Origin of the sequence: Streptomyces sp. NPDC087844 (genome assembly GCF_044742785.1) — a bacterium.
Lineage (GTDB): Bacteria > Actinomycetota > Actinomycetes > Streptomycetales > Streptomycetaceae > Streptomyces.
This window is the reverse complement of the sequence record NZ_JBIUVD010000016.1, coordinates 1-56,826: the sequence shown is the minus strand read 5'-3', so window position 1 is coordinate 56,826 and position 56,826 is coordinate 1. Positions and strand designations below refer to the sequence as shown.

Here is a 56,826-nt window from a genome sequence, read left to right as displayed (position 1 = left end):
CCTGACCTGGCTGCTCTCCCCGAGCACCGCGAACGCGCCGACGGCCGGCCGCCGGCCCGCGCCGGGCACAGCGACCGGCACAGCGACCGGCACGACGACCGGCACGACGACCGGCACGACGGGCGCACCCCCGCAGGCGGCCCGGCCGAGACGGGCGTAGGCGGTGCGAGGGCGGGGGCGAGGGCGGGGGCGAGTCAGGCCGCGTCGACGCCGTTGGTGCAGGCGGCTCCCGGCTCGGGGGTCTGCGGCCCCTGCACATACTTCGTGAGGAACTGCTGGACCCGCGGGTCGGACGCCTTCTCGACGGTCAGCTGCTTGCCCCAGGCCGACAGCATGAGGGCCCCGGCCTGGTCCTCGACCGGACTCATCAGCGTGTAGGGCGTCTTGGCGACCTTGTCGGCGAGCGTCTTCACGTCGGCGTCCGCCGCCTTGTCGTTGTACGTGATCCAGACCGCGCCGTGCTCCAGCGAGTGCACCGCGTTCTCGTTCGGTATCGCCTTCGTGTAGACCGAGCCGTCACACGTCATCCACGCCTGGTCGTGGTCGCCGCCGACCGGCGGATTCATCGGGTACGACACGGACTTCGAGACGTGGTTCTGGGTCAGCTTCTTCGCGTTCCAGGACTTCTCGCCCTTGACCGGCTTCTTCGCCGCCGCCTGCTGCTGCTCGTCCTTGTCGTTCGCTCTGTCGACGTAGTACGCGCCGAATCCGACGAGCCCGACCACGATGGCCGTACTGACGGCGATGGTCAGGACGCGGCTCCGGCGCTCGCGGGCCTTCTCGGTGCGGCGCATCTCCTCGATGCGCGCCTTGCGGGCCGTGGCGGCCGACTTCTTGCTGGTTCTGCTCATGGAAACGCGTTCCTTGTCCCCGCCGCGCCGGGAAGTCCGGGCGGGCGGCGGTGGGTGAGGGGTCGGACGGACGTCGTCGTACAGACGCCGGTCTAGATCCGCTGCACCTGGAGGACATGGAGGTCGGGGGCCCCGCGGGCGGGCGGCAGCACGGGCACGCGCGCCGCCGTGGCCGCGGGCGCCACGACGGGCATCCGGGGCGCCATCGCGGGCAGGGGGTGGGCACCCGCCGGCAGCACGGCCCGCGCCTCGTGCGTGGGCAGACCGCAGCACCGGTCGTGCTCGGCGGGGGAGGCCAGCCGTTCGTGCGGGACGGAGACGGTGACCACCGGTACGGCGGCCGGAGCGGTCCGGCCGTGCGCCGGCACGTACCCCAGGCAGGCCACCAGCACCGCGAGCAGCACGCCGAGCAGCACGGTGAGGGCAGGGCACAGCGCCGCGTCGCGGGTGACGCGACACGCTCGCTGGGGCGTCCGGCTGCTCATCCCCGTGATGGTATGCGCTGCCTGTGACAGCGCTCCCGGTACCCCGCGCAGAGACGAACAGCGCTCTCTTCGTCCGCCACGAACGCCGTACGGCCGGCGGGCTGCCCGCCACGTCGGACGACGGAGAGCCGGCGGTCAGGATCTGGCCTGGCTCAGGGCCTGGCCTGGCTCAGGGCCTGGCCTGGATGAGGGCATGCGTCCCGCTCGTACGCCAGGACTCCGCGCCCGCGTCCAGTTCCGCCAGGGTGCCGGGGGCCAGCCCGGTCACGACGTCGCACTTGAGCGTCCGCAGGGCCGCCACCGGGCCCGGGAAATACGCGGTGGCCTCGGCGAACGGCGTGGTGGCCGGCCAGTGCCGGTCGCCCACCAGGCGGCGGTAGTTGAGGTCGCCCTTCATGACGGTGAGCGTGGCGGACGCGAAGTCCTCCCGGAGGTCGGCGGGCATCCGGTCGTAGGGATGCGGCGCGCAGGAGAACGGGTGGCTGCGCAGGATCAGCCGCCCGGCACCGACGGCGTCCCGCAGCCGTTCGCCGACCGCCGCCGCGCGACCGGGCGCCCCGGTCAGCCGGTCGAGGCAGGCGAGCGTGTCGGTGGTGGTGGCGTCGGAGACGTAGTACGGGTACGGCTTGAGGTGCAGGACGACGGAGGTGGCCCGGCCGGTGGCCAGCAGGTGGTCGGCGAGGACGAGGTCCGGGAGGAGTTCGGGGCCGGCGTTGTCGGCGACGAGACAGACCTTGCCGGGCCCGCCGGGCACGCCGGCCGCGAGGATGTCCCACAGCGCGTCCGAGTCGTCGACGACGAGCCCCTGGACCCGGTCGCCCAACCCCGCCTCTCCCGCCGACAGTTGGAAGCCGAGGTCGGCCCGGTTGCCCCAGAGGGAGGAGAGCAGGAGCGTACGGTCCTGCTCGGCCGGCGGGAGATCGGGGAGGTGGTCGAGCGCGGACAGCTCGTGGTCGACCTTGGAGCCGGCGAGTTCGGCGTTCTTGAAAGGGGCGAAGGGGTCGATGCCCAGCCAGGGGCCCGGAGTGAAGTGCTCAAGGGCGGCCAGGAGTTTGCGGTAGAAGAAGCTCTCCGCCCAGAGGAACGGCACGTCCGCCCAGCGCCGCCCGTAGTACGGCTCGTCCCGCCAGAGGCCCGCGCCCGGTTCGTCATCGTCCAGCCGCTCGACGGATCCCTTGGTGATCTCGTCGAGGAGGGCGTCCAGTGCGCGTCGGTGCGCGGGCGGATACGGGGTGGCCCGCCGGACGCGCTCGACGAGGGCCGGGTGTCGCTCGTCCAGCACGCCGCGGGCGAAGGAGCCCGGGGTGCCGACGACTACGGGGGCACGGTCTCCTGAGGCGGAGGCAGCGTTCTCGGTGTCTGTGTCTGTGTCGGCGTCGGTGGGGGCTCGGCCGGTGTCCTGGCTGGGGCGCGTCATGTCCCCAGTAAACCGCCCGTGCCGAGTGGTGGCGGCCCGCCGGGCAGGTGTCAGCCCCAGCTCTGCGCGTACTGGTTGCGGTAGCGCTTGCGGCCGCGTTCCGAGCGGATCCGCAGCGCCACCAGCGCGAGCAGACTTCCCGCGATGACGAAGAGCCCGGGGCCGAGGTTGCGGTATTCCCCGAGCCGGTCCAGGGCCGAAGCGGCGTTGTCGGTCTCCCCCTGGGGAACCGTGTCCGCCGGCCCCATGGCCCCGGGCAGGGCCGCGCCGGGAGCGGTCGAGGACGTGCCGGGCGGTACCGCCGCTGCCGCGTCGTTGCCCGTGCCGCCGTCGGCCCCGGACGAGGGCGTGGCTCGACCGGCAGCCGCGGGATCGATCGTCAGCTTCACACCGAGCGAGTCCAGCGCCTTGGTGACCGGCTGGAAGAACGTCGTACCGCCGGCCTTGCAGTCCCCGCTGCCGCCCGAGGTGACGCCCATGGCCAGTCCGTCGGCGAACATCGGGCCACCGCTGTCGCCCGGTTCGGCGCACACCGTGGTCTCGATGAGCCCGGTGACCGTGCCCTGCGGGTAGTTCACCGTCGCGTTCAGGCCGGTCACCTGGCCGGACTGGAGGCCGGTCGTGCTGCCGCTGCGGAAGACCTGCTGGCCGACGGCCGGATCGGCCGCTCCGATGATCCGTACCCCCTGACCGTTGCCGACCGTCACGATGTCGGCGCCGCTGAGGGCGGTGCCGGAGTTGTACCGCACGAGCGAGAAGTCACCGCCGGGGAACGATCCGGAGACGGTGGAGCCGACCGGCTCGGCTCCCTGCTGGTCGGAGAACCATGAGGTGCCCACGGGCCCGCAGTGGCCGGCCGTGAGGATGAAGTCGTTCTGGCCGTTGGTCACGTTGAAGCCGGCCGAGCAGCGTCCCGAGCCCGCGAAGAGTGCGTCGGCGCCGTTCAGCCGCGGGGTGAACGTGCCCTCCGTCCGCTCCATCCGCACGGAGGCGCCGATGCCCTCGGCGACCGCGGTCAGCCGCGCCCACTCGGCCGCGGAGACGGTGGTGTCGGCGCGGACCACCACCTGATTGGTCGCGTAGTCCATCGCCCAGGAGGTGCCGGCCACCTTGGGCGCGTCCTTGAGCTTCTCGGTGGCGGACTTCAGGTCCCGCATGGTGTAACGGACGACCTTGGCCACGGCGCCACCCTCGCGTACGTCGGCCGCGGCCTTCTCGTCGGTCACCGCGACGACCGGGCGCCCCTTGGCGTCGATCCAGCTGCCCGCCGTGCGCGAGGTGCCCAGATCGGAGACCAGTTCCTGTCCCGTACGGGCGGCCCGGGTCTCGGCGTCGGGAGCCTTCGTGCCGCCCGACGTCTCGCTCGCCATGGCCTGCGTGACCATCAGCCCTCCGCAGGCCAGCCCGCCGATGGCGGCGAACCGTGCGATTCGCTGAACATTCCGTCGTGCATGCCTCATCCACGGCTCCCGTGCGACTGTCCTGACACAGCGTCACTTCTGTTGCGGGCGAACCCGCGAGGTGAACGCCCTCCTTCAGTACGTGCCGTCGCGCGGTCCGGTTCACCGAGCCGCCCGGCCGTTCGCGGTCGGCGTGAACCCGCCGGTCGTCCGGACGTTGCCGCGCGACACGTTTTGCCGAAACGGCAAGGTCTCTCGCCGCTCGGCGGGAGCGCCCTCATGATCGGCAGCAGAGTGCTGAGCCGTTCGGACGCTCGACAGCTCGGACGCTCGGCAGCTCGGCAGTCGGAAAGTTCGCTCAAGGAGGACTCATGTCGCAGGAAGTCAGCCCGCTCACCCCGGCGGGCGCCCGGCACCGGACGGTGGACGTTCCCGGTGGCCGGATCCACCTCGTCGAACAGGGCACAGGACCGCTGGTCCTGCTGGTCCACGGCTTTCCCGAGCTCTGGCACTCCTGGCGCCACCAGCTCCCGGCGCTCGCCGCGGCGGGCTACCGGGCGGTCGCCATCGACGTACGCGGATACGGGCGCTCCTCGACGCCCGGCGCCGTGGAGGCGTACCGGATCGGGGCCCATGTCGAGGACAACGTGGCGGTCGTCCACGCGCTCGGCGAGGAGACCGCCGTGATCGTCGGCCACGACTGGGGCTCGACCATCGCCGCCGACTCCGCGCTGCTCAGGCCCGACGTCTTCACCGCCGTCGGACTGCTCGGGGTGCCGTACGCGCCCCGGGGCGGGATGAAGCCGACCGACGCCTTCGCCATGATCGGCGGGGACGAGGAGTTCTATGTCAGCCACTTCCAGGAGCCGGGCCGGGCGGAGGCGGAGATCGAGCCGGACGTACGGGGATGGCTCGCCGGCTTCTACGCGACGCTGGCCGGCGACACGATGCCGGCGTCGGAAGAGGGCGCGGTGTTCTTCGTGCCGAAGGGCGGCAGGCTCTCGGACCGGTTCGTGCGGGACCGCCCGTCCTGGCTCACGGACGATGAACTCGACTTCTGTGCGGCCGAGTTCGAGCGGACCGGCCTCACGGGAGCGCTGAACCGCTACCGCAGCATGGACCGCGACTGGGAGGATCTCGCCGACTTCGACGGCGCCCCCATCACTCAACCGTCGCTCTTCGTCGCGGGTGAACTCGACGCGTCCATCGCCTGGTTGGCCGACGCGATCAAGGCCTTCCCCAGCACGCTCCCCGGCCTGGTCTCCTCGCACCTCGTCGAGGGCTCCGGCCACTGGGTCCAGCAGGAACGCCCCGACGAGGTCAACCGGCTCCTGACCGGCTGGCTGCGGTCCCTCAACGGCCCGACGCCACCAGCCCCGACTCGTACGCGATGATGACGAGCCGCACCCGGTCCCGGGCGTCCAGCTTGGTGAGAAGCCGGGACACATACGTCTTGGCGGTGGCGACGCTGATGGAGAGCCGCTCGGCGATCTCGGTGTTCGACAGCCCGCCGCCGATGAGCGCCAGGACTTCGCGCTCCCGGCCGGTGATACCGCCGACCGAACGCGCGGAAGGGGCCGGCGACACCGGGCGGTCGGCGAAGTCCCTGATGAGGCGGCGGGTGACACTCGGCGCGAGCAGCCCGTCCCCGGTGGCGACGACCCGGATCGCGTCGAGGATGTCCTCCAGCGCCATGTCCTTGACGAGGAACCCGGCGGCGCCCGCCCTGAGCGCCCCGTAGAGGCAGTCGTCGTCATCGAAGGTGGTGAGGACGATGACGTGGGTGACGTGGGTGACATGGGCGCCGCCGGAGCCGCGCGTGATCAGCCGGGTGGCCTCGATGCCGTCCATACCGGGCATCCGGATGTCCATCACCACGACGTCCGGGCGCTCCTTCTCGGCGAGCGCCACCGCCTCGGCGCCGGTCCCGGCCTCCCCGACGACCTCCAGACCGGACTCGTCGGCGATCACCATGCGCAGCGCGGTACGGACGAGGGGCTGGTCGTCGGCGAGTACGACGCGGACGGTCACCGCGCGCCTGCCGGTACGGGCAGCGGAGGACGAGGCGTGACGGGCATGCGCCGATCGTAACCACCCTGCCCCCGCGCGACATCCGACCGTGGGTGTACATCCCGGGCCGACACCGGCCCGCTCGATTGTCGGCGCCGGCCGGATGCCCGACCACCCTGCCTCCGGTCACCGTTGGACACATGATCGAAGTCAATGAACTGACGAAGCGATACGGCGGCACCACCGCCGTCGACGGTCTCAGCTTCACCGTGCGGCCCGGACACGTCACCGGGTTCCTCGGCCCGAACGGCGCCGGCAAGAGCACCACGTTGCGGATCGTCCTCGGCCTGAACGACCCCACCGGCGGATCCGTCACCGTCGACGGCCGCCGTTTCCGGGACCGGCCGCGCGGACTGCGTCACGTCGGCGCGCTGCTCGACGCCCACGACGTGCACGGCGGCCGCACCGCGCGGACGCACCTCTACGTACTGGCCCGGTCCAACCGCATCCCGCGCCGCAGGGCGGACGAGGTGCTGGAGGAGGTCGGTCTCGCGGGCGCGCGCCGACGCCGGATCAGCGGGTTCTCCCTCGGGATGAAACAGCGGCTCGGCATCGCGGCGGCACTGCTCGGCGACCCGCCGGTGCTGCTCTTCGACGAACCCCTCAACGGACTCGACCCGGAGGGTGTGAAGTGGCTGCGGGGACTGTTCCGCCGGCTGGCCGGCGAGGGCCGCACCGTGCTCGTCTCCAGCCATCTGATGTCGGAGATGGAGAACACCGCGGACCAACTGGTCGTCATCGGCCGCGGCTCGCTGATCGCCGCCGAGAGTCTGGCCGGATTCGCGGCCCGCGGCACCCGCCCGAGTGTGACCGTACGGACCCCTGACCTCACGGCGCTCACAGAACTGCTGGCGGGGGAGGGGGCGGAGGTGCTCCAGCAAGGCGCGGGCACGCTGACGGTGACCGGCCTGAGCGCGGACCGCATCGGTGAACTCGCCTTGCAGCACCGGGTGTTGCTGCACGAGTTGTCCACCCGGTCCGCATCCCTGGAGGAGGCATTCATGGAACTCACCGCCGACAGCGTCGACCATGTCGCGGGAGCGGGTCGATGACCGCCGAGGCCACCGCCGAGGCCACCGCCGAGGCCACGGCCGTACGCGGCCAGGTCGCCGAGCCCCGCGCCCGGTTCCGCGACCTCGTCGCCGCCGAGTGGACCAAGTGGTGGTCGCTGCGCTCCAGCGGCTGGGCCCTGGTGGCCACCGCGCTGACCGTCGTCGGTCTCAACGTGGGGATGGCCTATGACACGTACCGCTACTGGTCGGAGCGGGACACGGCGTCACGGAGCGACTTCGTCCGGGACGGGATCCCTTTGTCGATCGCGTTCTCCACGAACGCCGCCATGCTGCTCATGCCGGCCCTCAGCGCCATCGGGGCCACGGTGATCGTCGGCGAGTACCGGACCGGACTGATCCGTACGACGTTCGCCGCCGTACCGGCCCGCAGTTCGGTGATGGCGGCGAAGGTGTGCGTGGTCGCGGCCGTCACGACGGTGTTCGGGGCGGTTGTCTCCATGGCCTCGTTCGGCCTGACCCAGGCCGTTCTGTCCGGCCGGGACGCCGGTGTGTCGATCGGCCACCCCGGCGCCCTGCGGCTCGTCGTGGCGTCCGCGCTCCTCGCACCGGTCGCCGCGCTCGTCGGGCTGGCACTGGGCGCCGTGCTTCGGCACAGTGCGGCCACCATGACGGCCAACGTGGTGGTCCTCCTGCTGCTGCCCCTGATCTTCAGTGCCGACCGCCACTGGGCGGCTGTCGTCGACCACGCCCTGCCTGCGGGCGCGTGGAACCGGCTGACGGCCGTCGGCCACCAGCCGGTCGCCCACCCGTGGACGGCCGGCGGGGCGTGGACCGTCTACGCGGCCTGGGCCGTGGCCGCGGCGGTCGTCGCGGTGGCCTCTGTGCAGCGCCGCGACCAGTGACAGGGCTGGATCGGGCCGGGCCGGGCCGTCCTGCCGTTGCTGCCCGTCGTTGCGCTCGCCGGTGACAGCCTCCAGGCATCTCCAAGCACCTCCAGGCACCTCTAGGCGTATGTCCCGTGCAGGGCGGTGCGGGCGACGCCGACGAAGTGCACGACCGACTCCCAGAACGGGGCGTAGCAGTCGCTGAACCGTCGGCCCGCGTCCTCCTCACCGGCGATCATCGCGTCGAGCGCGCGGTAGTTGGCGCTGGTGGAGCGCCGCAGCCGGTCCGCGGCCGACGCGACCTCCGGCGGGCCCTCCAGGTCCGCCACCCAGACCCGCTGACGCAGCACCGCGTACTCGCCGCGCAGTCGGATCCGCAGCTCCCGCAGGGTGGCCAGACGCTCGTCGGGATCACCGATCCCGTGTGCGTCGGTCACCTTCCAGTACAGGTCGCCCATGCGCTGGGCCTGTTCGATGAGGTCGACGTACGCCGCGCGGCGGGCGGCCCTGAGGCCGTCCGCCTGTACCGTCGCGGCGGCCGCGTCCGCCTGTATGCGGGCCGCGCGCGCGGTGCCGCGGCTGGTCACCCAGCTCGCGAGCACGGCGGTCGCGGCCGTCAGCGCGGCCACCCACAGAGTGCTGTCGCCCATACCGAAGCCGTCCCCCGTCCCCGTCCCCGTGCGTGTTCCTGTCCCCGGTCCGGTCCGGGGACGTCCGGTTCGGTCCGGTCCGGTCCGGTCGGCCGGGAGGGCCGAGGCATCGCAGGATTCTGGCACGGACAACGGGATCTAGGCGTGGCGGGAAGGTTCCAGAATCCTCGTCAGATGAGCGAAGACGACGACATTGCTCATGTAGCCGGACTGCCGGTCGTACACGCCGCCGCAGGTGATCAGCCGCAGCTCCGGACGATTTCTCGCGCCGTACACCTCCTGACTGGGGAAGCGCGCCTTCTCGTACATGCGGACGGCGTCCACCGTGTAGACGGCGGTACGTCCGTCGGCGCGCAGGGCCTCGACGAGCCGGCCGGGTTTCAGTGTGCTCAGGCCGGCGAAGACGGCGGGTCCGGTGCGGGTGTCCAGATGGCCGACCACCACGGCGGTGCCCGCCTCTCCCGGTGACGGCCCGCCCTCGTACCAGCCCGCCAGTTTGGGTTTGTCGAGGGGCGGGGCGGTGAGCTGCTGACGCCGGTCCAGGCCCAGCCCGATCAGCGGGGCCTGCAGGCCGAGATACGGGATGCTCAAACTCGTGGGCTTGGAACGGGAGAGAGGTTGTGGCTGCAGCGGTCGCTGTGGGTTCCGCGGCTGCTGAGGCGGCCTGAGCGGTTGGGGCGGCCGGGATGTCTGGGGTGGCCGAGACGGCTGGGCCGGCTGGGGCGGTTTGGCAGGCTGGAATGACCGGGGTGGTGGGGGCGGTGGGGTCGATGGGGGCCGTGAGGGTGGAGGGGGCGGTGGGGTGGGACGGCTGACGGGGGGTCGTGCGGGAGCGGGGGTGCGCCGGGGCTCCGGTGCCGCGGCGGCGGGCGGACCCGGGGACGCCTTCGCGTCCCCGAGTTCCACCGCCGGGGCGGCGACCGGCCCAGCGGGCCGGCCGTCGTCCTCGGACCACCAGATGCCGCCCATCACCAGCGAGAACGCCAGAACCGCGGTTCTCGTCAAGCGGTAGGCACGCGTGCGGTACCAGGGCCTGGGCGCGTGCCTACGCGGCACCGTCGGACCGGCGACGCAGCTGCCGGAAGTAGACGAAGCCGGACACGCCGACCAGGCCCACCGCTCCGGCGGCGGCGACCGCCGACACGGTCGGCGTCTCGGCGAGACCGCCGCCGCCCGCGGGCACGGCGCCGTTGGGAGTCTGCGGCTTGGCGTCCGGTTTGGCGTCCGGCTTGGCCGCCGGCTTGCAGTCGACCTTGAACAGCTTCTCCTTGCCCGCCCCCGCTCCGCCCACGGGCTTCCAGGTGAGCTTGTAGTTGCCGTCGGGCAGCGCGAGCGTGTCCGTGTAGCCGGTCCCGATGGGGAGGTTGAGGGTGCCGTTGAGCGTCGCGGCGGCCGAGGCCGCCGGCTGTGGCTCGATGATGTAGGTGATCCCCGTGACGCCGACACCCTCGAAGTTGAAGGCGGCCAGGTAGAACTTGCAGACCTTCGTCTCGTCGCGCTGGTCGGTGGGGGACGTCGTCTCCGCGTGGATCTTGACGTCTCCGCTGTCGACGGGGGCGGCGTAGGCGGCCGGTGCCCCGAGGAGGGCGGCGCCGGCGAGGGCGGCCGTGGTGAGGGCTGCGGCGCCGGTGCGGACGCCGACGGAGCGGGTGAGCGGTGAGGCGGGCATACGAAGTCCTCCGAGTGGAATGATTGTCGTACAAATCGGTTGTGCATCCGACTCCCTTTCACATTCCGAACCGGGAAACGCGCCGCACCGCTGATACGACGTCAGGAATCCCCCGTCCGGACCAACATTCCGGTGGTGCGCGACGCCTCGGACGGACCCGCGGTTCCGCGCGCCGAGGTCTGCGCCGAGCCCTCTGCCGGACCCCTGTCGGACCTCTGTCTGGCTCCGTGCAGCGCCTCGTGCTGGGCCGCTGCGTCGGGCTGTGTCGGGCCATGTCGGTCCGTGTGTCGGGCGTGCGTCGGGTCCGGGTGTCGGTCCCCGTTCCGGCCGGCGGACGCCTGTGCCCTTCGCTCGGGCCTCACCACCCAAGGGGCGCGGCGCGGGGAGCCGCGCGACCAGCCACATGCGACCCGCAGCCGACGTCGTACGCCGACTGCGGGTCAGTGGGGGCTGAGCGCACGGTTCCCCGCGCCCCTCACGGGGCTACGGCGCACGCCGTGTCGCAGCCGGGCGTGCTCGACCGGGCCGCCGGTGCTCCAGGCCGCGGCCGACTCGGCGCCGACGGGTTCGAAGCCTGTTCCGTGGTAGCAGTGCGGGGCGGCGGTGCTCGCCGGGCGGGCCCGGAATCAGCTCTGCCCCGCCAGTCGTGCCGACGACTCGACCAACGACGCGGTGAACGGATGCGCGGGCGCCGTGAGGACGTCCCGCGCCGGTCCCTGTTCGACCACCTCGCCGCCGTCCAGCACCGCGATCCTCGTCGCGAGCCGGGCCGTGTCGAGATCGTGGGTGATGAGGACGAGGGAGAGGTCGTCGCGGTCGCGGAGCAGCTTGGCGAGCAGGTCGAGGATGCCCCGGCGCGTGACCGTGTCGAGCCCGGAGGTGATCTCGTCGCACACCAGGACCCGCGGCCGTGCGAGCAGCGCCCTGGCGAGCGCGGCCCGCTGCAGTTCGCCGCCGGACAGCCGGGCGGGAGCGCGGGCCGCCAACTCGGCGCTCAAACCCAGGCTGTTGAGCGTGCCCGACGCCTCGGCCCGCGCGTCCGCGGCAGCCACGCCCCGCAGTCTCACCGCCGTGCGGGCCACCTGGTCCAGGACCGGCCGGTGCTCGTCGAAGGAGGCGCGCGCGTCCTGGAAGACGTACTGCACGGCCGCCAGGCGGTCCCGCCCCCGGTCACGCAGACTGCGCGGGAGCGGGACCCCGTCGAGCAGCACCTCTCCCTCGTAGGTGCGATGGAGTCCGGCAAGACAGCGGGCGAGCGTCGTCTTGCCGCTGCCCGAACGGCCGAGCACGGCGAGGCATTCGCCGGGGTGCACGGCGAGTTCCGGGACGCGCAGTACCTCGACGCCGGGCCGGTGGCGGGCCCGGAGGCCCTGGACCCGCAGTACGGCTGCCGGGCGCGGGCCGCACTGAGCTGCCTCTTCCAACGGCGCGCGCACAGCCAGGAGTTGACGCGTCCAGGGGTGGGAGGGAGTCAGCCACACCCGCTCCGTCGGGCCCGACTCCACGACCCTGCCGTCCCGCATGACCAGCACCTCGTCGGCGAGCGCGCGTACCGTCTCCAGGTCGTGGCTGAGCAGGACCACCCCGATCCCGCGCGCGGCGACCGCCGCCAGCTCGTCCACGACCCGGCGTTTCGTGAGCGCGTCCTGACCGGTGGTGGGTTCGTCCGCGACGACGACCCGGGCGCCGAGCAGCAACGCCTGGGCCAGTACGAGCCGTTGCTGCTGACCGCCCGAGAGCTGATGCGGGAAGCGCCGCAACAACGCCTCGCCGCCGTCCAGTTGGGCCGCCTTCAGGGCATCGAGGACTCGCTGCCCTGCCGCCGGGCCCCGCTCACGACGAGGCAGCTCGCGCACCTGGGCCCGTGCGATGTCGTGCAGCAGCGCCCCCACCCGCCGCGCGGGATTGAGCACCGTCGCCGGATGCTGCGGGACGTAACCGACCGACGCCTCAGCCACCCGTACGGAACCCTCGACGCGCGCTCCATGCGGGAACTCGCCCAGCAGCGCGCGCCCCGTGGTCGTCTTGCCGCTGCCGGAGGCCCCGACCAGCGCGGTCACCTTCCCGGGCAGCACCCGCAGGCTCACACCGTCGACGATGCGTCTGCCATCGACCTCCACCGTCAGCCCCTCGATCGCCGCCACCGCCGAGGGCTCGTCCGAACCGCTCGAACCGCCCGAACCGCTCGAACCGCTCGAACTGCTCGTCTCGCTCAGCCCGTTCACGAACGCGCTCCCTTCCTGAGCGCCGCGTCCCTGAGTGCCGTGTCGCAGAGCAGATTGCAGCCCATGGTCAGTGCCACGATCAGCAGCGCCGGGACGACCACCGCCCAGGGCTGTACGAACAGCCCCGTGCGGTTGCGGTCCACCATCACCGCCCAGTCGGCCGCGTCCGGTGCCACCCCGATGCCCAGGAACGCGGCGGTGGCCACCAGATACAGGACACCTGTCAGCCGTACCCCCGCGTCGGCGGCGAGCGGGCGCAGGATCGACCGGCCGACATGGCCCACGGCGATACGCCACCACGACTCGCCCTGCATCCGCAGTGCCTCCACCGCCGGCCGTGAGGCCACGTCGGCTGCCGCGGCCCGGACGATACGCGCGGCGTCCGGGATGTTCACGAGCGCCACCAGCAGCGCGAGTCCGGTGGCCCCGGGCGAGAACACGGAGGCCACCAGCAGGATCATCAGCAGGGACGGTACGGCGAGCAGCACGTCCAACGGCCGCATGAGTGTCTCCTCCAGCCAGGTTCGGTGCGTCAGCGCGCTGATCAACCCGATCGGCAGCGCCACCAGATACGCCAACGCCGTCGCCGTGAGCGCGACGACCACCACGGGCCGGCCGCCGAGCAGTACCTGCCGCCACACGTCACGCCCCACGAAGTCCGTGCCCAGCCAGTGCCCGTCGCCGAGCGTGAACGAGGCGGCCCGCGGCCCGGGACCGCCGACCACCAGCGGCCCGCACAGGGCGAGCAGGAGCGGCACACAGACCAGGACGGCCCCGAGCGCGAAACGCCCGAGCGGCAGTCCTCTCCGAGGAGGTCTCACGCGGCCACCTCCGCCCGCGGCGCGAACCGATGGGCGACCAGATCGGCCCCCAGGTTCAGCACCACCGTGATCACTCCGAAGACCACCGCGAGCCCTTGCACCACGGGCACATCCCGCTCGGCCACGGCGTTCATCAGCACGGTCCCCAGCCCGGGGATCACGAACAGGGCCTCCACGACGATCACCCCGCACAGCAACCAGTCGACGGTGCGGGCGAGTTGCTGAGCGGCCGGCGCGACCGCGTTCGGCAGGGCGTGCGCGTACCGGACCCGGGCGCCCGGGATCCCGTACCGCCGGGCGTGCGCGACGTACGGCGAGGCGAGCGCGTCGATCATCCCGGCGCGTACCAGCCGGGACAGTGAGCACACCGGGCGGGAGAGGAGGACGAGCACCGGCAGGACCAGGGCGGCCGGATGCCCGAGCAGATCCGTGCCGTAGCCGACCGCCGTCGGTGGCAGCCAGTCGAGCCGCAGCGCGAACACCGTCACGAGCAGCACCCCGAAGGCGAACTCCGGTACCGCGTACACCCCGAGAGTCACCGCACTGACCAGCCGGTCCACGAACCGCCCCTCGAACCGCGCGGCCAGTACCCCGAGCCCCACCCCGACCGGCAGCAGCAGCGCCACGGTGAGCGCGGCGAGCAGCAGCGTCGGCCCGAAGGCACCGGAGATGTACGAGGTGACGGGCCGCCCGGAGGCCAGGGAGGTCCCGAAGTCGGCGTGCGCCAGCCCGGCCGCCCAGTCGGCGAGCCGTTCGTACGCGGGCCGGTCCAGGTCCATCGCCTCCCGGATGGCGGCGATCCGCGCCGGGTCGGGCTGGTCCCCGGCGAGGGCCACCGCCGCGTCGCCAGGCAGCGCCTCGGTGAGCGCGAAGACCAGCAGCACCACGGCCACGGTCTGCACACCGCCGAGCAGCAGCCGCCGGGCGGCCCAGGAACCGAGTCCGCTCACGCCAGCCAGACCTTGTCGAACCGTGCCCAGTCGAGCGTGTTGGCGGGCGCCTTGCGGTCAACGCCCCTGACGCTGCGGGCGGTTCCGATGATCCAGTCGGCGAATCCCCACACCAGGAAGCCACCCTCGGCGTACAGCCTGCGCTGCATCCGGCCGAAGACGGCGGCACGCTCCTTCTCGTCCTTCGTGGCCTGCGCCTGCTGGTAGAGCGCGTCGAAGTCCTTGTGGCGCCACTTGGTGGCGTTGGTGGTGGAGTCGGTGAGGAGCCGCTGCGAGAGGTGCGCCTCGATGGGCATGGCTCCCGAGCGGTAGCAGCACAGGGTTCCGGAGTCGAGGATGTCGGCCCAGTACGAGTCCTTGCTGCCCATCTTGACGTCGACGGTGACGCCGGCTTCGGCGGCCTGGTCGCGGAAGATGCTCGCCGCTTCGGTGAACCCGGCCGCCACCGCCGAGGTGTCCAGGGTGACCTTCAGCTTCTCGGCGCCCGCCTTCTTGAGGAGGGAGCGGGCCCGGTCGAGGTCCTGATCGCGCTGGGGCAGATCGTCCGCGTAGTACTCGTACCCCTTGCCGAAGAGGTCGTTGCCGACCACGCCCGCCCCGGACAGCGCCCCGTCGATCAGTTCCTGGCGGTCGGCGATGAGGAAGAACGCCTCCCGGACCCGTTCGTCGTCGAAGGGCGCCCGGTCGGTCTTCATGGCGAAGGCCTGCATGGCGCTGTTCCGCAGTCGTACGATCTCGATCCGGCCCTTGCCCTCGTGGGCGCGGGCGGTTGTCGGGTTCAGCTCATGGGCGTACTCGACCTGCCCGCCGAGCAGGGCGTTGACCCGCGCGGACTCTTCGTTGGCGACGACGAACTCCACCTCGTCGAGGTGCGGGGCGCCCTCCCAGTGGTCGTCGTTGCGCCGGAAGACCGCCGAACGGCCCGGGGCGAACGACACGAAGCGGAACGGCCCGGAGCCGACCGGCTTCTTGTCGAAGTCGGCGGCGGAGGACCCGTCGGGAACGATGTACGCGCCGAACGCGGCCAGCACATTGGGGAACTCGGCGGTCGGCCGCTTGAGCACGAACTCGACGGTCCGCTCGTCCACGGCCCGGCTCGCCTTGAGATCGATGGGTTCGAGGGACGCCTTGGCACGGAACGTCTTCTCGGGGTCGGCGATCCGGCGGTAGCTGAACAGGACGTCCTCGGCGGTGACGGGCTTCCCGTCGTGGAAGTCGGCCTTCCGCAGGGTGACCTTCCAGCGGTCGAGCCCCGCGTTCGGCTCCCAGCCGGCCGCCAGACGGGGCTGGGCGGAGAGGTCGTCCCCGTAGTCGGCCAGCTTGTCGAAGAGCGCCTTGGCGCGGGCCACGTCGGCGAACAGGTTGGCCAGGTGCGGATCGAGCGTCTCGCTCGCACCGCCACCCGCGAAGGCGGCCCGCAGCCGCCCGCCGCGCCGGGGCTTCCCGTCGCCTCCTTCGCTTCCGTTGCCGGAGCCGCCCGATCCGGAGCCGTCCGAACCGCAGCCGACGAGGGCGAGGGCGCCGATACCGGAGGCCGCCGTGAGAAAGCCTCTGCGAAGGAGGCCGGGGTAGTCCTGCATGAGGATGTCCTTGCTGTGGGAGGTGGGAGGTGGGAGGTGGGAGGTGGGAGGTGGGGAGGTGGGCAGGTGATCGGTGTGAGGCGGGGGAGCACGGGGCGGTCAGCCGGTGAGGCGTGCCACCACGTGCAGTCGGTCGGCGTCTGCCGAAGCGCAGGGCAGATCGCCCTCCTGCCACGGCGGTTCGCTGCGTGGCCCGGGACCGTCGTGCAGCTCCAGCACGGTGAAGCCGTGCGCGGTCAGGAAGTGGCACAGTTCCTGCGGGAGGAGAAGCCGCCAGGCCGAGCGCTGTTCGACGGGGACCGAACCGTCGTCGGTGGTCCAGCGGCGGGTACGGCGCAGGAGTTGCGCGGTGCGGTCGATGCGCAGGGTGGTCGTCGAACGGTAGGAAACGCCCTGCCAGGTCAAAGAGTTGTCCCTGGGCGTGTCCAACAGGTCGTTCCGGCCCAGGAAATAGGCGCCGTTGCGCATCTCCGCGACGAGGAGCCCGCCGGGAACCAGGTTCCGGCGGCAGGAGGCGAGAAAGCCGTCGAGGTCGTCGTTGGTGTGGCAGTACAGCAGCGCACTGTCCAGGCACACCACCGCGTCGAACACCTCGGGCCCGAGGGAGAAGTCCCGCAGGTCGGCGCGTACATACCGTGGGCCGGGGTGCCGGTCGCGGGCGTACGCCAGCATCTCCTCGGAGAGGTCGGCGCCGACGACCGACCGGCCCGCGCTGTGCAGTTGGGCCGCGTCCCGCCCGGTGCCGCATCCCAGGTCCAGGACCCTCCGCCCGGCCTCGTACCGGCGCAGACAGTCCTCGGCCCATCGCCCGGCCAGTCGTTCGGGATCGGGGAACCTGGCCTCGTACAGCTCCGGGTTGTCGGTCAGCAGGTTGCCGCTCGTCATACCGTCGCCTCCACGGCAGGGGCGGGACGTACGGGCAGGGCTCCGAGGCGGCGCAGCCAGGTGAATCCGGCCGCCGACGCCAGCCCGAAGACCAGACAGCAGGCCCAGGGCAGCCAGGCCGTGTCCTGCCGGTCCCCGGCGTCCATGGCCCAGCCCACGGCCGTGTTCCCGACGGCGGCGGCGATCCCCGACACCATGTAGAAGATGCCGAAGTACGTGCCGGTCAGCTCCGGCCGCCCGAAACCAGGGATCAGCTCCATCACGAAGGGCTGCGCGACCATGACCCCCACATAGAGGAGCAGGACGCCCACCAGGACGGGAACGGCGTGCCACACCTCGGGGGAGTCGGCCCCCGACACCAGCATCGGGGGCAGGAAGGCGAGTCCCATCAGGGCGAGGCCGCCGCCGATCGCCCGTCTGCCGTACGGCTTCAGCGCCCGGGTGAGCCGCATCTGCAGCGCCAGATTGGCGAGCGTGCCCACGAGGAAGACCAGTCCGGCCGCGCCGTCCCAGCCCGTGGCCCGGCGGGCCCCGTCGGGCAGCAGCAGATACAGCTGGTTCTCCAGGGTGAACATGCCGACCATGGCCAGCGAGAAGGCGAGGAAGGCACGGTTGCCGACCACCTCGCGCCAGTCCGCGAGCACACCGCCCGCACTCGGCGGCACGGCCCGTGCGGGGAGCACCATGGCCTGCGCCACGGTGAGCACCGCGAAGATCCCGGCGGCGGTGAGCGCGGACGCCCGGAAGTCGACCAGCAGCAGAACGCTGCCGAGCAGGGGTCCGACCAGCGCCCCGGTCGTCGCGAACACGTTGAACAGCGCGAACGCCTCGGCCTTGCGCCCGCCCGCCTCCTGCGCGAGATAGGTCCGCACGGCCGGGTTGAACAGCGCCCCGGCGAGTCCGCTCAGCACGGACGCGGCCAGCAGCACCACGAGCCCGTCGCCGAGCGCGAACAACGCGAAGCCCGCGGTACGCACCCCGCAGCCGGCGATGATCACCCCGCGCGCCCCGAGCCGGTCCGCGGCCGAACCACCGATGAGGAACAGCCCCTGCTGGCTGAGGTTGCGCACCCCGAGCACGATCCCGACGACGGCCGCCGACATGCCCAGGTCCTCGCCCAGATGCGTGGCCAGATAGGGGATGAGCAGGTAGAAGCCGGTGTTGACACCGAACTGGTTGACGAGGAGGAGCCGGATCGCGGGCGAGAAACCGCGTATCTCGTACAGCGTCTTCACGGATGTCCGCCTGTCCCGCGCGCCTCTTCCGCTGCCCGCTCCCGCACGCCCGTCCTGCCCGCGCCGCTCTCCCGTACGCCGAGTCCGGGCAGCTCACTCGCCCGTACGACGCCGTCGGCGCCGCCGATCCCGGTCCACGGGTCGTCGGCGAGCAGCAGATGCCCGTCGAGGTCGGCCCAGCGGGCCCGGTCGGCGAGGTGCACGGCGGGTGCCAGGCCCAGCGTGCTGGCGGTGAGGCAGCCGAGCATCAGCTCGGTACCGCTTCCGGCCAGCAACTCGGCCATACGCAGTGCCGCTCGGGGGCCGCCGCACTTGGCGAGCTTGACGTTCACCCCGTGTACCCGGCCCGCCAGACGGCGCACGTCTTCGAGTCCGACGGCGTCCTCGTCGGCGATCACGGGCAGCGGTGAGTGCTCGGCGAGCCGTGCCAGGGCTTCCGGATCACCGGGGGCGATGGGCTGCTCGACGGCCTCGACACCCAACTCCGCGTACCGGGGCAGCAGATGGCGGGTCTGGTCGGCGGTCCAGGCGCCGTTGGGGTCGAGCAGGAGCCGGGCGCCGGGTGCGGCGGAACGTATGGCGCGTACGCGGTCGAGGTCGTCCTCGGGGTCCGGGGTGCCGGCCTTCACCTTGACGAGGGCGAATCCGGCGGCCACCAGTGCGCGCGCCTGCGCGGCGGCGTGCGGGGCCGGGACGATGCCGATGGTGCGGGCGGTGGCGGCGCTCGGAGCGCTTTCGGCCCCGAGCAGCCGGTACACGGGGGCGCCGGACCGCTTGCCGCACAGGTCGAGAAGCGCGGCCTCCACGGCGGCGGTGACCGCGGGAGGCCGGTCGTCCGGCTGTCCGTCCCGCGCCGGCCACTCGCGCAGCGCGCTCTCGGGGTCGGGGAAGCGGCCCAGGTCGCGGCCGGACGCGTACAGCCGCTGTCGCAGTGTGTCCGTGTCGAGGCCGTAGTAGACGCTGGTGACGGCCTCGCCGTGGCCGTGCAGGCCGTCGTGCTCGATCGTGAGCCAGACGGCGTCGCGGGCGGTCGTCGTGGAACGCGATATGCGCAGTGGCTCGGCGAGCGTGAGCCGCACGGTGCGCAGGGTGGCCTTCACGGGCTCCCTTCCAGGGTGGTGGTGAGCAGGGGGTCGGTCACCGTGGTGCAGCGGACCCAGCCGGTGGCCTCGACGGCGCGTGCGTGCGGGATCTCGACGGGGCGGGTGGCGGCGGCAGCCGGGTCGAGGCCGTGGGCCGCCGCGAAGTCGTCGTCGTAGACCGAACCGAGATAGCGGTGGGGGCCGTCGGGGAAGACGGTGGCGACCACGGCGCCGGGATGGACCCGGGCCGCCCACGCGGAGACCAGCGCGACCGCGCCCGTGCTCCAGCCACCGCTGACGAAACTGCCGCGGGCGAGCCGTCGGCAGGCGTCCGCGGCCTCGGCCGGGCCCACCCAGTGCACCTCGTCGAAGGCCTCGTAGGCCACGTTGCGCGGATGGATGCTGCTGCCCAGACCGCGCATCAGCCGGGGCCTGGCGGGCTGGCCGAAGATGGTGGAACCGGTGGCGTCCACCCCGATCAGCCGCAGCGCCGGCCAGTGCCTGCGCAGCGGCCCCGCGATCCCGGCACTGTGACCGCCCGTGCCCACACTGCACACCAGGACGTCCAAGTGGTCCAGCTGAGCGGCGAGTTCGGCGGCGAGAGACGCGTAACCGGCGATGTTGTCGGGGTTGTTGTACTGATCGGGCCAGTACGCGTCCGGCAGCGTGCCGAGCAACTCGCGCAGCCGTGCCAACCGGGCCGCCTGCCAGCCGCCCACACCGGCGGGGCGGTCGACCAGTTCGAGACGGGCTCCGTACGCGCGCAGCAACTGCCGCATAGACGGTTCGAGTTCGGTGTCGCCGACGAGCACGATGGGGTGCCCCAGCGCCTGCCCGGCGAAGGCCAGCCCGATGCCCAGTGTCCCGGACGTGGACTCCACCACCGGTGCGCCGGGGCGCAGTTCACCCCGCTCACGCGCGCCGAGCAGCATGGACACCGCCGCCCGGGCCTTCATGCCACCGGCGGCGAGACCTTCCAGTTTGGCCCAGAACCCGGGCTGCGGGCAGGGCAGATCGGTGGTCACCCGGGCCAGCGGTGTGCGGCCGAGCAGGGCGAGCAGATCGGGGTTGGCGGCGAGGGGACGCAGCGCGGCCGTGGTCACAGCGTGGCCTCCGGACCGCGGTAGCGGTGGATGACACCCGGACCGCCGTCCAGCCAGAAGAAGGGGTACGGCTCCGCGCACACCGCGCTCACCCCGGCACCGAGGAACCAGGGCAGTACGGCACTGCCGGTCTGTGCGAACATCACCAACCGCTGTCCGCTGCCCAGGACATGCGCCCGCAGTGGCTCGAAGGACCCGTTGCCGAGGGTCATGCCGGAGGCCAGCACGGCGTCGCAGCGCCCGAGTTCGGCGTGCATGTCGGTCGCGACCCGCTCGCCCCACTCCGTCGTACCACCCTTGAGATCACACGGTATGTACGAGATCCCGCGCGAACGCAGCGCCTCCAGCAGCGAGTTGACGACGCCGACGACGAGCACGGTCTGCCCCGGCCCGACGTCCAGCAGTTCGACGACGGCCCCCGCCCGTGCCCGGGACTTCTCCAGGGAACTCCCGGCGGGCAGGGGCGAGGGGAGTGCCCCGTACTCCGGCGCATGCGGGCGCACATGCATCAGATAGGCGTCCAGCGCCGCCACGCGGACCGACGGGAGAGGATGCTCCAGCAGCCGCGCGATGTCGGCTCCGGCGCAGTCCTCCACGGCGCCGTCCGGCAGTGCCCCGGGTTCGACGGCGCAGGAGCCGACCGCCCGGCCGAGGCGCAGACTGAGCACCTCGTTGCGATAGCCGCCGCGGCGCCCGTCGTGCCGTACGGCCTGGTTCGTGGTGAACGCCACGGAGACGCTCAGACCTTGGGGCCCCGGCCCCAGCTCGCCGGCGAGAACCCGCCGCACGAGATCGTCGTACGAGAGTGGTGCAGGTGCAGGTGCAGGTGCGGGTGCCGGTGCGGGTGTCGCCGCCGCGGCCGTCGTTGCTGCCGGTGTCCTCATCGGGTGGTCACCCGCGGTCGCAGCCCGGACAGCAGTGACTCGACCCGGGCTCGCGCGCCCAGCCCTTCGGCGTCGCCCGCCATCACATGGCCGAGGTATTCGTTGTTGCTGCCCGCGGCTTTCACCGCCCGGCCCGGCTCGGCGAGCTGGACCTCCAGCACGTCCTGCGCCGCGTGCACGTGCTCCGCCCCCTCGATCGACTCCAATGTCCCCGCGGATTCCGGCACGAGAAAACCCACGGCCGCGCTGCGCAGCCCGGTGGCACGTGGTCGCAGGTCAGGGGTGCGGTCGAGAGCCACGTCGACGCAGGCGGCGGCCAGGTCGACGCCGGTGACGTGACGGACGAGCTCGGTGATGCGGTTTCCGGCCGGGCGCGGGTTGACCTCGACGACGCGGGGCCCGGCTGCGGTCAGTCTGATCTCGGTGTGGGCCACGACGGAGTCCAGCCCGAGCGCCTTTATCGCCCGTACCGCGGTGTCCTGGGCGGCCTCGGCGTCGGCCGGGGCGAGGCCGGCGGGGAACATGTGGCCGGTCTCGATGAAGGCGGGCGCCCCGCCGAGGCTCTTGTCGGTCACGCCCACGACCTGAGTCGTCCCGGCGAACGACACGGTCTCCACGCTGACTTCGGGCCCGTCGAGGAGTTCTTCGAGGAGGAGTACGGGTGCTCGCAGCTGACCGCGGGCGTTCAACGGGAAGTCCGCGATGGCCCGGCAGGCCTCGGTCAGCTCGGCCTCGTCGTCCACGCGTCGTACGAACATGCCCGCGCAGAGGTCGACGGGCTTGACGACCAGCGGGAAGCCCAGCTCCCGGGCGGCCTCCTCGGCCGCGGCCCGGTCGGGACAGACGGCGAACCGGGGGCCGGGGACGCCGGCCTCGCCAAGGACACGACGGGTGGTGTCCTTGCGGCACGCGTTCTCCACGGCCTCGGGTGTCGGCCCGGGAAGCCCCAGCCGCGCGGCGATCCGCGCCACGGTGGGCAGGTAGTAGTCGCAGGACGTGACCACGCCGTCGAAGCCGAGTGCCTCGTGCAGCCGCTCCACGACCGGGAGCAGGGATTCGATGTCGTTCGTCTCGGCGGTCAGTACGTTGCGGGCCGCGAGCAGGGGATGGGCCGTGCCCTCCGGTGCGGAGCGCAGATAGTGGTGCAGGTCCCGGGTGAGGAAGGTGAACTCGTGCCCGCCCTCCCGGATCGCCCGTGGCAGCAGTCTGCTCATCGACCCGACCCAGCTTTCGACCACCAACAGATGAGCCACAACTCCCCTTTCGCGCACTCCGGTTGAGCTTCAGGGCACGCCGAGGGCGCCCCATGGCGGGGTGCGGACGACATGACCGACGCACACGGTATCGACAATCATTTTCATTGTCATCTGATGGGCCGGACTTTGTTGCCACCCCGGCAAAAACCGTTGGATTCGGCGAAAACCGTTGGACACGCGCGGAACGCGGTTCTAGCCTCGGCCGGTCCGAGCGAGTGACGGTTCCTGTCGAGTGAGGTGCGGGAGATGACGGTGCAGACGAGCGCGGCCGCCTACGACGGGCTGCGTACTCCAGCCCCCGTGACCTTCTCGACCCCCTCGGACCGAAGGAATCCCAGAAGTGGATCTGCCACGTAGCTTCACCGTTCGCGAGAGCGGACACCGCATTCACAACCCGTTCACCAGCGAGAAGCTGGCCGTCCTGGGCAGGGCCCTGGACCCGGCGCCGGGCACCGCCGTGCTCGACCTCGCCTGTGGCAGCGGCGAGCTGCTGTGCACCTGGGCGCGCGACCACCAGGTGACCGGCACCGGGGTGGACATCAGCACCGTGTTCCTGGCGAAGGCGCGCGCCCGCGCCGCGGAACTGGGTGTCGCCGACCGCGTCGCCTTCCTGCACGGGGACGCGGCGGGCCACGTCGCCGACGAGCCCGTCGGCATCGCCGCGTGCGTCGGCGCCACCTGGATCGGCGACGGGGTGGCGGGCACCGTCGATCTCCTGCGCGGGAGCCTCGCCCCCGGCGGGATCATGCTCATCGGCGAGCCGTACTGGCGCCGGGAGCCCCCGGACCAGGCGACCGTCGAGGGCTGCCACGCCGGCGGCAGGGACGACTACCGCTCGCTCCCGGAGCTGATGGAGCGGTTCGGCGGCCTCGGCTGCGACGTCGTGGAGATGGTCCTCGCCGACCAGGACAGCTGGGACCGGTACGTGGCCGCGCAGTGGCTCAGCACCCGCCGCTGGCTGGACGCCAACCCGGACGACGAACTGGCCGACAAGATGCGCGAGGACCTGGCGACCGGGCCCCTGCGCCATGTCCGGTACCAGCGCGAGTATCTGGGCTGGGGTGTGTTCGCGCTGATGAACCGCTGACGGACCGCTGACCCGACGGCCCCTTGACGGACCGCTGACGCGTGCCGGGCGGGCGGGCCGGCCGGGCGGGCGCACACGCGCACCGACGGCCGGCCCGCCCGGCGCGGCATCGTGCGCCGGTGTGACCGGGCGCGCCGGCTCTGCGTCGCGCTCCGGCCGGGCGCCACCTCGTTGAACCGCCGGGCGGAGCGCCCCGTATCCCTTCTCAGTAACGCCCGGAGGGAGAGCAGGTTGTCGACACCGTTCGACCCCGAAGAATCACCGCGTCGGTCGGCGCTGGAACCGACCAACGTGCTGCGCCGCCGACAGCCAGGGTCGTTGGCGGATCTGCTGCGGCAGGTGCAGGAGAGGGAACGCGACCCGGACGAGGACTACGAGGTCGTCGCCGTACCGGCGGCGGAGGGTGCCGCACTGCCCTGGACCACGGAGGACGACACGCAGGAACTGCCGCCCGTGGCCGAGGGCGGCAGCGGACCGGCGCCGCGCGAGCGCCCGGCCGGCAAGGGGCCGGCCCACGGCCGCAGTACCTTCCTCCGCAGTACGGTGCTCGGTGTCGCCGCGACGGTCGCCGCGCTGGGGGGCTTCAGCGCCGCCCTGCTGCTCACCTGGGACAAGGACGACGACGCCGCGCAGGCGCGGCCCCCCGTCGCGTCGTCCGCGCCGCCCGCCTCGGCCCCCGCGCAGGAAGGCGGCGACCCGGCGGGCACCGATCCCGACGGACCCGGCACGCTGCGCGAGGGTGACAGCGGACCCGAGGTCAGCGACTTGCAGGAACGGCTGCTGCGCATCCCCGACGTGTACGACCAGGGCACGCCCACCGGCGTGTACGACGCCACGCTGACGGCGGCGGTGGCCCGCTTCCAGCTCTGGTACGGCATCCGGGGGGACGAGACGGGCGTGTACGGCAACGACACCCGCACGGATCTCGAATCCCGCACCACCTCCTGAGCTGGTGCCCCGCCGGGCGCGAGGGCCGGTGTGCCCGGCCCGGCGGAGCGTACGGAACCGCATCACCCCGAGCCGGTCACACCGCCCCCGCCCGCCCGGCTCACCCGGTGGCCCGGCCCACGAACTCCCAGCCCCCGTGCGTCACTTCGTACACGACGAACCCGGGCTCCACGCGCGCGTACTTCGCCCCGCCCGGAGCGCGTACCGCCGACCGCGTCGGTGCCGGCACATGCACCTCCGCCGTGGACCCCACCGGCACGCGCACCGAGAGCCGTACCGAGCCGTCCACGGCCGACCAGGCCGCCGAGGCCTCTCCGCGGACGGTCCGGACCGAGGTGCGGGCCCAGTCCACGCCCGTACGGCCGTCGGGGCGCACGGTGAAGGTCCGGTACCCGGCGTCGCCGGGGCGGAGTCCGGCCACGTTCTCGTACAGCCACTGCACGACCGTGCCCTGGAAGTAGTGGTCCCGGGAGCGCGAGTCGACCGGCCACATCTCCCACATGGTGTCGGCGCCGTTCTCGAACCAGTAGCCCCAGCTCGGATAGGTGCGCTGGGTGGCGATCGCGTGCGCCACCTCGGGATGCCCCTGCGCGGACAGCTGCCGCAGCAGGACGCTGGTGCCGAGCGCGCCGGTGTTGAGATGGTTGCCGCGCTCCTCGATGTCGGCGAGGAGCGAGTCGACGACCGTGGCCCGCGCGCCCGGCGGGACCAGCCCGAAGGCGAGCGGTATGCAGTTGTTCGTCTGCCGGTATCCGGGGTCCTTCGCCGTGCGGTAGTGGCCGTCCGGGCCCAGGAAGGCCGCGTTGAAGGCGTCCTTGAGCCCGGCCGCGGCCCCGCGATAGCGAGTGGCGACCGCCGAGTCGTGGAGCAGGTCGGCGAGCTCGGCCGTGTCGGTGAGCGCGCGGTGCAGATACGCCGTCGCGGTGAGCCGGGTGTCCTCGGGCGGGTTGCCGCCGTACCCGGGCGGCAGATAGTCGCCGAGCGCGGTCACGGCGAGCCCGTCCTTCAGCCGGGAGATCTCCCAGTCCAGATAGCGGGTGAGCGGCGTCCAGTGGTCGCGGGCCAGCCGCTCGTCCCCGTACACGCGGTACATCTCCCGCAGCAGGAACGGGTACACCGTGGTCCACTCGGGGGACGGGCCGAGGTCGCCGTATCCCCAGCCGCCGCTCGGCACGATCACCGGAAGCTGTCCGTCCGAGTTCTGACTGTCCTTCAGGTCGCCGAGCCACTTGGAGAGGAAGCGGTGCACGCCGAGCGCGTACGCCATGATCGGCGCGCCCAGCTGGGCGTCGCCGGTCCAGCCGTTCTTCTCGTACATCGGGGTGTCCGTCGGGATGCCGTGCAGGTTGTTCAGGAGCGTGCGCCGCATCGCGCGCTCCAGCTGCTGGTAGAACGGCACGGAGCAGGCGAAGGAACCCGTCGCCTCCACCGGCGTATGCACGACACGCCCCAGCACCTGCGAGGGCTCGGGCTTCGCGGGCAGACCGCTGACCTGCACGTATCGGAAGCCCTTGTACGAGAACTTGGGCTCCCACACCTCGTCGGCGCCGCCGCCCGCGCACACGTATTCGTCGGTCTGGAACCGTCCGGGGACGTGCCCGGTCTCGGCGTGCACGCTTCCGTCGGACTTCAGCTTCTCGCCGTGGACCAGGCGCACGGTCGTGCCCGCCGGGGCGCGCACGCTCAGACGCGTCCAGCCGGCCATCGTGCGGCCCATGTCGACCACGTACACCCCCTCGGTCAACTCCTCGACGGCGACCGGGCGTACGGTCTCGATGACCTGGATCGGGTCGTGCGGCTGTGCGCGCAGTGTGCCCTTCGGGGCGGCCCGGCGTTCCGTCCGCTGCCAGTCGCTGTCGTCGAAGCCGGGGCGGGTCCATGCCCGGGGTGCCTTGCGGGCGTCGTAACTCTCACCCGCATACAGGGAGTTGGAGCGGGTCGGGCCCTCGGTGAGGCGCCAGCTGCCGTCCGTGGCGACCGTGGTGCGCGAGCCGTCGGGGTGGTCGATCTCCAACTGACCGAGGAGGCGCGGCTCGTCGTGCCACGGCGGGCGGTGCCAGTTCCAGACGTTCGGTGTCGTCATGCCGAAGAAGCCGCGGCCGAGGGTGACACCGATCGCGTTGGTGCCCCGGCGCAGGTGGGCCGTCACGTCGTGGACCGCGTACAGGACGGTCTCGTCGTAGTCGGTGAAGCCGGGGTCGAGGACCTGGCGGCCGACGCGTTCACCGTTGATCTCGGCGTCGTAGTAGGCGAGTCCGCTGATGTAGAGGCGGGCGCGGGCGACGGGCTTCGTGACGGTGAACTCACGGCGCAGGAGCGGGGCCGGCTGCTCGGGCGCCGCGATCGACACACCGGAGCCCCAGGGGCCCTGCCCGTACGGGGCGAGCACGGCCGCCCCGGACCAGGCGCTGTCGTCGAACTCCACCTGCTGCCAGCCCTGTTGCTCGGTGTCCGCGCTTCGCCAGCCCTCGCCCGTGACCAGCTCCGCGGTCCCCGTCCCGTGTTCCACGAGGAGCCGTACGAGCAGGCCGCCGGGGTTGACGGACGCGTTGCCGCGGTTCGTCGCGAGGGCGGCGACCACCAGGCGCCCGGAGCCCGCCGCCTTCACCTCCTCGGTGACGTCGAGGAGATGGCCCTGCCGCCACGCGTCGGTCTGCTCGGCCTGGTGCATCACCTGGACGCCGTCGAGGTACAGGGTGAAGTCGTCGTCGGCCGTCGCCAGCAGCGTGGCTCTTCGGACCTCGGCGCCCGCGGGCGCGGTGAGTGCGCCGCGGAACCAACGAGGCCCGTTCGGGGCGTCGTTCGAGGTCGCACCCGGCGACCAGATCCAGGACGCGCCGTCGAACGTGGGCGGCTCGGGCGCGGCAGCCGCACCGATCCAGAACCCCTGCCAGGAGTCCTTTGACAACGTTGTCTCCCACCAGCGCGGCACACTCCACGCCGACGGCCGGCCCTCGCCGTCCCAGACCCTGACCTGCCAGTGGTAGCGGGTGCGCGGTTCAAGGGCGGGGCCCGCGTACGCGATCCCGACGCTGCGGTCCGACGCGACCCGGCCGGAGTCCCAGACCGCGCGCTTCCCCGCACGCAGGCCCTTCTCGCTCAGCGCGACTCTCACGTGGTAAGCGCTCTGTCGGGCTCCGTGCCCGTCGGCCGTCAACTCCCAGGTGAGACGCGGCTGTTCCACCTCGGTGCCGAGCAATGTCTCGGCGTACTCGACGGTCGTGCGCTCGATGTGCAGCCGGCCCGGCCGTGCTGCGTCGGCGTCCGGGGCCGAGGCGGCGGCTACGCCCGGGGCGAGGGCGGCGGAGGCGCTCGCTCCGGCTACCGAGGTCCGGAGGAAGGCACGGCGGTTCCAACCCTTGGTCATGTGGTGTCCCTTGCTTGCGTATGTGCGCGGGTGCGGGTGCGGGTGCTGGAGCGAGAGGGTGGGAGAAGGGGCGGGAGGGAGGCGTGTGGGCCTGTGTGAGCCTGTGCGGGATTTTTGAAACGTTTCACAATTTCTTGAACGATCCTATGGGTGCCGCTGTGGGGCAGCAAGAGGCGTGCATGTGCCAGCATGGCGCCGTGGATGGGGGGATCCTCGAACGAGAGCACGAGCTGGACCGGCTGTCCTCGGCCGCCAGGGAGGCGGCCGACGGGGCCGGCTCCGTGGTGCTCGTCCACGGCGAGGCGGGCATCGGCAAGTCGAGCCTGGTGAAGGCCATGCCGGGAGTGCTGCCCGCCGCATCGCGCGTCCTGGTGGGGGAGTGCGACGACCTGACGACGCGCCGGCCGCTCGGCCCCTTCCGCGATCTCGTCGGCGGTGTCGGCGCGGAACTGGCGCGGGCGCTCATGGCGGGCGGCGACCGGCCCCGGGTCTACGACGCGCTGCGGGCGGAACTCACCGCGGCCCCGCACCCTGCCGTCCTCGTCGTCGAGGACGTGCACTGGGCCGACGAGGCCTCCCTGGACGCACTGCGGTTCCTGGTGCACCGGGTGGAGCGCCTGCCGGCCGTCCTGGTCCTGACCTACCGGGACGACGAGCTGGACCGTAGCCACCCCCTGCACCACCTCCTCGGCCAGGTGTCCCGGGCCGAACGCGTGCACCGCCTGCCGCTGTCCCGGCTCTCCCCGGGCGCCGTGCACAGGCTCAGCGCGGTGAGCGGCCTGGACCCGGCGGAGGTGTACGAGGTCACCTCGGGCAACCCGTTCTTCGTCGCCGAGGTGGTGGCGGCCGGCGGCACCGGAGCCGTACCGCCTACGGTGGTCGACGCGGTCCTCGCCCGGCTGCGCGACCTGGACGACCGCACCCGGGACGCCCTGGAACAGCTCGCCGTCGTGCCCTCCGCGGTCGAACGGCCTCTCATGGACGCGCTGCTGCCGGACGGTGTCGCAGAGCTGGCGGTCGCCGAACAGCACGGACTGCTGACCGTGACGCCCGAACGGGTGGGATTTCGCCACGAGTTGATCCGCAGGGCCGTCGCCGACTCACTGCCCGCCGCACGGCGCATCGAACTCAACCGCCAGGTCCTGGCCTCGCTCGTCGTGAAACCGGGCTCCGACCCGGCCCGCGTCGTCCACCACGCGGCCCAGGCCGGCGACCAGGAGGCGATCGCACGGTACGGGCCCGATGCCGCCCGGGACGCAGCCGACGCGGGCGCGCACCGGGAGGCCGCGGCTCATCTGCGGCTGGTCCTGCGACAGCGCGACCGCTTCGAGGCGGCCGAACTCGCCGATCTGCTGGAGCGGTTCGCCATCGAGAGCTACACCATCGCCGACTCCGCGGCCGCCGTGGACGCCGAACAGGACGCGGTCGCGCTGCGCCGGTTCCTCGGCGACACCCGGGCGCTCGGCGCCGACCTGCGCTGGCTCTCCCGTATCCACTGGTGGGCGGGGAACGCGGACGAGGCCCAGCGTGCCGCGCGGGAAGCCATCGCCGTCCTGGAGGGGGCGGGCGACGAACGGCTCCTCGCGCTCGCGCTCAGCAACACCTCGCAGCTCCACATGCTGTCCGAACGCACCGCACAGGCCATCGACTTCGGCGAGCGCGCGATCCTCCTGGCCCGCCGCGCAGGCGACAACGCGATCCTCGCGCACGCCCTGAACAACGTCGGCTCCGCCCGCTGGCGCGACGGAGACCCGCTGGGCCGCGCCCAGTTGGAGGAGAGCCTGCGGGTCGCGCTGGCGGCGGGCGAGGTCGAACACGCCTGCCGCTCGTACGCCAACCTCATCTGGACGCTGCTGGAACGCCTCGAATACACCGAGGCCGACCGTTTCCTCGCCCCCGGGATGGAGCTGGCCGACCGGGCCGAGCACGTCGGGTTCCTGAGCTATCTCCATGTGGCCACGGGGCTGCGGAAGTTCGCCGCGGGCGCCTGGGACGAGGCGGAGCGGCACGCCGAGATCGGTGCCCACGACTTCGTCCCCGCCCGCTGCCCGGCGCTGACCGTCCTCGCCCGGGTCCGGGTCCGGCGCGGTCGCGAAGGGGGCGACGAACTGCTCGACCAGGCCTGGGAGATCGCCGTACGCACCCGTGAACTCCAGCGCACCGGCCCGGTCGCCGCCGCCCGGGCCGAAGCCGCCTGGCTCCGCGGCGATCATGCGGCCGTGGCCGAACTCGCCCGTGAGACCTTCGAGCAGGCACGCCGGCTGAACGTCGTCCCGCACCGCGCCGAGCTCGGCCACTGGCTCACCAGGGCCGGACACCCCGTACCGCAGGACGGTTCGGACCACCCGTACGCCCTCCAGAGTGCCGGCCACTGGCGGGAGGCGGCCCGGATGTGGCACGCGGCCGGCTGCCCGTACGAGCAGGCCGCCGCCCTCGCCGAGAGCCCGGACCCGGACGACAAGCTCACCGCCCTCGCGGGTCTGGACGCGCTGGGCGCCGAACCCCTGGCACGGCTGGTCCGCTCCGAGCTGCGGCACCTCGGCGTCCGCCGCATCCCGCGCGGGCCGCTCGCCGCCACCCGGGACAACCCCGCCGGCCTCACCGAGCGGCAACTGCAGGTCGTGCGGCTACTGGCCCGGGGTCTGACCAACCCGGAGATGGCCGAGCGGCTCGTCGTGTCGGTCCGTACCGTCGACAACCACGTCGCCGCCGTCCTGGAGAAACTCGGTGCCCGCTCGCGGCGCGAGGCCGCCGCCCGTGCCGCGGAGCTCGGAATCCTGCCGGGCCGCGAGTCGTAGGTGGAGGTACGTTGGAAGCAGGCGGACCTGGACAGGCGTAGGTGGACATAGGCAGGCGTAGGTCGACATAGGTAGGCGAGGACGCCGAGCTGAGTGGTGGGGACGGATGTCCGTGCCCGCGCCGCCGGACTAGAACAGGCCCATCGGAGGGGCTCGGGAAAACGGGCCCCGGATCGGGGGATGCCATGTCCGTTACGCCCGCACAGGCGGCTCGCCAGGAACTGACGGGTTTCGAGGGCCAGTTGATCGGCCCGGACGATTCCGGATATCAGGAGGCACGCGCCGTCTACAACGCGATGATCGACCGGCGGCCCGCCCTGGTCGCACGCTGCGCCAGTGCCGAGGACGTGGCCCGGGCCGTCGGCTTCGCCCGCGACCACGACCTGCCGCTCGCGGTCCGCGGCGGCGGGCACCACGGAGCGGGACTGGGGACCTGCGACGACGGCGTGGTCGTCGACCTGTCGCCGCTCAAGGACATCGGGATCGACCCCGGCGCCAGGACGGCACGGGTCGGCGCGGGCTGTGTCTGGGGCGAGGTGGACCGTGCCACCAACGCGCACGGGCTGGCCACACCGAGCGGCATCATCTCCACGACCGGAGTCGGCGGCCTCACCCTGGGCGGCGGCCTCGGCCACCTCAGCCGCAAGTACGGGCTGACCATCGACAACCTCCTGGAGGCCGACCTCGTACTGGCCGACGGCACACAGGTGCGCGTGAGCGCCGACGACAACGCCGACCTGTTCTGGGCGATCCGTGGCGGAGGAGGCAACTTCGGCGTCGTCACCTCGTTCCTGTTCCGGCTGCACGAGGTGAGCACGGTCGTCGCGGGACCCACCTTCTGGCCCGTCGAACAGGCCGCCGACGTGCTGGCCGCCTACCGGGACTTCATCCCCCACGCACCCCGCGAACTGAACGGCTTCTTCCTGTTCGGCGCCGTTCCGCCGGCCCCGCCGTTCCCCGAGGAGCTCCAGGGACGCAAGGCCTGCGGTGTCGTGTGGTGCTACGCCGGGGACGACGCCGACACGGCGGCCCGGCTGATGGCACCCCTGCTCGCCGCGCTGCCCGAACCGATGCTGCACGGGCCCGCGCCGATGCCGCACCCCGCGATCCAGTCGGCCTTCGACGGGCTCTACCCGCCCGGCGACCAGTGGTACTGGCGCGCCGACTTCGTCAACGAGATCCCCGGTGACGCGATCGACCGGCACGCCAAGTTCGGTGCCGAACTGCCCACGCTCAAGTCGACGTTCCACCTGTACCCCATCGACGGCGCCGTCCACGACCACGCTCCGACGGACACCGCCTGGAGCTTCCGGGACGCACGCTGGGCCTCGGTGTACGCGGGGGTGGACCCCGATCCGGCGAACGTCGACCTCATCAGGCAGTGGACCGTCGACTACTTCGAGGCCCTGCATCCGTACTCGGCGGGCGGCGCCTACGTGAACATGATGATGGACGAGGGGCAGGAGCGGGTCCGCGCCGGCTACCGCGACAACTACGCGCGCCTGGCCCGGATCAAGGCCGACCACGACCCGGGCAACCTGTTCCGGCTGAACCAGAACATCCAGCCGGCCACCCGGCTCTGACCGACCTGACCGACCACCCGCAGAAGGAGCCCTGGCGCCGACGGCGGCGTCAGGGCTTGCGGGCGACGCCTCCGTACACGTCCGTCGGCTGCGGGTCGGTGCCCGGCTCGGGACGCCACAGCGGGCAGGAGACGATGCCGGGGTCCAGCAGCTCCAGGCCGTCGTAGTACGCGGCGACCTGCCGGGGGCTGCGCAGCACGTACGGGACGGCACCGGTGTCGTCGTAGCCCTCCTGGGCCCGCTGCAGCTCGGCGTCGGTGTCGGTGCTGTCGTAGTGCACGAAGTAGCTGCCCGACGGCAGGGCGGCCTGCAGGCGGCGCGTGATCGACCTGGCCTCCTCGTAGTCCTGGATGTGGCCCAGGATGCCCATCAGCATCAGCGCGACGGGCTTCTCGAAGTCGAGGATCCTGCCCGCCGACTCGATGATCCTCTCGGGCTCGTGCAGATCCGAGTCGATGTAGTCGGTGACACCCTCGGGCGTGCTGGTGAGCAGCGCCTGGGCGTGCCGTAGCACCAGCGGGTCGTTGTCCACATAGACGATCCGCGCCTCGGGCGCCAGGCGCTGGGCGACCTGGTGGGTGTTGTCGTACGTGGGAAGGCCGGTGCCGATATCCAGGAACTGGCGGATGCCCAGCTCGCCGGCGACGAACGTCACGGTACGGACCAGATATCCGCGCGAGGCGCGGGCCATCGTCTCGATGTTCGGCGCGATCCGGCGATAGGCGTCCCCCGCCACCCGGTCGACCTCGTAGTTGTCCTTCCCGCCCATCCAGTAGTTCCAGATGCGGGCCGAATGCGGCACCGTGGTGTCGATCTTCGACAAGGCGTCCTGGTCGGGGGTGTGCTGGCCTTCTGTCATGGGGGGATCTCCTGCCATGCGTCGCCGGTCCTGCCTAACGTACCGTCAACTGCTGTCAGCGGCGGCCGGGTTGGGGCGCCGAGGCGGCGGATGGGCGGCTGGAGGGACCGGGGTCTCCGGCGCCGGGAGTGACGACGGGCACATGCTGGGCGAGGGTGCGGAACGCGCGGGCGTAGGCATCGGCCGCGTCGGTGCTCCCGGCGCCCGCCCCGTGTCCCGGGCCCGTCAGCTGGAGGAGGGCGCCGTCCCGTTCGGCCACCGACTTCCCCAGTGTGGCCCGGGGGCCCGCACGGCGGAAGTGCGCGTACGGGTTGTGCGGTGGTGCGGCCGTGGTGGTGGACGTCCGCGCGAGCGGGCGTACCGGCGTTCGGGATCAGATGACGAGGAAGTCGGCCTGGCCGGACTTCGCGCCCCGCAGGAACGAGATCATCTCGTCCCGGGTGTAGACCAGCGCGGGCCCGTGCGGATCCTTGGACTGGCGGAAGGCGACGCTCCCGTCGGGGAGGCGCTTGGCCTCGACGCAACTGCCGCCGTTGGTCCCGCTCCAGGGCTTCTCCCAGCCCTCGGTGCCCAGCTCGATGGCGGGCATGCCGCTGTGGATGGGTTCCACGGACGTCATGGCTCACAACTCCTTACGCAGTTCAGCCAGGATGCTCCTGGTCCGGGCGACCGGTGCCGCCTGCACGGACATCCGGTCCAGTACTTCGAGATACGTCACGACGTCGGCGGGCTGGTCCACATAGACCGAGCCGACCAGGCTCTCGGTGTAGACGACGTCGGGAAGTTCGGAGAAGCCGAAGCGGAAGTAGTGGAACGGGCCGAACGCGCCGGGGTGCGCGCCCACCGAGTAGCGCAGTATCTGGATCCGGACCTTCGGCATGTCCAGGGCCTCGGTCAGCCGGTCGATCTGGGCCCGCATCACCTCGGCCCCGCCCACCGGCCGGCGCAGCACGGTCTCGTCCAGGACGGCCCAGACCGCCGGGGCGTCGGACTTGGCGAGCAGGTCCTGCCGCCGCAGCCGCAGGTCGACGCGGCGGGCGATGTCCTCCTCGGTCGCGTTGGGGAAGCCAACGTGCAGCAACGCGGCCGCGTAGTCGTGCGTCTGCAACAGGCCCGGGACGTAGTGGGGTTCGTAGAGGCGGATGACGCTGGCCTCACTCTCCAGGCTCACGTACGCGCTGAACCAGTCCGGCAACACGTCACGGTAGGAGTACCACCAGCCGGGCCGGTTGGCCTCCCTGGCCATCGTGAGGAAGTCGTCCACCTCCGGGAAGGGGACGCCGTAGGTGCGCAGCAACTCCCTGACGTAAGGGATACGGAGGCCGACCTCGGCCTTCTCCATCCGACGGACCGTCAAAGGGGTGACCTCGATGGCCCGGGCGGCGTCCTCGAAGGAGATCCCCGCCTGTTCCCTCAGGTGCCGGAGCCGCTTTCCGAGGACCATCCGCAGGACGGTCGGCGCGCTGCCGCCGGAGCGGTTGTCGCTCACGTCCTACCTCCCGGAACGGCCGTCACAGTTCGCAGTGTGCCACGCCATGACTGACACAGACAGAGCCGTGCGGATCGTTCTGAAATTATCAGAACGCTTGTTGCGAGTTGAGTGTGTACGCAATCATAGGGAGCGAGTGACGTGCCGCACAGTCCGGCGGCTACGGCGCACAACGGCGCTCGGTCGCCGCGCACTTGGCGCCCCCGGCGGGGTGGGCGAACCCGCAGCAGCGTGAGGCGAGACCTGGATGGCCACCGTGAGTGAGGGACAACCGAGGAACCCGGGCAGAGTTCCCGCCGCGGCCGACAAGGCACCGGCGACGGCCATCAGGGACGCCGGCTGCTCGTACGCCTCGCTCGCCCTCCGGGTCGACGAGCTGGGGCGCCGGCAGGGCACGGAATCCACCCACGACAAGGCGTCGGTCACCCGCCGGCAAGAACCACCGACCGAGGCCACCACCCCGTCCAGGCCGTCGAAACGTTTCGCCGAAGCAGCGACGAAGCTCTCCAGACGCTCGGGTTCGGTGACGTCCAGGGCCTGTGTGAACAACTGCCCGGAACCCTGGGGAGCCAGTGATCCCCGCAGCGACAGAAGACCCCCCGCGGTGCGCGCGCATGTCGCCACCCGGGCGCCCTCGGCCGCGAGCAGGCGCACGATCTGCTCGCCGAGCCCGTGTGTGCCGCCGGTGACCAGGACACGCTTGAGTGCGGCGACCACGAGGTACGCGTCACGGTCGCCGACCACTCGACCGATCTGCCGTGTCATCGCACGGTGGGCATGGCGGACGAATCAGGGCGGGGGCTCGCCATCGTGGCCGCGCTGACCGACGACTGGGGCATCGCACCCGCCGAGCCCGGTGAGACGGGGAAGCGGGCGTGGTTCTCGTTACACATGCGGCAGGCGCCATGACCGGTCCCGGCAGCGGCGAACAGGGAGGGAACGCGGCCACGACCGGCGCGGGCCACCCGGCTCGCGACGGCCGGACGAACCGCCCGCCGTACGGAACGGAGGACGGCCCGAACGACGGGTGCGTGCCCCACGACGGGGACCTGTCTCACGACGAGGTACGGGAGCGCCACCGGACCGTGCTCCCGGCGCTCGCGACCGCCCTCGCCCGAGAACTGGTCCGCCGGGTGGACGAGGACCACCGGGCGACGGGAGAGGCGCACCGCAGTCCCACACCGGCCGCGTGGCACCGCCTCGTGAAGTGCCGTGAGGGCAACGCCGAGGCGCTCCGGGCCATCGTCCGGCGCCATGCCTGGCCGACCGCGGACCTGGTGGGCGCGCGCGCATCGACCGCGGCCCTGATGATCCTGCTGCACGCCCCGGATCTCGGCTTCCAGGTCGCGTGCCGCGACCTGATCGCGCAGGCCGTGGCGGACGGACACTGCCCGGCGCCGCATCACGCGTACATCGCCGACCACTGCGCCGTGGAACTGGGCCAGCCGCAGTTCTACGGAACCCGTGTCGACCCCGCGACCTGCTGCCCGTATCCGGTCCGCAGGCCCGAGACGCTCGACGAGCGCCGCCGCGATGTCGGTCTCGCTCCCCTCGACGAACAGATGCGGACCCTACGACTCAGCGGGTGAGGCGTTGAGCCCGGTTGACCCCCGTCGGGTCGCGTTGGGCTCGACGGGTGAGAGCGCGTCACGGACGCGCCACGGGGCACCGGGACGGGGACGTGCGGGATCCACGGCGGCGGCCTACGGTTCGAGGCGCAACTCCCGCTCCTGCTCCTGGTCTCCCGAGGCCGCCCCTTCCTCGTGGACGGTGAAGGCCGCCGAAAGCGTCTCGTCGGCCTGTCGCACAGCCTCCGGGCTGCCCTGCAGGGTGACGGTGACGGCCGTGGAGAGCTTGGCCGCGGCAGACGGCTTCTCGCCGCCGCCCTCGCCCTCGCCGCCGGTCGGTGCGTCGCTGCCGCTGCCGAAGGAGGCCGTGTGGACCGTGGCCCCGTTGTCGCCGGGCAGGGTGTCCGGCGGTCCGAAGACGGGTTCGAGCGTGTGGACGACAGCCCGCGCGTCGGCGGCCGAACCGCCGGTGAGAGTGAGCGTCAGAGCGAGATGCGTGCCGGACGTCATGAACAGCCACCTTTGCTTGTACTTGCTTGTACTTGTACGAATGCGGGCCATCCGCTCGTGTAACCGGTTGCCCCGGACACAAACGGCGGCTCGACCCCGCGTGAAGCTGTCTCCATGACACAGCCATCCGCCGGACCCCGCAGCCGCTGCGACGCACCCGAGCCGCACGGCGAAGCGCCGATCCGCTCGCCGATCCGCTCGCAGGTCCGCTCGCCGGTCAGCCGGAACCGGTCGGTTCCGCCTGGACCAGCCCCTCGCGGTACGCGACCGCCACCGCCTCCGTACGGCTCGCGGCGCCCAGCTTCGCGAGGATGTTGGAGACGTGCACGCTCGCCGTCTTGCCGCTGATGAACAGTTCCTCGCCTATCTGCCGGTTGGTCCGGCCACGCGCGAGGAGCAGCAGGACGTCGTTCTCCCGGGCGGTCAGCGCGGGGATCCCCTCCACCGGAGAGGTCTCCGCGAGGCGGGCCCGGCGGATCAGCCGCTCCACGTCCGTACGCAACGGCACGGCGCCCAGTCGGACAGCCGTGTCCCGGGCCGCCCGCGCCTGCCCGGCGGCTTCCTCGCGACGCCCCGACGCCACCAGTGCCTCCGCGAGCCGGAGCCGGCAGCGAGCCTGCTCATAGACGTCCCCGTAGCCGAACGCCTCGACCGACTTCTCCCAGGCCCGCGTCCTGACCCGGGCCTGCGGGTCCGGCTCGGCGCAGACCCGCGCCCACTCCGCCTCGGCGCGCGCCAGCCACGCCCGGCCCTCGGGGCCCTGCGGCGAACCGTCCTCGCCCTCGGCTGCCGTGACCCGGGCCATTCCCACCAGCTCCACCCCGATCTGGGACCAGCGCCGCACGCCCTCCTCGTCGCCCGCCAGTCGGGCGGCCACGGCCGCGTCCGCCACCGGGGCCAGCGCGAGCGCCGCGAGCCGCACCACCACGTCGGGCGTCGCACCGGAGTCGTCGACGAGAGCCGCGACACTCGTACGGACCTGTTCGACGGCCGCCTCGGGATCGTGACGCAGGACCGCCGCGTCGGTCAGCAGGATGCCCGCCACCAGGGTGGCCATCCAGTCGAACGGTCCGTCGAGGAGGGCCCGGGCCCGCTCGGCCGCCCCCTGCTCACCGCGCGCCAACGCCACCGACAGCGCCGGGCCGATCGCGTAGCCACCCGCCGCAGGCAACCGCTCGGCATCGCTCTCCGCGTCGCGGACGCATTCGTCCCACTTGCCCAGGGAGTAGAGCACCAACCAACGCAGGTAGCGCATCTCCAGCGGATAGGGCGAGGCGAGCAGCCCCGCACGATCCGCGCGCTCCAGCCCGTCGGAGAGCCAGGTCAGGCACTCGTCCAGGTCACCGGACTCGTACGCACCGATGGAGAGGTTGAACAGCGCGCGCATCTCGATCGAGGAGTTCCCCGCGCGCCGGGCCAGTTCCCGTGCCTCCCGCAGCCGGGCCCGTCCTTCCGGGGTGGTCCGGCCCGCTCCCTCCAGACCGACGAGGGAGATCATGAGGTCGGCCCGGGCGTCGGGTATGCCCAGTTGCTCCGCGATGCCCAGGGCTCGGCGGGCCACGCCACGGGCGGTCTCGTCGTCGCCCACGTACCGCGCCGCCATGACGTGGGTGGCCGCGGCCCACACCCACGTACGCGAGGGAGGATCCGCGGGGATCATCGCGAGGGCCTCACTGCTGTACGTGAACGCGGCGGTCAGGCTGTCGATCCGCATGAGATCGCCCGCGAGCGTGTAGCGGACCCTGGCGGCCAGTTCGGAGTCCTCGTCGGAGCCCATGTGCGCGAGCGCGGCCCGGGTGAGCGAGACCGCCCGGTGGGTCTCGCCCGCGTGGGCGGCGGCGGCCGAGGCGCGCAGTGTCAGGGTGACCGTGTCGAAGCCGTCGGGCCGCGCGTCGGCGGGCACCGCCGACCACAGGTCGAGGGCGGCCTCCAGATGGCGCAGCTCCTCGGCGGGCGCGCGGACCCGCGCCGCGTGGTCGGCCGCCTCCAGTGAGGCCGCCAGCGCGTCGGGCAGATCATGGCTCTCGCGCGAGTGGTGGGCGCGCTCCGCGGCGCACTCGGCCGGCAGGCCCCGCCCGGCCAGTACGTGAGCGAACGCCCTGTGCAGCCGTACCCGTTCGCCCGGCAGCAGATCCGCGTAGACCGCCTCACGGATCAGCGCGTGCCGGAAGGAGTAGGTGCTGTCCGCACCGGAGCTTCCGCCCGAGCTCCCACCGGAACTCCCGCCCGAGCCGCCACCCAAGCCCTCACCGGAACTCCCGCCGAAGCTCCCGCCGAAGTCTCTGCCCGACCCCCCTCCGACGACGAGGAGCTGTCGTCCGACGGCCTCGCGCAGCGCCGACTCCAGCTCCTCCTCCGGCAGTTGCACGGTGTCGCGCAACAGATCGTGCTCGACGCGCCGCCCGGCGACCGCCGCCGTGCGCAGTACCTGCTGTGCGGTCGGCGACAGTTGCTCGAAGCGGCTGAGCAGCACGTCCGCCAGGCCGCTGGGCACGGCGGAGGCGGCCCCGGACGCGGTCTCCGAGGTGGCGGCCAGCAACTCCTCGGCGTAGAAGGCGTTCCCCTCGGCGCGCTCGACGATGCGGCGGATCGTCGCGTCGGGGACCGGCGCCGTCCGCTGCGCGCGGACGAGCCGGGCGACCTCGCCGTCGGGCATCGGCCGCAGCTCCAGCCGCTCGACGGCGGGCAGTCGCACCAATTCGGCGAGCAGGGGCCGCAAGGGATGTCTGCGGTGCAGATCGTCGGCGCGGTACGAGGCGAAGACGGCGAGACGCTGGCCGAGCGCGCCGCCCGCACTTCCCGCGCCTCCCAGGATGCCCCTGCTGAGCAGGAAACGCAGCAGGTCGCGGGAGGACTGGTCCGCCCAGTGCAGGTCCTCCAGGACCAGCAACAGCGGGGCCGCCCGGGTCAGTTCGGCCAGGAGCGCGGCCATGCCCTCGAACAGCTGCGGACGGCCGCCCGCGTCCCGCGCCCCGTCCCCGCCGTGCCCGGTCAGCCGGTCGACCACGGGATGCGCGGCCAGCGTGCCGGAGAACCGCTCGTCCCCGGCGAGCACACCCAGGATCTCGGTGAACGGCAGATACGGCAGACCCACGTCACCGAGGTCGACACAGTGCCCCGTGACCACCGTCGTGCCCGCCGCCGCGGCATGCCCGGCGGCCTCGGCCAGTACCCGGGTCTTGCCCACTCCCGCGTCCCCCGCGACCAGCACGGCGCGTGCCTCACCGGCCCGGGCCCGGTCCAGAACCCGGGTCAGCCGGGTGAGCTCGGCCGCACGCCCGATGAAGGGCCCGATGAAGGGTCCGTTGAGCGGCGCGGTGAATGCGGTGGTCGACACGGATCCATCCTGGCACGCGCCACCGACAGTCCACCGGCCCCGCCCTCACCCCACCTCGCGACCCCGGCCCTCGGCCCCCACCCCGCGACCCCGGCCCGAGGACCGGCGAGGCGGTGCGGGAGCGGGCCGGGTCAGCGGAGCGTCTGCGCCCAGTTCGCCGGCACCCGGCCGGCGGGGCCGGGCGCCGGCTGGTCGGCCGGATGGCTGAGCGGCGGGGCGAGGTCGGGGCCGGACTCGTACAGTTCGGACGTCTCGAAGTTCCAGAACCAGGCCTCGCCCGGCTCGAAGCTTCGGATGAAGGGGTGGCCCGTGCTCCGGTGGTGGGCCGTGGCGTGCTTGGAGGGGGAGTCGTCGCAGCAACCGACGTGTCCGCACCGGGCGCAGCGCCGCAGATGGAACCACCAGCCCTGCGCGGCCTCGCACTCGACGCATCCCGTGCCGCTCGGCGGTACCCCGGGGTCGATTCCGTCGGTGTCCGAGATGGTCATGACGCCTCCTGAGGGGTGTCGGATCGGGTGGAGGCGGATTCCCTGGTGGATTCCGCGACGAGTTCGGAGCCGGGCCCCGACGTATGCCCCGACGTATGCCCCGACTTGGGCTCCGCCTCGGGTTCCTCCGCGGTGAGGGGGAGGAAGACCTGGAAGCGGGTGTCGCCGGGCTCGGAGTGCACCTGCAGATGCCCGTGGTGTTTGTTCACGACGATGCGCCAGGAGATGTCGAGGCCCAGCCCGGTGCCCTCGCCCACGGGCTTCGTGGTGAAGAACGGGTCGAAGATCCGGCCGCGGATCTCCTCGGGCACCCCGGGCCCCGTGTCGCGGAACTCGACGAGCAGCTGCTCCCGTTCGAGCGCGGTGCGCACGGTCAGGGTGCCCTCGCCGCCCATCGCCGAGGCGGCGTTGTCGATGAGGTTCGTCCACACCTGGTTCAACTCGCCCGGGTAGGCGGGGATCCTGGGCAGCGAACGGTCGTAGTCCTTGACGATCCGGACGCCGGAGCCGATCTTCCCGGCGAGCATCATCAGGGTGCTGTCGAGCAGTTCGTGCACATCGGCGACCTGGTAGGGCGCCCGGTCGAGCTGCGAGTACTGCTTGGCCGCGTTCACGAGGTTCGAGACGCGGGTCGTGGAGTCCTCGATCTCGTTCATCAGCAACTCGGTCTCGACCGTGTAGTTGAGCCACCTGATCGCGCCTTCCAGCGTCCCGTCGTCCACGGTCGCCGCCACCTGGTCCAGCCAGTCGATGTCCAGCCCGGCCTGCACGAACGTCGGCGCCAGCTCCCAGCCGCCCGAGATGCCGTGGCCGCCGAACCAGTCACCCAGCGCGTCCTCCCGGTCGGAGGCCTCCAGCGGGCTCAGCGGTGTCGCCTTGGCGACCTGCTCCGCCGTACGCTCCTGGATCTCGACCAGTGTCTCCAGGGCGTCGCGCGCGTACGGGCCCGCCGCGATCATGCCGAGTTTGTGCCGCATCCCGGCCACCCGGCCCCGCAGCGCGGAGGTGGCCCGGACCGCCGCCGCGGCCGGGTTGTTCAGCTCGTGCGTCAGCCCGGCGGACAGCGAGCCCAGCGCCAGCAGCCGCTCACGCTGCCCGATGGTCCGCTGGGTGTTCTGGCTGCCGAAGAACAGCCCCTCCAGCAGGTGCACGGCCATCGGGAACCACTCCCGCAGGACCGCGGAGAACGTCTCGGCGGGCAGGATGAAGAACCGCGAGGGCTCGGTGACCCGCAGGGAGCCCTTGTATCGCGCCTCGTCCGGGGCCGCCAGGTAGGCCTGCATGGCACCCGCGTACACCCCGCGCTGGGACGTGCGGTTGGTCTCCACGTCGTCGCCGCCGACCCGCCGCGACATGACGAGCGTGCCCTCCAGGAGAACGAAGAAGCAGGTGGCCGGCTCGCCCTCCTCGTAGACGTGACCGGGCTCGAACAGCTCGACCCGCCCCTCGCCGCACAGCCGCCCCAACTGCTCGGCGTCCAGCTTCTCGAACAGGAACAGCGTGCTGAGCTCCTCGATGTCGCACGGCATCGGCCGCCCGCTCATGACTGCTCCAGGTACCGGTGGACGAGCATCACGGCCATGGCTCCCTCTCCTACGGCGGAGGCGACACGCTTGGCCGACTCGGCGCGCGCGTCACCCGCCACGAACACCCCGGGCACATTGGTCTCCAGGTGGTACGGCGGCCGGTCCAGCTCCCAGTCGGGCGGCGGCTGTCCGCCGACCGCCAGGTCCGGCCCGGCGACGATGAAACCGCGCTCGTCCCGCAGGACCGTGCCGTCCAGCCAGTCGGTCAGCGGCGCGGCGCCGATGAACACGAACATCCACTGGGCGTCGGCGAGTTCGGTGTGACCGCTCTCCAGATCGCGCAGGGTGAGCTGTTCCAGGTGGTCGGAACCGTGCACCGCGTCCACGACCGTCCCGGTGCGCACCGAGATGTTCGGCGCGTCGGTGATCTGCTCGATCAGATAGTGGGACATCGACGCGGTCAGGGAGGAGCCCCGCACCAGCAGGGTGACCGACTTCGCACCCCTGGCCAGGTACATCGCGGCCTGCCCCGCGGAGTTCGCCCCGCCGACGATGTACACGTCCTGCCCCTGGCACGCGGGGGCCTCGGTCAGCGCCGACCCGTAGAAGACCCCGCACCCGGTCAGGTCGTCGGCGCCAGGCGACTGAAGTTGCCGGTACGACACACCCGTCGCCAGGATCACGCAGTGCGCGGAGATCGCCGAACCGTCCGAGAACCGTACGGTGCGTGAGGCCCCGGTGACCTCCAGAGCGGTCACCTCGCGTGCCGTCAGGATCTCGGCGCCGAACTTCGACGCCTGCCGCCGCGCCCGGTCGGTGAGCTGCGCCCCGGACACACCGTCCGGGAAACCCAGGTAGTTCTCGATGCGCGAGCTCTGCCCCGCCTGTCCGCCGGTCGCGGAGCGCTCGACGAGCACCGTCCGCAGCCCCTCCGAGGCGCCGTACACCGCCGCGCCGAGTCCGGCCGGGCCGCCGCCGATGACGATCAGGTCGTAGAACTCGGCGGTCGGCGTCGTGGCGAGACCCACCTGGGCGGCCAGCCGCTGATCGTCGGGCTGAACCAGCACCGCCCCGTCGGCGGTGACCACCAGCGGCAGCCGCTCGCCGTCCTGCTCGGCGCAGGCCAGCAGGCGCCTGCCCTCGGGCTCGTCCGACGAGTACCAGCGGTACGGCACCTGGTTGCGGGCCAGGAACTCCCGTACGTCCGAGGACCGCGCGGACCAGCGGTGACCGACGACCTTCGTGATCGGGACGGCCCGGTGGTCGGAGGCCCGCCAGGCGGCCAGCAGGTCGTCCAGGACGGGATAGAGCTTCTCCTCGGGCGGGTCCCAGGGCTTGAGGAGGTAGTGGTCCAGATCCACCACGTTGATCGCGTCGATCGCCGCGTTCGTGTCCGCGTACGCCGTCAGCAGGACCCGGCGCGCACTCGGGTACACGTCCAGGGCCTGTTCCAGGAACTCGATCCCGTTCATCTGCGGCATGCGGTAGTCCGCCAGGATCACCGCGACGAGATCTCCGCGCAGCTTCAGCTCGCGCAGCGCTTCGAGAGCGCTCTCCCCGGACTCCGCGCGCACGATACGGTACGTCTCGCCGTAGCGCCGCCGGAGGTCACGGGCCACGGCACGCGAAACTCCCGGGTCGTCGTCCACGGTCAGGATTACACCTACGGTAGACCTCTCAGGTGCCATAGAACGACCGTACGTGACGGGGAGAGGCCATGGCGACGGCTGTGGCGATCCGGGCAGCAGGTTCTTCGTCTGCTGCTGGTACAGGCCGTATAAGCCGTTGACCTGCACGAATGGCGGCTACAGAGAAGGTCGGACGGAGGCTGGCCCGCATATGGTCCGGATCTTGGTCGACAACATCATCACCAGGGCCCGTCTCTGCTGGTGGACCGGGACCAGACACCATCGGCGAATGCGCTTCCGAGGGGGAGCGACCGTGGTGGGGGCGATGGGAAGCGAAATCCTGATTCTTCGGGCACGGGCAGGCCGCACCGGCGGGGAGCCGGTGTGCGGGGGAGAGAGATCAGGTTGCCGTCCTCATAGGACTCCGGACGGCTCGTCGTCCTCGGGAGCTGGCGCGTCCGCCGTCTCCCACTCGGGTTCGGGCTCAGGTGCCGGGGCGGGAAGGTCGCGAAGGCGGGGGCGATGGGCGGCGACCGTCTTCTCGACTGCGTTGGCGAGGTTCTGCCACAGGTGGCAGCGGTCGGCGACTTGCAGAGCCTGTGGTGCGGCGGTGTGAGCGGCGTCGGCGTAGGCCCCGGACCGGTCACGGCAGATGACTTCGATCTGCGGGTGCCGGGCCGGCCACGGTGCGAGGGTGGCGGCGTCCCGTTCGGGCAGCAGGTCCAGGACCCGGTGCGTCTCAGCGTCGATCACCACCGTTCCGTAGAGGTGTCCGCGGCGCAGCGCGAAGTCGTCGACCCCGACCGCCCTCGGCTGCGTCGCGGGTGGGACGGGCAGGTCCATCACCCGCCTCAGCAGCGTATTGCGGCTGGTCGCGATGCCCAGGTGCGCGGCGAGGCGGGCGCCGGCCCGACCGGCCAGGGCCAGCCCGACCTTGCCCATCGTGGACCGCAGACGCTCGGTGGTCCGGCCGTGGCGCCTGGTGAGTCCCGGCACCTGCTCGACGAACGTGCGCCGCGGGCATTCCGCGCTCGCGCAGATGAACCGGCGGACCCGCAGCGCCAGTACGCACGGTCGTCCGGCACAGGCCAGGTCCGCGGGGAAGCGCAGGTAGGACGCGTGGATCTGATCCGGCCAGTCTCCGCAGGCCGGGCAACGAGCGTCGCTTGCGGTGCATCGTGCCTCGATGCGTATCGCTTCGCCGTCCAGTTCGGCGGACGTGATCACGACCTTCGTGTTCGACGGGAACAACAGCTCTTGCACTGGAGACGGATCTTCGTTCACGGCGACTTCCGAACCCCCGCCGTGAAGATCAACAGCTACAACGAGTAGTCGGCCCGCACAACTTGGGTCAGACCCCGACCAACGTGCTTACAGGCACTCGTCAGGAACCGTGCTCGGCAATGGGGAAGATAGAAGCCGCCCGCCCCCCGGCTTCCGGGGGGCGGACGGCGAGTTGCGCCGCGGTCAGACGGTCAGGCGGTCAGCATGTGGTTACGCGTGGCCTCCGTACGCGAGACTGCAGTCCGCGGATGTGCCCTGGACCGCGCAGAGTTGAAGGTAGACATCGGTGCCCTCTGCCAGATTGCCGCTGTTCCACGGGCTGTAGTAGACGGCCGAGTGCCCGCGCGTGGTGGCAACGCGCCCCGTCGTGGGATGGATCATGGAGGCCTCCATGCCCCACCCGTCGGCATACACGTCCACCACCTGGAACGCGTCGCCGGGGATGCTCCCGGAGGGATCCGCGTTCCACACCACGACGCCCGCGTAGGTGCCGCTGATGTAGGCGGCAATGGTGAAGCCCCCGTCGGAAGACACCGCGCTCTTCTTGAAGGTCCAGTCGGCAGCCGCCGCGTTGGTCGCCCCGAGCGTGACGGAACCGCCGGTAAAGAGCGCACTCGCCGCCAGAAGCGTGACAACTCGGTTTCTCAGCAACTTCCTCATCAAGTCATTCCCCTAAGTAGTTCGAAAGTTCGATCAGTTGGAAAATCATGACCCGCCCAGCTGACGTCGTCAGCTCTTGAATGACGGAGAGGCCGGTGGAAGCCAGATGCGACGGCCCCGATGATCTCGTAAGGTCGCCCAAAAAACGCCGAACCGATCCGCGTCAGGCACCGAAGGGCCAAGGTCCGAGTCGTCCCCAGGCGACGAGGGCGGCCAGCGCAAGGTAGACGGAGTTCAGCAGCACAAACTTGGACTGGCCGAGACGGCCGTGAGTGATCATCGCGCCGACCATGAGGACGATCCAGCAGGCGGCGGTCACGGAAACCATGACGGGCGCGATATCGAGCACGGCGGGCAGGATCAGTCCGGCCGCGGCCATGAGTTCCAGGATGCCGAGCGCCTTGATGAACCCCGGACTTACGTCTTGTGTCCATTCGCCGCCGTGCTGAGAGGCCAGTCTCGTCTTGGGGATGAGGGTCTTACTGAGTCCGCCGGCCAAAGCAACTGCGGTCAGCAGACCGGCGGCGATCCAGAGGGTGAGGTTCATGGAGAGGGCTCCTGGTCTTGTGCGCAGCTGGCTGTCGTGGTGCGAGGGCGAGTGTTCTTCGGCGGCGGCCGCGTCGCGGGCTGCACCAGGACGCTGCACGCCGATGTCGTCAGCAGGGCGAAGCGGGTGGTATACCGGCAAGACGGGTGGAGTCGAGGTACCTGACCTCGTAGACGCGCTCGCTGAACTTCCACCCGTCGGCGCTCCGTTGATATCGCTCGTGCTAAAGGGCGTAGTTCAGGTGTGAGTCCCCGCTGCGCATGCGCCCGAACTCCCCCGAACTCCCCCGAACCTCTTGGTGTACGCGCGCCCGGTCGCGGTGTCACCGCGAAGTCGGACGACGCCGGGATGGACGTGCTGCACGAAGAACTCCCACAGCCCCTGGCCTCACTCGATCCCCGCACGGATCGCTTCGCGGCCTACGAACTCCCTGCTGATGTGCGGCCACCGCACCGCGCCGTCGGATGTGAACAGTGTGGCGACACGTTCGAAGTCGCGCATCATCACCGCGTCGGTGACCTCGATTCGCAGTGCCTCAATCTCCATGCGATCGACGATGTCCTGCAGAGTAATCATCGAATACCCCCGCCTGTGCCCCTCCGCCGGTCCGGCGCCCCTCGTAGGCCCGGTGGGGTGATGGGTTTGATGTGTCCAGCATCGATGCAGGTCAGAGCTCGAACAAGGTAAGCTTCACGCGGCTATTCATAACCTGGGGGTGATGTATGGAGCTGCGCGACATCGAGATCTTCCTGACCCTGGCCGAAGAACTGCACTTCAGCCGCACCGCGCAGCGGCTACAGGTCTCCCAGGCACGCGTCAGCCAGGCCATCAGCAGGCAGGAAAGGCGCCTGGGGGTCGCCTTGTTCGACCGAACCAGCCGGAGTGTGACGCTGACCCCGGTCGGACGACGCCTGCGGGAGGATCTCCAGCAGGCGGTCGACCTCCTCCACGCAGGACTCGCCCGCGCTCAGGCAGCGGGCCCTGGCGTCGGCCACACCTTGCGCCTGGGCGTCTTCGGGCACGCCGGGCACGAACTGCGACCACTCGTCGATGCGTTTCGCGCGCGCCACCCCGGCAGCGACATCCAGTTCGGCGAGATCATCGCCCACGACGCGTTCTCCGCGCTGCGCACTGGAGAGCACGACGCGCACGTGCTGTGGCTACCCGTTGCCGAACCGGACATCACGGTCGGCCCCACCGTGCTCACCGGCGGCCGTGTCCTGGCCGTGGCCGCGGACCATCCGCTCGCCGAACGCGGCACCGCGTCGCTGGAGGATCTCGCCGACGAGCGCGTTGTCGACCTCGGTGCCGAGGCCCCCGAGTACTGGGTCGAGGCGATGGTCCCCACGCACACTCCGCTTGGCCGCCGCATCCCTCGTGGCCCGGCCGCGCGAACCTTCCACGAAGTACTCTCCCGGGTCTCCACCGGCCAGTGCGTCCATCCGCTGGGTGAGATCGCGGCGCGCTACAACCGGCCACCGGGGATCGTCTTCCTGCCCCTCCGTGACGCCCCGGCCCTCGCCTGGGCACTCACCTGGCGCACCACCGCCGACAGCCCTGCCGTCCGGGCACTTGCACAGACCGCTGCCGAACTCGGCCCGATCTCCCTCTGAAGGAGCGAAACGACGCGTGCCCGTGCCGCGCAGGGGGCCGACATCGTGCCGCGGAGCCGGAGCTGCCGGCCTTTCTCGTTTCAAGTCCCCTGCGAGCCCAACTTGCCGCCGGATGCATCTTCCTTGCAGTCACTCCGGCAGCCGCCTACCGCGACCCAGTAGACCAAGTGGACGGTTGCGCTGATGACTTAAGCTCCGCTCCATGCTTGATGTGCGTCGTCTGACAGTTCTGCGCGCCGTGGTGACCAGCGGCTCGGTAACGGCCGCGGCGGCTAGTCTTGGCTATACGCCTTCAGCCATCAGTCAGCAGGTGGCGGCCCTGGAGAAGCAGGCGGGTATGGCACTGCTCGAACGGGTCGGCCGGGGGGTGCGCCCGACGGCAGCCGGACGGCTGCTCACTGAACACGCCGCCATTATCGGCAGGCAGGTCGCCGCGGCGGAGACAGCGCTGGCCGACCTCCGCGAGGGCCGTACGGGCCGACTGGCGATACGGTACTTCACCACGGTCGGCTCCTCCTTGGTGGCACCGGCACTCGCCCGCCTGCGCGAGGAGTTCCCAGGAGTGCGTACCGACCTGAGGATGACCGATCCCGATGACCCGCTGCCAGAGGTGACACAGGGGCATGCCGACCTGGCCATCGCGGTGAGGCCGCACGGCCGGGTGTATGACGGCCTGCGCCTGGTCCACCTGCTCGACGACGCCTATCGCGTCGTCCTGCCGAAGGGGCACAGGTTGGAGTCGAAGCAGATCATCGATCTCGGCGACCTCGCCAACGAGTCATGGGTGGGCAGCGAGCTGCCCGGCACGTGCCTCGACACGGTAGTCGATGCCTGTGGGGCCGCGGGTTTCAGCCCCGACTTCGTCGTGGACAGCGGGGACTATGCGACCGCACAGGGGTTCGTCGCCGCCGGGCTCGGTGTGAGTCTTGTCCCGGATATGGGGCTGGCCAGTCGTCATCCCGGCGTCGTGGTGCGGAAGGTGCGCAATCCCGAGCCGATCCGAGCCATCCACGCGGTGGTACGGGAGACGTCACTTGGCCAGCCGGCCCTGCAGGGGCTCCTCCAGGCCCTCAAAGCTGCGGCAGCCCACTGAGCGTTCCACGACCATGCGACGTCCTTGGTCCGTCGCGCACACCGTCGCGTGCTCTGCCCATTTCACGATGTAGCTGCCCTTAACAAAGGTGTAGATCTTTTTGCTTGTCCTTACAGGTTGATGCGAGCACTGTTTCGCACATAGACCGAACAAGGAGCAAGCACAGTGAGCGGTGTCGTCGGCAAAACCTGGGCTTGGGCGCGGATGGGCATACTCGCCCTCCTGTGGGGATCGACGTTCCTGTGGATCAAAGTGGCCTTGGAGGATTTTTCTCCCGTCCAGGTCACCGTCATCCGATGCGTACTCGCGTCGCTCACGCTGCTGGCGCTCTGCTATGGGACAAGGCAGCGGCTCCCGCGCGGCACTGCGATGTGGGGGCGAATCTTCGTGGCCGCCTTCTTCTGCAACGCCCTGCCCTTCAGCCTGTTCAGCGTCGGTGAACAGTCGGTCGGCTCCGGCGTGGCCGGTGTGCTGAACGCGACGACGCCACTCTGGTCCGTCCTGATCGGCATCGCCATCGGCACGGAGCGAAGAGTGGGCCCGGTCCGGCTGGGCGGCCTGCTCCTGGGCTTCGCAGGAGTCGTGGTGATCTTCGCCCCCTGGCAGCAGGCCGACAGTGTCGGCTGGGGCGCCCTGGCCATCGTCGGAGCGGCGGCAAGCTACGCCGTCGGCTTCGCCTACATGGGAGCCACCCTTGTCGGCAAGGGCACTCCCACCGTTTCACTGTCCTCGGCCCAGATCCTCGCTGCGACCGCGCTGACCATCCTCACCGTGCCAGCCGGCGGCCTGTCTCCGGTGCACGCCCAGGTGACCACGGTGATCGCCGTCGTCGCCCTGGGCATCTTCGCGACAGGCATCACCTTCCACCTCACGTACCGGATCATCGCGGACGAGGGCGCGACCAACGCGGCCACCGTCGGCTATCTCCTGCCGGTCATTTCCGTACTCCTGGGCGCCGTCGTGCTCAGTGAGGACTTCAGCCTCCGTGTCGCCGCGGGAATGATCGTCGTGCTCGTCGGCGTCACCATGACGCGACGTCAGCAGCGCGCACCGTCCCCGTCGGCCTCGACCGCAGAGTCACCAGCCGTACCGGCTGCCTCGAAGCACTGACCCGGCTCCGGCCAAGTGACAGTCTCCCTTGTCTCGATGGAACAGAAAGAGCAAGCCACGCCCGTGACTACAGTGAGCATTTCCACCGCACCAGCAGCAGCGCTGCGTACGGATGCCGTCGTGATCGGCGTGGCCAAGGGCCCGAAGGGCCTCGCCCTGGCTCCCGGCGCGGAGGATGTGGCGCTGGCGTACGACGGTGACCTCGTCGAACTGCTGAGGGCCCTCGGCATGACCGGCGCCGAAGGCGAGGCGCTCAGGCTCCCCGCCCCCGCATCGGCCAAAGCCGGCTTCGTCCTGGCCGTCGGACTCGGCGATGCTGTGGACGATGGCCCCTACGACGCCGAGGCACTGCGCCGGGCTGCCGGCGTCGCAGCCCGCGCCCTGTCCGGCATCGACACGGCTGCCGTGGCGCTGCCGGCTCTGTCCGTCGACGCGGTGGAGGCGCTGACGCTCGGCAGTGTGCTGGGGGCGTACGCGTTCAGCGCATACCGTGCATCCGCTGACCGTACGGCTCCCGTCGGTGAGCTGCTGGTCCTCACTGCCCCTGAGGGCCGCACCGCGGCTGTGGCGGCGGTGACGCGCGCGGAGGTGATCGGGCAGGAGCTGAACCGTGCGCGTGACCTCGTCAACATGCCGGGGAATGACCTCTACCCGGAGAGCTTCAGCGCGATGGTGCAGTCGGTCGGGCAGACGTATGGACTGCAGGTGGAGGTGCTCGACGAGACGGCGCTGGCCGACGGCTCGTTCGGCGGGATCGTCGGCGTGGGCCAGGGTTCGGCAAGTCCGCCACGGCTGGTGCGTATCGCCCACACGCACCCTGAGGCGCGGACGCACCTCGCGTTCGTCGGCAAGGGAATTACGTACGACTCGGGCGGCATCTCCCTGAAGCCGGTCGGCTTCAACGAGATCATGAAGAGGGACATGTCCGGCGCGGCGGCGGTGTTCGCCGCCGTCGTGGCCGCGGCGCGTCTGGGGTTGCCCGTCAACGTCACCGGTTGGCTGGCGCTGGCGGAGAACATGCCGTCCGGCTCCGCAGTCCGTCCCGGCGATGTGCTGCGGATGTACGGCGGCAGGACTGTGGAGGTGCTCAACACCGACGCCGAGGGACGTCTGGTCCTCGCCGACGCCCTGGTGCGGGCGAGCGAGGACACGCCGGACGCGATCGTGGACGTGGCTACCCTGACCGCTGCGATGAAGATGGCACTGGGGCACCGCATCTTCGGCGTCATGTCCAACGATGACGCGTTCCGGGACTGCGTCCTGGACGCTGCCCGGCGGGCCGGCGAGGAAGCCTGGCCGATGCCGCTGCCGGCCCAGTTGCTCACGGGCCTGGCTTCGCAGGTCGCTGACATTGCCAACTCCGGTGAGCGAATGGGCGGCGGCCTCGCGGCCGGCCTGTTCCTGCAGGAGTTCGTGCCGACCGGCCTCCCCTGGGCCCACCTGGACATCGCGGGACCGGCCTTCAACGAAGGCAGCCCTTACGGCTACACGCCGCGTGGTGGCACCGGATCCGCAGTCAGGACCCTCATCGCACTGGCCCAGGACGCGGCCGACCGTCCCCCGCACGCAGCAGACGCGGGGGGACAGAGGTGAGCACCATGTGCGGTGGCCGAGATCCGCGGAACAGGTCTCCGCTGGACCGCGTCGCCACCGAGGGCGCGCCGAAGCCCTTCGGTCACTACGCGCAGGCCACTGTCACTCCTGACGGCGCGATACATGTCTCCGCGCAACTGGCCGTCGGAGGGGCGGCGCTCCCTGAATCCGCTGTGGGCGTGCAAGCGCGCCAAGTCCTGTCCAACCTTCTGTCGATCGTTGAAGCGGCCGGTGGGGCAACTGATTCCGTTGCCAAGGTGACGCTGTACGTAACCGAGATCGCCGACTGGGAAGCCGTCGACCTGGTCTTCGACAAGGCGTTCGGTGACCACCGGCCAGAACGGTCCTTCAGGTAGCGGGACTTCACCACGGATACAAGGTGGCGGCAGATGCCGTCGCCTGGCGGATCCACGAAAAGCAGGAGGCAGGGCGACTGTGAGGACCCTCTACCAAATTGATTCCTTCACGCGCACGCCCTTCACCGGCAACCCGGCAGGCGTGGTACTCGACGCGGAGGGCATGACGGACGCAGCCATGCTCGCGGTGGCACGCGAACTGAACAACTCCGAGACCGCCTTCGTCCTGCCTGCCGACGGCCCCGACCACGACATCCGGGTCCGCTTCTTTACCCCGACCACGGAGGTTCCGGCCTGCGGGCACGCCACCGTGGGGGCGCACTTCGCGCGCGCAGTCGAGTACGGACTGCCGTCGTGCTCACTGATGCAGAAGACCGGTGGCGGACTGCTCCAGCGGGTGGAGATCCACCGCGACGGCGACCACGTACGGATCGGCATCCACCAGGGCCCCGCTGCCTTCGGCCCGGAACTGGACGGCCACCAGGTCGACCGGCTGCGGCAAGCGCTGGGCCTACGGGCCGGCGATCTCACAGACAGCGCTCCGGTCCAGATCGTGTCGACCGGGCACTCCAAAGTGCTCGTGGAGCTGCGCGACCGGACAGTGGTGGACGGACTACGCCCGGATTCCGCCGCGTTGACCGAACTCAGCCGGGAGGTGGGTAGCAATGGATTCTTCGCCTTCACCCGGACAACCCAGGACCCCGGCCTGCTCACCTGGTCCCGGATGTTCGCGCCCGCAATCGGCATTCCGGAGGACCCGGTCACCGGCAACGGGCACGGGCCCCTCGGCGCATACCTCGTGCACCACGGCATCGTTTCCGCCCCCGCAGGACGACTGACCTTCACCGGGCGTCAGGGAGCAGCCATGGGACGACCCGGCGAGGCCCACGTACGCGTCGATGCCACGACCGCCGGCAAACTCCTGGTATCCGTCACCGGTGACGCCACGACCGCGTTCCGAACCCAACTGAATGCCTAATACGGCCGAGGACTGACTCGGGGGCTGACGCTCTGCGGGGCACACAAGGACTTTTTCCAAACGTGTTCACTTGGGCCGTCTGGTCGTATGAGTGCAGCCGGAAGGCCTTTTCGTGCCGACGGACGTTGATGCGGGCCGGGGCGATTCGCGGCGTCCCCGCGCGGTCGCGCGCGACGCCCTTCCACTTGCACGCCCATCGTATGTTCGATCCCCCCGAAGTGCTTCGGAGAAGGGACGTACCGCCCGGCCGGGCCCGCCGGGTGTCGTACGGCCGAGCCGGGGCAACCGGAGACGGGAGGCAATGATGAACGCGAGCACGTTGACACGAGGCAGCCGGGCGGGGAAGAGAAAGGCGGCCCCTGCCATGGAGGGGGCGGCGCGGGCGGGTTTCACCGCGCGCGGTGTCATCTACTTGTTGGTGGGCCTGCTGGCGCTGCAGATCGCCTTCGGCGGCAGCGGGAAACAGGCGGACCAGGGCGGTGCGCTCCAGGAGGTCTCGGGGAAGCCCTTCGGGGAGGTCGTGCTCTGGGCGCTGGGCGTCGGACTGGTCGGCATGGCGCTCTGGCGGCTGTCCGAAGCGGTCTTCGGCGCGGCGGGCCCCGACGGCGACAAGGCGAAGAAGAGGGTGGCGTCGGCGGCACGGGCCGTGTTCTACGGCTTCGTCGCCTACTCCGTGATCTCCTTCGCCGCGGGGGCCGCCGGCAGCGGTTCGAGCGACGGCAAGTCCCGGGACGCCACGGCCAAGGCCATGGACCTGCCCGCGGGGCGGTGGCTCGTGGGCGTGGCCGGAGTGGTGATCCTCTGCGCGGGCGTCTGGATGGCCGTGCAGGCCGCGCGCCGGAAGTACCACAAGCACATGCGGCTCGGCGCGGTGTCACGCAAGGTGCGCCAGGCGGTCGACGTGACCGGTGTCGGCGGCGGTGTGGCCCGCGGTCTGGTGTTCGCCGTCGCCGGAGGCTTCGCGGTCCGCGCGGCCTGGGACTACGAGCCGGACAAGGCGAAGGGCATGGACGACACCCTGCGCTCGTTCGCCGAGACCCCGGTGGGTCCGTGGCTGCTGGTGCTGATAGCCGTCGGTCTGATGCTCTTCGGACTGTTCTCTTTCGCCATGGCCAGGTACCGCAAGCTCTGACGGCCGCTGAACATCGGTGTGGCCCCGAGTCCGTCATCCGGATCCGGGGCCACACTCCTGTCCAGCGGCTGATCAGCGGGGCAGTCCGGCGGGCGCGGTCGCCCACCGGGTGTTCGGCTCCGTCGCCAGCGTGAACGTGAGCGTGCCGCCCGTCCGCAGGAGGCTGCCGTCCGTCCAGGACCGGTCGTGCGTACGGCCGTTCAGCCGGACTTGGCCGACATACGCGTGCGTGGCGTCGGCGGCGGGCGCGTCGATGACGAGGTCGCGGCCGGGCCGGTCGATCACGGCGTGCGGGAACAGCGGCGCGCCCAGCAGGAGGTTGGCGCTGCCCGGGGTCTGCGGGTAGACGCCGAGGGCCGAGAAGACGTACCAGGCGGACATGGTGCCGAGGTCGTCGTTGCCGGGCAGTCCCGTCGGTCCCGTGCCGTAGACGGTGTCGAGGATCTGCCGGACGGTCGCCTGGGTCTTCCACGGCTGACCGAGCGCGTTGTAGAGCCAGGGGGCGTGGATGCCGGGCTCGTTGGTCGGGTCGTAGCGCAGCGCGTCGCCGCCCTTCACCGACCAGGACCCGTCGGCCTTGTGGAAGAAGCCGTCGAGCCGGTTCGCGGCCACCTCACGTCCGCCCATCGCCTTGGCGAGCCCCTGCACGTCCTGCGGCACCATCCAGGTGTACGTGGCACTCGTGCCCTGGGCGAACCCGCGGTCGCTGCCGGGGCTGAACGGCGTGACCCACGACCCGTCCAGGTTGCGCGCCTGGATGTAGCCGTCGGTGCCCGCCCCGTCCGTCGCGGCGGGGTTGAAGACGTTGCGCCACCAGCCGCCCCGCTCGGCGAAGTAGGCGGCCTGCTCGTCGCGGCCCAGCAGCTTCGCCCAGCGGCCGAGGGCGTCGTCGGCGACCGAGTCCTCCAGCGTCTCGGCGGCACCGCCCCAGCAGTGGCAGGCGTCCTGCGCGGCGTAACCGGAGGTCATGTACTGCGCCAGGTTGGGCCGTTGGCCGGTGCACTGGCCCGGGCAGCCCGCGTCGGAGAGCCCGTCCGGGTGCGGCACGGTGGCCTGCTTCGCCAGCGAGTCGAAGGCGCCGCGGTAGTCGAAGTTGCGCACACCCATGGCGTAGAAGGTGGCGAGCGTGGCCGCTGTCGGGTCACCGGTCATGACATGCGTCGGGCCGTTGATGTGCACCCAGCGGTCCCAGACCCCGCCGTTCTGCTGCGCGAAGTTGTGAAGCGACTGGGCGAAGTCCCCCGCGATACGCGGCTTGAGCAGGGCCAGCAGCTGGATCTGCGCCCGGTACTGGTCCCAGCCCGAGAAGTTGCTGTACTGCGCCCCCTGCCCGCGCTCGATCCGGTGCGGCTCGCCGTCCATGCCGGGGTAGCGGCCGTCGGTGTCGCTGACCAGGTTGGGCTGCTGGAGGGAGTGGTAGAGCGCGGTGTAGAAGGCGGTCCGCTGGGCCTCACTGCCGCCCCCGGCCCGCACGGAACGCAGCTCGCGGTCCCAGGCGCGGCTCCCGGCCGCCGCCACCTGGTCGACGCTCGCCCGTGGCCCTATCTCCTCGCGGAGGTTCTCCTCGGCTCCCGCGAGACTCACGTACGAGATGCCGAGCCGCATGTGGACATCGTTGTCGGACGCGGTGTCGAAGCCGATATAACCACCGGAGCCGCGGCCCGCGCGGTCGGCGCCCGTGGCGTATCCCTCGCCGCCACCGCCCGTGGTGGCGCCGGGGGAGAGGGTGCCGTCCTTCCACGTACCGGTGCCGGCGAAGGCGCGGTCGAAGGAAGCACTGAAGTAGAGCCGGTAGTAGCTCTTGCGGTTGTTGACCCCGCCGTTGGCGCGCCGGCCGCAGAACGCGCCCGTCAGCACCGACCCGGTCACCTTGCGGTTGGCCCGGTCGATCTCCACCTCCGCGTCCTCACTCCCGTTGAGCGAGTTGGAGACCCGGAAGAGCAGGTTGGCGGGCTTGTCGGCGGGGAACGTGAAGTCGGCGACGCCGGCCCGCTGCGACACCGCGAGGTCGGCGCGGGCGCCGGAGTCGAGTCCCACGGTGTAGCGGCCCGGCACGGCCCGCTCGTCGGCGTGCGAGAAGTTCGCCGCGTACACGGCGTCCTTGGTGTCCGCCGAGGGCGACGAGGTGACGTCCCCGACGAACGGCATGATCGGTACGTCGCCCGCGGCGCCCGGGTTGCAGCCCGCGCCGTTCACATGCGTGAGGCTCAGCCCGCGCAGCCGGGTCGCCCCGTACTCGTAGCCGTTGGCCGCGCCCGTGCTGGTCTGGTCGCCCCTGGTACTGGTCGGCGACCAACCGATCATGCCGTACGGGAGGTTGGCGCCCGGGTAGGTGTTGCCCCCGTTCGCCGTGCCGATGAGCGGATCGACGTACGCGGTGGGGCGGGCGGGCGCGGCGGCGTCGGCTGCCGCGGAGACCGGCCCCGGCAGTGCGGCGGCGAGCGCGGTGGTCAGCGCGAGAGCGGCGGCTCTCCTGCCGAACCTCCGCGACACAACGGTGGATCTGAGGACCATGTGCGAGAAATCCTTCCGTGTGGACGAGCGACGGGCCCGACCGCCTGACGACGACCCGGCCCCGCGAAGTGCCGCGGACGAGCCTAGGCCGCCGCACCACGCATCGAACCGCCGAACCCGTCAACCTTGATGAACGCCCGATGAACCCACAGCACATGCCCTCCGCCCGCCCCCGCAAGAACCACGGAGAACGGCACGCTCACCCCCGTTATGTTTTCTGCGGTTCCGCAACGGGGCCGCTGGCCTCCGGGTCCGGCATGACTGTGTCCCCCTGTCGAAGGCATGACCTGGGGGGTG

Annotated in this window: 51 protein-coding genes (1 of these 51 only partly in view); 17 read left to right on the top strand and 34 right to left on the bottom strand. The window is 71.5% G+C overall.

What is annotated here, in order from left to right; translation table 11 throughout:
- On the top strand, positions 1–160 hold the 3' portion of the coding sequence (locus ACIOKD_RS27745) for a helix-turn-helix domain-containing protein (protein ID WP_402089402.1). The gene continues 1,157 nt to the left of window position 1, outside the view; the window shows 160 of its 1,317 coding nt (coding positions 1,158–1,317); the start codon falls outside the window, past its left edge; the stop codon is at positions 158–160.
- A gap of 34 nt (positions 161–194) precedes the next feature.
- Here the strand turns inward: ACIOKD_RS27745 and ACIOKD_RS27740 are convergent, their stop codons facing one another.
- The 4 genes from ACIOKD_RS27740 to ACIOKD_RS27725 form a co-directional block, all read right to left on the bottom strand.
- Positions 195–851: a DUF3105 domain-containing protein gene (locus tag ACIOKD_RS27740; RefSeq protein ID WP_402089400.1), complete on the bottom strand. Its 657-nt coding sequence runs from the start codon at positions 849–851 to the stop codon at positions 195–197.
- A gap of 92 nt (positions 852–943) precedes the next feature.
- The gene (locus ACIOKD_RS27735; protein WP_402089398.1) at positions 944–1,336 is read right to left on the bottom strand and encodes a hypothetical protein; all 393 of its coding nucleotides are present in this window, start codon (positions 1,334–1,336) and stop codon (positions 944–946) included.
- Positions 1,337–1,505: 169 nt separating this feature from the next.
- Positions 1,506–2,753, bottom strand: coding sequence for a damage-control phosphatase ARMT1 family protein (locus tag ACIOKD_RS27730; RefSeq protein WP_402089396.1), 1,248 nt, complete (start codon positions 2,751–2,753; stop codon positions 1,506–1,508).
- Between the two features lie 50 nt (positions 2,754–2,803).
- Positions 2,804–4,213 carry a S1 family peptidase gene (locus ACIOKD_RS27725; protein WP_402089394.1) on the bottom strand — a complete coding sequence of 470 codons (1,410 nt, stop codon included), beginning with the start codon at positions 4,211–4,213 and terminating at the stop codon, positions 2,804–2,806.
- 311 nt (positions 4,214–4,524) lie between these two features.
- On the opposite strand from ACIOKD_RS27725, the gene ACIOKD_RS27720 reads away from it, so the two are divergent.
- Positions 4,525–5,547 carry an alpha/beta fold hydrolase gene (locus tag ACIOKD_RS27720; RefSeq protein WP_402089392.1) on the top strand — a complete coding sequence of 341 codons (1,023 nt, stop codon included), beginning with the start codon at positions 4,525–4,527 and terminating at the stop codon, positions 5,545–5,547.
- Here the strand turns inward: ACIOKD_RS27720 and ACIOKD_RS27715 are convergent.
- Complete coding sequence (locus ACIOKD_RS27715; protein WP_402089390.1) at positions 5,507–6,184, bottom strand: response regulator; 678 nt, start codon at positions 6,182–6,184, stop codon at positions 5,507–5,509. The genes ACIOKD_RS27720 and ACIOKD_RS27715 overlap by 41 nt on opposite strands.
- Positions 6,185–6,363: 179 nt before the next feature.
- Here ACIOKD_RS27715 and ACIOKD_RS27710 point away from each other — a divergent pair, with 179 nt between their 5' ends.
- Both ACIOKD_RS27710 and ACIOKD_RS27705 read left to right on the top strand, forming a co-directional pair.
- Positions 6,364–7,275, top strand: coding sequence for an ABC transporter ATP-binding protein (locus ACIOKD_RS27710; protein ID WP_402089388.1), 912 nt, complete (start codon positions 6,364–6,366; stop codon positions 7,273–7,275).
- On the top strand, positions 7,272–8,138 hold the full coding sequence (locus ACIOKD_RS27705) for an ABC transporter permease (RefSeq protein WP_402089386.1): 867 nt from the start codon (positions 7,272–7,274) through the stop codon (positions 8,136–8,138). The genes ACIOKD_RS27710 and ACIOKD_RS27705 overlap by 4 nt, the downstream gene beginning before the upstream one ends.
- 101 nt (positions 8,139–8,239) lie before the next feature.
- Here ACIOKD_RS27705 and ACIOKD_RS27700 read toward each other — a convergent pair whose 3' ends face one another.
- The 13 genes from ACIOKD_RS27700 to ACIOKD_RS27640 form a co-directional block, all read right to left on the bottom strand.
- On the bottom strand, positions 8,240–8,770 hold the full coding sequence (locus ACIOKD_RS27700) for a hypothetical protein (protein WP_402089384.1): 531 nt from the start codon (positions 8,768–8,770) through the stop codon (positions 8,240–8,242).
- Positions 8,771–8,908: 138 nt separating this feature from the next.
- On the bottom strand, positions 8,909–9,361 hold the full coding sequence (locus ACIOKD_RS27695) for a class F sortase (protein ID WP_402089382.1): 453 nt from the start codon (positions 9,359–9,361) through the stop codon (positions 8,909–8,911).
- Between the two features lie 454 nt (positions 9,362–9,815).
- Positions 9,816–10,439: a hypothetical protein gene (locus tag ACIOKD_RS27690; protein ID WP_402089380.1), complete on the bottom strand. Its 624-nt coding sequence runs from the start codon at positions 10,437–10,439 to the stop codon at positions 9,816–9,818.
- Positions 10,440–11,065: 626 nt separating this feature from the next.
- On the bottom strand, positions 11,066–12,583 hold the full coding sequence (locus ACIOKD_RS27685; RefSeq protein ID WP_402089669.1) for an ABC transporter ATP-binding protein: 1,518 nt from the start codon (positions 12,581–12,583) through the stop codon (positions 11,066–11,068).
- 77 nt (positions 12,584–12,660) lie between these two features.
- Positions 12,661–13,485 (bottom strand): ABC transporter permease, encoded by an 825-nt coding sequence (locus tag ACIOKD_RS27680; RefSeq protein ID WP_402089378.1) that lies wholly within the window; start codon positions 13,483–13,485, stop codon positions 12,661–12,663.
- Positions 13,482–14,435 (bottom strand): ABC transporter permease, encoded by a 954-nt coding sequence (locus ACIOKD_RS27675; protein WP_402089376.1) that lies wholly within the window; start codon positions 14,433–14,435, stop codon positions 13,482–13,484. Before ACIOKD_RS27675 ends, ACIOKD_RS27680 begins: the two co-directional genes overlap by 4 nt.
- The gene (locus tag ACIOKD_RS27670; RefSeq protein ID WP_402089374.1) at positions 14,432–16,015 is read right to left on the bottom strand and encodes an ABC transporter substrate-binding protein; all 1,584 of its coding nucleotides are present in this window, start codon (positions 16,013–16,015) and stop codon (positions 14,432–14,434) included. Before ACIOKD_RS27670 ends, ACIOKD_RS27675 begins: the two co-directional genes overlap by 4 nt.
- A gap of 99 nt (positions 16,016–16,114) precedes the next feature.
- Positions 16,115–16,900: a class I SAM-dependent DNA methyltransferase gene (locus ACIOKD_RS27665; RefSeq protein WP_402089372.1), complete on the bottom strand. Its 786-nt coding sequence runs from the start codon at positions 16,898–16,900 to the stop codon at positions 16,115–16,117.
- A complete protein-coding gene (locus ACIOKD_RS27660; protein ID WP_402089370.1) occupies positions 16,897–18,135 on the bottom strand; it encodes an MFS transporter in 1,239 nt (412 codons plus the stop codon). The genes ACIOKD_RS27665 and ACIOKD_RS27660 overlap by 4 nt, the downstream gene beginning before the upstream one ends.
- Positions 18,132–19,235, bottom strand: coding sequence for a dipeptide epimerase (locus ACIOKD_RS27655; protein ID WP_402089368.1), 1,104 nt, complete (start codon positions 19,233–19,235; stop codon positions 18,132–18,134). Before ACIOKD_RS27655 ends, ACIOKD_RS27660 begins: the two co-directional genes overlap by 4 nt.
- The gene (locus ACIOKD_RS27650; protein ID WP_402089366.1) at positions 19,232–20,320 is read right to left on the bottom strand and encodes a PLP-dependent cysteine synthase family protein; all 1,089 of its coding nucleotides are present in this window, start codon (positions 20,318–20,320) and stop codon (positions 19,232–19,234) included. The genes ACIOKD_RS27655 and ACIOKD_RS27650 overlap by 4 nt, the downstream gene beginning before the upstream one ends.
- Positions 20,317–21,204 carry a Rossmann-like domain-containing protein gene (locus tag ACIOKD_RS27645; RefSeq protein WP_402089364.1) on the bottom strand — a complete coding sequence of 296 codons (888 nt, stop codon included), beginning with the start codon at positions 21,202–21,204 and terminating at the stop codon, positions 20,317–20,319. The genes ACIOKD_RS27650 and ACIOKD_RS27645 overlap by 4 nt, the downstream gene beginning before the upstream one ends.
- Positions 21,201–22,457, bottom strand: a complete 1,257-nt coding sequence (locus ACIOKD_RS27640) for an ATP-grasp domain-containing protein (RefSeq protein WP_402089362.1) — start codon at positions 22,455–22,457, stop codon at positions 21,201–21,203. The genes ACIOKD_RS27645 and ACIOKD_RS27640 overlap by 4 nt, the downstream gene beginning before the upstream one ends.
- Before the next feature lie 343 nt (positions 22,458–22,800).
- On the opposite strand from ACIOKD_RS27640, the gene ACIOKD_RS27635 reads away from it, so the two are divergent.
- Entirely contained in the window at positions 22,801–23,547 is a 747-nt protein-coding gene (locus ACIOKD_RS27635; RefSeq protein ID WP_402089360.1) for an SAM-dependent methyltransferase, read from the top strand.
- A gap of 231 nt (positions 23,548–23,778) precedes the next feature.
- The gene (locus ACIOKD_RS27630; protein WP_402089358.1) at positions 23,779–24,495 is read left to right on the top strand and encodes a peptidoglycan-binding protein; all 717 of its coding nucleotides are present in this window, start codon (positions 23,779–23,781) and stop codon (positions 24,493–24,495) included.
- A gap of 100 nt (positions 24,496–24,595) precedes the next feature.
- Here ACIOKD_RS27630 and ACIOKD_RS27625 read toward each other — a convergent pair whose 3' ends face one another.
- The gene (locus ACIOKD_RS27625; protein ID WP_402089356.1) at positions 24,596–27,862 is read right to left on the bottom strand and encodes a family 78 glycoside hydrolase catalytic domain; all 3,267 of its coding nucleotides are present in this window, start codon (positions 27,860–27,862) and stop codon (positions 24,596–24,598) included.
- A gap of 197 nt (positions 27,863–28,059) precedes the next feature.
- Between ACIOKD_RS27625 and ACIOKD_RS27620 the strand changes: the two genes are divergently transcribed.
- Both ACIOKD_RS27620 and ACIOKD_RS27615 read left to right on the top strand, forming a co-directional pair.
- Entirely contained in the window at positions 28,060–30,660 is a 2,601-nt protein-coding gene (locus tag ACIOKD_RS27620) for an ATP-binding protein (protein ID WP_402089354.1), read from the top strand.
- A gap of 185 nt (positions 30,661–30,845) precedes the next feature.
- Entirely contained in the window at positions 30,846–32,243 is a 1,398-nt protein-coding gene (locus ACIOKD_RS27615; protein ID WP_402089352.1) for an FAD-binding oxidoreductase, read from the top strand.
- 49 nt (positions 32,244–32,292) lie between these two features.
- On the opposite strand, the gene ACIOKD_RS27610 is transcribed toward ACIOKD_RS27615, so the two are convergent.
- From ACIOKD_RS27610 to ACIOKD_RS27590, 5 genes are all read right to left on the bottom strand, one after another.
- Entirely contained in the window at positions 32,293–33,102 is an 810-nt protein-coding gene (locus tag ACIOKD_RS27610; RefSeq protein ID WP_402089350.1) for an SAM-dependent methyltransferase, read from the bottom strand.
- 55 nt (positions 33,103–33,157) lie between these two features.
- Entirely contained in the window at positions 33,158–33,361 is a 204-nt protein-coding gene (locus tag ACIOKD_RS27605; RefSeq protein WP_402089348.1) for a hypothetical protein, read from the bottom strand.
- A 114-nt stretch (positions 33,362–33,475) separates the two neighbouring features.
- Complete coding sequence (locus ACIOKD_RS27600) at positions 33,476–33,721, bottom strand: DUF397 domain-containing protein (RefSeq protein WP_402089346.1); 246 nt, start codon at positions 33,719–33,721, stop codon at positions 33,476–33,478.
- Positions 33,722–33,724: 3 nt separating this feature from the next.
- Entirely contained in the window at positions 33,725–34,546 is an 822-nt protein-coding gene (locus tag ACIOKD_RS27595) for a helix-turn-helix domain-containing protein (protein WP_402089667.1), read from the bottom strand.
- A 168-nt stretch (positions 34,547–34,714) separates the two neighbouring features.
- Positions 34,715–35,356, bottom strand: coding sequence for an SDR family NAD(P)-dependent oxidoreductase (locus ACIOKD_RS27590; RefSeq protein WP_402089343.1), 642 nt, complete (start codon positions 35,354–35,356; stop codon positions 34,715–34,717).
- Here ACIOKD_RS27590 and ACIOKD_RS27585 point away from each other — a divergent pair.
- Both ACIOKD_RS27585 and ACIOKD_RS27580 read left to right on the top strand, forming a co-directional pair.
- Positions 35,264–35,500, top strand: coding sequence for an ATP-binding protein (locus ACIOKD_RS27585; protein ID WP_402089688.1), 237 nt, complete (start codon positions 35,264–35,266; stop codon positions 35,498–35,500). The two genes, ACIOKD_RS27590 and ACIOKD_RS27585, sit on opposite strands and share 93 nt — an antisense overlap.
- Positions 35,497–36,180 carry a DUF6624 domain-containing protein gene (locus tag ACIOKD_RS27580; RefSeq protein WP_402089342.1) on the top strand — a complete coding sequence of 228 codons (684 nt, stop codon included), beginning with the start codon at positions 35,497–35,499 and terminating at the stop codon, positions 36,178–36,180. Before ACIOKD_RS27585 ends, ACIOKD_RS27580 begins: the two co-directional genes overlap by 4 nt.
- Positions 36,181–36,294: 114 nt before the next feature.
- Here the strand turns inward: ACIOKD_RS27580 and ACIOKD_RS27575 are convergent, their stop codons facing one another.
- From ACIOKD_RS27575 to ACIOKD_RS27535, 9 genes are all read right to left on the bottom strand, one after another.
- On the bottom strand, positions 36,295–36,669 hold the full coding sequence (locus ACIOKD_RS27575; RefSeq protein WP_402089340.1) for a hypothetical protein: 375 nt from the start codon (positions 36,667–36,669) through the stop codon (positions 36,295–36,297).
- 217 nt (positions 36,670–36,886) lie between these two features.
- On the bottom strand, positions 36,887–40,006 hold the full coding sequence (locus tag ACIOKD_RS27570) for an AAA family ATPase (protein ID WP_402089338.1): 3,120 nt from the start codon (positions 40,004–40,006) through the stop codon (positions 36,887–36,889).
- A 131-nt stretch (positions 40,007–40,137) separates the two neighbouring features.
- Complete coding sequence (locus ACIOKD_RS27565; RefSeq protein ID WP_402089336.1) at positions 40,138–40,494, bottom strand: UBP-type zinc finger domain-containing protein; 357 nt, start codon at positions 40,492–40,494, stop codon at positions 40,138–40,140.
- Entirely contained in the window at positions 40,491–42,038 is a 1,548-nt protein-coding gene (locus ACIOKD_RS27560; protein WP_402089334.1) for an ATP-binding protein, read from the bottom strand. Before ACIOKD_RS27560 ends, ACIOKD_RS27565 begins: the two co-directional genes overlap by 4 nt.
- The gene (locus ACIOKD_RS27555; RefSeq protein ID WP_402089332.1) at positions 42,035–43,708 is read right to left on the bottom strand and encodes an FAD-dependent oxidoreductase; all 1,674 of its coding nucleotides are present in this window, start codon (positions 43,706–43,708) and stop codon (positions 42,035–42,037) included. The genes ACIOKD_RS27560 and ACIOKD_RS27555 overlap by 4 nt, the downstream gene beginning before the upstream one ends.
- Positions 43,709–44,062: 354 nt before the next feature.
- Complete coding sequence (locus tag ACIOKD_RS27550; RefSeq protein ID WP_402089330.1) at positions 44,063–44,911, bottom strand: ISL3 family transposase; 849 nt, start codon at positions 44,909–44,911, stop codon at positions 44,063–44,065.
- Positions 44,912–45,142: 231 nt separating this feature from the next.
- Complete coding sequence (locus ACIOKD_RS27545) at positions 45,143–45,592, bottom strand: hypothetical protein (RefSeq protein WP_402089328.1); 450 nt, start codon at positions 45,590–45,592, stop codon at positions 45,143–45,145.
- A 163-nt stretch (positions 45,593–45,755) separates the two neighbouring features.
- Entirely contained in the window at positions 45,756–46,139 is a 384-nt protein-coding gene (locus ACIOKD_RS27540) for a DoxX family protein (RefSeq protein WP_402089326.1), read from the bottom strand.
- A gap of 387 nt (positions 46,140–46,526) precedes the next feature.
- Positions 46,527–46,685, bottom strand: a complete 159-nt coding sequence (locus ACIOKD_RS27535) for a hypothetical protein (RefSeq protein ID WP_402089324.1) — start codon at positions 46,683–46,685, stop codon at positions 46,527–46,529.
- Between the two features lie 176 nt (positions 46,686–46,861).
- Here ACIOKD_RS27535 and ACIOKD_RS27530 point away from each other — a divergent pair, with 176 nt between their 5' ends.
- The 7 genes from ACIOKD_RS27530 (at position 46,862) to ACIOKD_RS27500 (ending at position 54,015) form a co-directional block, all read left to right on the top strand.
- Positions 46,862–47,752 carry a LysR substrate-binding domain-containing protein gene (locus tag ACIOKD_RS27530; RefSeq protein WP_402089322.1) on the top strand — a complete coding sequence of 297 codons (891 nt, stop codon included), beginning with the start codon at positions 46,862–46,864 and terminating at the stop codon, positions 47,750–47,752.
- A gap of 202 nt (positions 47,753–47,954) precedes the next feature.
- On the top strand, positions 47,955–48,845 hold the full coding sequence (locus ACIOKD_RS27525; protein ID WP_402089320.1) for a LysR family transcriptional regulator: 891 nt from the start codon (positions 47,955–47,957) through the stop codon (positions 48,843–48,845).
- 204 nt (positions 48,846–49,049) lie between these two features.
- Complete coding sequence (locus ACIOKD_RS27520; RefSeq protein WP_402089665.1) at positions 49,050–49,955, top strand: DMT family transporter; 906 nt, start codon at positions 49,050–49,052, stop codon at positions 49,953–49,955.
- A 63-nt stretch (positions 49,956–50,018) separates the two neighbouring features.
- Complete coding sequence (locus tag ACIOKD_RS27515; RefSeq protein WP_402089318.1) at positions 50,019–51,548, top strand: leucyl aminopeptidase; 1,530 nt, start codon at positions 50,019–50,021, stop codon at positions 51,546–51,548.
- Between the two features lie 5 nt (positions 51,549–51,553).
- On the top strand, positions 51,554–51,904 hold the full coding sequence (locus tag ACIOKD_RS27510; RefSeq protein WP_402089663.1) for a RidA family protein: 351 nt from the start codon (positions 51,554–51,556) through the stop codon (positions 51,902–51,904).
- A gap of 79 nt (positions 51,905–51,983) precedes the next feature.
- On the top strand, positions 51,984–52,883 hold the full coding sequence (locus ACIOKD_RS27505; protein ID WP_402089316.1) for a PhzF family phenazine biosynthesis isomerase: 900 nt from the start codon (positions 51,984–51,986) through the stop codon (positions 52,881–52,883).
- Positions 52,884–53,187: 304 nt separating this feature from the next.
- Complete coding sequence (locus tag ACIOKD_RS27500) at positions 53,188–54,015, top strand: DUF1206 domain-containing protein (RefSeq protein WP_402089661.1); 828 nt, start codon at positions 53,188–53,190, stop codon at positions 54,013–54,015.
- Between the two features lie 72 nt (positions 54,016–54,087).
- On the opposite strand, the gene ACIOKD_RS27495 is transcribed toward ACIOKD_RS27500, so the two are convergent.
- Complete coding sequence (locus ACIOKD_RS27495) at positions 54,088–56,529, bottom strand: GH92 family glycosyl hydrolase (RefSeq protein ID WP_402089314.1); 2,442 nt, start codon at positions 56,527–56,529, stop codon at positions 54,088–54,090.
- Between the last annotated feature and the right edge of the window lie 297 nt (positions 56,530–56,826).

Excerpts from the sequence above, each read along its gene's own strand:
- ACIOKD_RS27690 (WP_402089380.1), bottom strand. The coding sequence starts at position 10,439 with ATGCCCGCCTCACCGCTCACCCGCTCCGTCGGCGTCCGCACCGGCGCC.
- ACIOKD_RS27610 (WP_402089350.1), bottom strand. The coding sequence starts at position 33,102 with ATGACAGAAGGCCAGCACACCCCCGACCAGGACGCCTTGTCGAAGATC.
- ACIOKD_RS27500 (WP_402089661.1), top strand. The coding sequence starts at position 53,188 with ATGAACGCGAGCACGTTGACACGAGGCAGCCGGGCGGGGAAGAGAAAG.
- ACIOKD_RS27555 (WP_402089332.1), bottom strand. The coding sequence starts at position 43,708 with ATGGCACCTGAGAGGTCTACCGTAGGTGTAATCCTGACCGTGGACGAC.
- ACIOKD_RS27495 (WP_402089314.1), bottom strand. The coding sequence starts at position 56,529 with ATGGTCCTCAGATCCACCGTTGTGTCGCGGAGGTTCGGCAGGAGAGCC.
- ACIOKD_RS27565 (WP_402089336.1), bottom strand. The coding sequence starts at position 40,494 with ATGACCATCTCGGACACCGACGGAATCGACCCCGGGGTACCGCCGAGC.
- ACIOKD_RS27725 (WP_402089394.1), bottom strand. The coding sequence starts at position 4,213 with ATGAGGCATGCACGACGGAATGTTCAGCGAATCGCACGGTTCGCCGCC.
- ACIOKD_RS27720 (WP_402089392.1), top strand. The coding sequence starts at position 4,525 with ATGTCGCAGGAAGTCAGCCCGCTCACCCCGGCGGGCGCCCGGCACCGG.
- ACIOKD_RS27600 (WP_402089346.1), bottom strand. The coding sequence starts at position 33,721 with ATGACGTCCGTGGAACCCATCCACAGCGGCATGCCCGCCATCGAGCTG.
- ACIOKD_RS27740 (WP_402089400.1), bottom strand. The coding sequence starts at position 851 with ATGAGCAGAACCAGCAAGAAGTCGGCCGCCACGGCCCGCAAGGCGCGC.
- ACIOKD_RS27530 (WP_402089322.1), top strand. The coding sequence starts at position 46,862 with ATGGAGCTGCGCGACATCGAGATCTTCCTGACCCTGGCCGAAGAACTG.
- ACIOKD_RS27645 (WP_402089364.1), bottom strand. The coding sequence starts at position 21,204 with ATGAGGACACCGGCAGCAACGACGGCCGCGGCGGCGACACCCGCACCG.
- ACIOKD_RS27510 (WP_402089663.1), top strand. The coding sequence starts at position 51,554 with ATGTGCGGTGGCCGAGATCCGCGGAACAGGTCTCCGCTGGACCGCGTC.
- ACIOKD_RS27625 (WP_402089356.1), bottom strand. The coding sequence starts at position 27,862 with ATGACCAAGGGTTGGAACCGCCGTGCCTTCCTCCGGACCTCGGTAGCC.
- ACIOKD_RS27520 (WP_402089665.1), top strand. The coding sequence starts at position 49,050 with ATGGGCATACTCGCCCTCCTGTGGGGATCGACGTTCCTGTGGATCAAA.
- ACIOKD_RS27665 (WP_402089372.1), bottom strand. The coding sequence starts at position 16,900 with ATGACGAGCGGCAACCTGCTGACCGACAACCCGGAGCTGTACGAGGCC.
- ACIOKD_RS27540 (WP_402089326.1), bottom strand. The coding sequence starts at position 46,139 with ATGAACCTCACCCTCTGGATCGCCGCCGGTCTGCTGACCGCAGTTGCT.
- ACIOKD_RS27700 (WP_402089384.1), bottom strand. The coding sequence starts at position 8,770 with ATGGGCGACAGCACTCTGTGGGTGGCCGCGCTGACGGCCGCGACCGCC.
- ACIOKD_RS27590 (WP_402089343.1), bottom strand. The coding sequence starts at position 35,356 with ATGACACGGCAGATCGGTCGAGTGGTCGGCGACCGTGACGCGTACCTC.
- ACIOKD_RS27735 (WP_402089398.1), bottom strand. The coding sequence starts at position 1,336 with ATGAGCAGCCGGACGCCCCAGCGAGCGTGTCGCGTCACCCGCGACGCG.
- ACIOKD_RS27615 (WP_402089352.1), top strand. The coding sequence starts at position 30,846 with ATGTCCGTTACGCCCGCACAGGCGGCTCGCCAGGAACTGACGGGTTTC.
- ACIOKD_RS27525 (WP_402089320.1), top strand. The coding sequence starts at position 47,955 with ATGCTTGATGTGCGTCGTCTGACAGTTCTGCGCGCCGTGGTGACCAGC.
- ACIOKD_RS27705 (WP_402089386.1), top strand. The coding sequence starts at position 7,272 with ATGACCGCCGAGGCCACCGCCGAGGCCACCGCCGAGGCCACGGCCGTA.
- ACIOKD_RS27575 (WP_402089340.1), bottom strand. The coding sequence starts at position 36,669 with ATGACGTCCGGCACGCATCTCGCTCTGACGCTCACTCTCACCGGCGGT.
- ACIOKD_RS27535 (WP_402089324.1), bottom strand. The coding sequence starts at position 46,685 with ATGGAGATTGAGGCACTGCGAATCGAGGTCACCGACGCGGTGATGATG.
- ACIOKD_RS27730 (WP_402089396.1), bottom strand. The coding sequence starts at position 2,753 with ATGACGCGCCCCAGCCAGGACACCGGCCGAGCCCCCACCGACGCCGAC.
- ACIOKD_RS27545 (WP_402089328.1), bottom strand. The coding sequence starts at position 45,592 with ATGAGGAAGTTGCTGAGAAACCGAGTTGTCACGCTTCTGGCGGCGAGT.
- ACIOKD_RS27710 (WP_402089388.1), top strand. The coding sequence starts at position 6,364 with ATGATCGAAGTCAATGAACTGACGAAGCGATACGGCGGCACCACCGCC.
- ACIOKD_RS27560 (WP_402089334.1), bottom strand. The coding sequence starts at position 42,038 with ATGAGCGGGCGGCCGATGCCGTGCGACATCGAGGAGCTCAGCACGCTG.
- ACIOKD_RS27670 (WP_402089374.1), bottom strand. The coding sequence starts at position 16,015 with ATGCAGGACTACCCCGGCCTCCTTCGCAGAGGCTTTCTCACGGCGGCC.
- ACIOKD_RS27595 (WP_402089667.1), bottom strand. The coding sequence starts at position 34,546 with ATGGTCCTCGGAAAGCGGCTCCGGCACCTGAGGGAACAGGCGGGGATC.
- ACIOKD_RS27580 (WP_402089342.1), top strand. The coding sequence starts at position 35,497 with ATGACCGGTCCCGGCAGCGGCGAACAGGGAGGGAACGCGGCCACGACC.